This is a genomic window from Vibrio sp. 10N.261.55.F4 (assembly GCF_041470465.1).
In the GTDB taxonomy this organism is placed as follows: domain Bacteria; phylum Pseudomonadota; class Gammaproteobacteria; order Enterobacterales; family Vibrionaceae; genus Vibrio; species Vibrio crassostreae_C.
Genome location: NZ_JBFRMM010000006.1, coordinates 57,672 through 115,342, shown reverse-complemented (window position 1 = coordinate 115,342; position 57,671 = coordinate 57,672). Strand labels below are relative to the sequence as shown.

The following is a 57,671-nucleotide window of genomic DNA, read 5'->3' as shown; positions in this document are numbered from 1 at the left end:
GCGTTTTAACTTGAATTCAGCTTCAGTTAACTGTTCTAAGGCTTTCTCAGCGCCACTCAACCACTTGTTGTACAGTTCTTGGTCTAAACCGTCAGTAGTAACCACACTCACCAATACAGAGCGATTGGCGATGTCTTTAATCACTAATTGGTTTGATGCATCCAAGTCGAGTTTTAAACGGCATAGGTTTTTATTTTCGTTTACGTAACCGTAAATATCACCGTGACCTTCTTTAAGAACACGATCAAAATCGTCTTTGGCTACGTATACCCAACGGCTATCGCCTTTCTCAGATTCAGAAACCGACATGTTGCTTTGCAGCATAACCAGTTTCACTAGATTGTAAGCACTGCCCACGCTGTACATTTTCGCGTTCTTGATGTCATTCTGGTAAACATCTTTACGCAACAAGCCACTGGTTGACTCCATAGAAAGTGACACCGACAACGTTGATTCAACATCGTCTTGAATCTCTTCTAACTCTTCACGAGACATTTCAATTTGAGCTTTCGACTCTTGTTGATCAAACGCTCGGTTCAATGCAAAGTCTTTCACCACGCTACGAACCACATCACGTGATTCTGGGCTATGCCACAAACAATCTTGCAGAAGCATAATATCCAGAGGGTTCACGCTATCGCGACCACTAAAGAACGCACTCGCTTTCAATAGTTTAACGGCCTTCTTCCAGCGTCTGTCTGATACATACAATTCTGACTCTGAAGCAGAGCCTTGCTTCTTAACCGTCTCTTCAAGCATGGTTTTTAGTTCAAACAACTTATCAAACGAATTGTCTGTCAGTTCCAGCTTATCGAGCTCTTTCTGCCATTGATGGTATTCAATGTCCGTAATCGCCAAACCTTTTGGAATTACCGCTTCTTGAGAAGTACCCGTCGTCAGCATCGATTTGAAGTTTTGTTTGTTTTGAATACGGTTCACGAACACGCGTACCAACATACGGTCATAAAGTGCTTCCAAGCCGCTGTCTTCATCTGGAAGTTCGTTGGATGCCGATACTAGTAGACGCATCGGTACACGTTCAATATCACTGCCGTTTTTGAAAGTCTTTTCGTTAACGACAGTAAGTAGCGTGTTTAGGATTGCAGGGCCGGCTTTCCAGATCTCATCGAGGAAGACGACTTGTGCAGTTGGTAGGTAGCCTTCGGTTAGTCTTACGTAACGACCGTTGTCTTTTAATTCTTGGATACTTAGTGGGCCGAACACTTCCTCGGGAGTAGAGAAACGAGTCATCAAATATTCGAAATAGCTGCTGTTATCAAAAGCCTGAATGAGACGTTTCGCGATAAGGCTTTTTGCGATGCCCGGAGGGCCTAATAGAAACACGCTTTCACCAGCCAAAGCAGCCAGTAAACAAAGCTTAATGGTGTCTTCTCTTTCGTAGACACCATCAGACAGAGCATGCGCTAATTTATTGATTCTTTCAGAGAGTAGCGCCTTGTCAGCATGTGAAGAAATAGAAGGGTTCATGCGTTACTCCGAAAATCTTTGAACAGTTGAGAGTGTAGAATTGTTTTTATACATTTGTTAGCGCTTTGTTACAAGTGCATTTTATTATTGAGTTGCATTTATATCAGATGGTTACGTCGGTAATTTTGGCGCAATCATAGATTCCAATTATGAGAGTAACATCACGAACGGCGTGAAACTAAATCTAATACGAAACCTAATTTTTCTTTTATTTTCGACACCATAGACGTTATGGTGGTGCACGTCTTCCGTTATACGAAAAATTGGCAAGGAATGTGGCCAGACTGCATGAGTAAAGTTATCCATAAATGGAAAAGTATTTCTCTCATAGAGGAGAACGTGACGCTCCCTACGAACGTCGTGGTAAAACATACAACAATCAATCACCCTGGCGCGGCAGTTATTCTTCCTATCACTTCGTCTGGAAAAATCATCCTCATTAACCAGTTCCGCCCTTCTCTAAAGAAATGGCTTTTGGAACTACCCGCAGGCACGATGGAAATAGATGAGACACCTCTTCAATGTGCCCAACGCGAACTGGAAGAAGAAACAGGTTACAGTGCAACTTCTTTTCAAAGCTTGGGGCAAGTCACCCCTTTGGCTGGCTTCTGTGATGAAATACAGTATCTGTTTGTCGCAAAAGACCTAAGCCTCACTACCCGCTTTGAATGTGATGAAGATGAAGTCATAGAAGTGATCGAGCTGAGCTTAGAAGAACTACACAACAAAATACGACACGATCAAATCACCGATACAAAAACTATCGCTTGTTTAAGTAAAGCCCAACTCTGCGGCTACCTATAATACTCTAGGAGAGAAACATGGACTTTCGTTCTGATACCGTAACTAAACCTTCGCAAGCTATGCGTGACGCAATGGCAAACGCAGAAGTGGGCGATGATGTTTATGGCGATGACCCAACCGTCAACGAACTAGAACAGTGGGCAGCAAATGAGACAGGCTTTGAAGCGGCAATGTTTACCTCTTCAGGTACACAAGCCAACCTTCTTGGCTTAATGGCGCATTGTGAGCGTGGTGATGAATATCTGTGTGGCCAGCAGGCGCACAACTACAAATACGAAGCTGGCGGCGCTGCGGTCCTTGGTTCTATCCAACCTCAACCAATCGAGAATAACCCAGACGGTACTTTAGACTTTAAAAAGCTTGCCGCTGCGATTAAGCCAGACGACAGCCACTTTGCTCGTACTAAGCTGCTTAGTTTAGAAAACACGATCAATGGTAAAGTACTTCCAATGTCTTATTTAGCGGAAGCTCGTGAGTTCGTAAACCAACATGGCTTGCAAATGCACCTAGATGGAGCGCGCGTCTACAATGCGGCAGTCGCGTTAGATGTTCACATTAAAGAGATCGCACAACACTTCGATTCTATGACGATTTGCTTATCGAAAGGTTTAGGCGCTCCAATCGGTTCACTACTTCTTGGTAGTAAAGAGTACATCGCCAAAGCACGCCGCCTACGTAAAATGGTGGGTGGCGGTATGCGTCAAGCAGGCATTCTTGCTGCAGCAGGGAAAATGGCGCTCACGGAGAACGTGGCTCAACTTAAAGCTGACCACGAGAACGCGAAAAACCTAGCGATCGGCCTAAGCAAGTTAGAAGGCTTTTCTGTTAACCCTGATTTCATTCAAACTAACATTGTGTTTGCTAAATTAGATGAATCAGTAGATATCAACCGCATCGCACGAGAGCTAGGTGAACAAGGTATTACTATGTCACCAGGTAATCCTGTTCGCTTTGTTACTCACCGTGATATTAGTACAGAAGACATTGCTCGATTCCTAACGGAATTAGAAAAAGCGCTGTAACTCTCAGCAAAGTTCTCATCTATCGCTATTAATACTTGAGCTTCCCCTAAGGGGAAGCTTTATACTTTTGTTTTCACAGGAGTATATACGTGTACAACAAGTATCTAATCTTACTAACTGCTTCCCTCTCTTTCACACTTCACGCAGACAACTTTGGTGATCCAGAACTCGGTAAACTGAAATCCCCGAGTTGTGTTTTTTGCCATTCAGTTGCTGGCGACAACACGAATAAAAACTCCCCAGACCTTAAAGGGCAAGACCGCCTCTATTTGTTCAATACTATGACAATGTATAAGAACGACCAACGTGAAGGTGCCTACGCTGACATGATGAAGGCTCAATTAAGTCGACTTTCTGAACAAGATTTAAAAGATATTGCTGCCTATTATTCTTCATTATCTAGATAGCGTTCTATTCCATATCGAGAGTTGGCTTTGTTGTGTAATTCAATCGAACTAAACCTAGAACCTACGACCTGTTCAGCTACGCCCACCCCCTCTCGTAGCTCTGTGCCTAAACCTCGTTACAATACAACCAATCATTTATTAATCGAGGCTTTCTGACCTTTTGGATTGATAAAGAGACAATAGTCGGGTGGACGCAGAGCAAACAGAATAAGCGCGCGTTTAGGCCATGTCGGTTCAATGATTTAGCTATCACGACAGCACTCATGGTGAAACGAGTTTTCTCTATGCCACTGACAGCGCTGCAAGGATTTGTAGTCTCGATATTTTGGTTAGCCCATGTGCCGTTAAGTTGTCCGCATTACACCTACATCATTCTTAGAGCCAAGCAAGTTGAGGCCTCATTTAAGACTAAAGCTAGAGGAGCAATACGGCACCTAGCCATCGATGCTACTGGCCTTAAGGTTTATGGTGAATGTGAATGGAAAGTCAAAAAACACGGGACGGATGGGAAGCGTAGAGTCTGGCGAAAGCTTCATATTGCAGTCAATACAAACACACATGAGCTCGTTGCCGCCGAGCTAAGTTTATCAACGGTTACAGATAGAGAATTACCCCCGAACTTACTGAAACAAACTCGTTGAAATATCCTTGAAGTACCTGGTGATGGCGCTCACTCTAAGAAAAAGCGATGTATCGAGTTAAGATGTATCGAGTTAAACAGTTGCCAGGAGGACAACTAACCTAACCCATCAACCAACTGGACTATGTTTTCATGTAGCCACAAGTAGAAAGGATCTGACTCCCTTTTTTTGTGTTGATAAAGCAAAATCTGCTTGCTATTGAATGATGGGAGCCTCGCATGACTAACTTCAACTAGGTTATGTGTATTATCGATATACAGTTCTGAAGTTGGAAATAGAGCCTCGGTTTGCGCTGCCACAGATGCGACATTTGAGATTATTTCGGAACGAAAGACTTCGTTATAATTCAATCCTCTTTGCACCAACATGTTTTCCATCATCCCCTCTTTTTCATTCCACTCAGCCAACTGTGCAATTGCAAATCGACATTCTGAAAGATATTCAAATTCTACAATCTTCTTCAGATGAATAGGATGGGATTTATTCGCATACAACTTAAAGTGATCTTCGGCCAAATGTTTATGCAATATGGCCTTGCTGCCTATTGGGACGTCGTAATTAATGCCTAACTGAATGTTATCTTTCGCTAAATTATCAAGCGTATTCTGGTTCCATATGTGGCAAGAAAATGTCACGTTCGGCGCATGCTTGGCAAGGAATAGAAACAAGATATGAGGCAATGACTGTCCTAAAAGCGGATTAATGGCCAAAGAAATATGCCCAGCGTGGCTGTACGCGTCGAACTTCTTTACCGGAGTTAATGTTTTCTCTAGCAGCGCAATTAAGTCAGGGAGTGACTCTGCGATTTGATTACACCTGTAGGTAGGTTTCATTCCTTGTGGAGTCGAAACAAAGAGCTCATCATCAAGCTGCTCTCGAAGTTTCCGTAACTTCCGACTCACAGAAGGCTGAGCAAGAAAAAGTCGCTCCGCAGCATGGGTAACATTTTGCTCTTCTATCAAAACATGTAGAACCTTAAGTAGGTTCAAATCGATCTTGTTTAGCGCAGCTTTCAAAGTACCAACCTCACAGGTATAACATATTTGTCATACCTGTGATTCTATATAGTCATTTCATAAATACCAAACTTTTACTTACCATTACCTCAACTTAATAAAACAGAATATGGTATTTAAAAATGAAAAAAACTCTACTTTCTTTATTAGTGGTCACGTCTTTCTCTACGGTTGCAGGAACGTCCACAACCAGCTTTAACAATGAAGATAAATCAATTGAAGACGTCTTTGCTAACATTGACTCTTCTTCGTGGGCGGTAAACCCAGAAGATCATGGTATGACGGTGCATGAGTACATAAACCAAGAAGGCATTTGGTTTGCTGACAATTTTGCTCGCAACTTTAAGTTAGGCTTAAACAACCTTCATCACTTCAAAGAACTGGCGAACAAAGACACTCGTTGGGTTGTATCACCATCCATTGATCACTTGTACTCAATGGGCGTTATCGATACCTCCAAACCATTTACAGTCGTTGTACCTGAGAACGATGGGAAATTGGTTACACTTCACCTTCAAGATATGAACCACACTCAACCATTTTATAAGGTTGGCGCAGGAACTTACGAGTTCACTCCTGAAATGTTCGATACAAAATATGTGCTGATAGGCTTGCGTTTTGCGACAGATGGAACAAAACAAAACGTTAAACGGATTACAGAAGAGCTTCAGCCGAAAGTGAAAATTATCGGTGGTGGTCAAGATCTTGAAGGATTGCCAAAGCCAAACACTGAGGCTATGGAAGCAGTTCGTACTGCATTAATGCCTGAATACGATAAGTTAAATGACACATACGATACAGTTCAATACCGAGCGCAAGATGTGACTGACTGGGAAAAGACTACTTACACAATTGCTGGAGCGTTCGGCCTATCGACAGCTGACACCGCAATGTATGCACCTTACGCACTAGAGAATGCCAAAGGTGAACAATGTTACCAAGCGACATACGAAGCACCTAAATTAGCTAGTGACCTAGGTTATTACTCAATCACTGTCTACGATTCAAAAGGTTATCTCATGTCGAACGAGAATAACATCGTTTCGACCAATCAAGGACTGACGCAAAACGAAGACGGTACATTCACGGTGGTATTCGGTGGTTTAGACTGTAAAAAACATGCGGATGGTAATAACGTAAACTTTGCTTACACCCCTAAAGACAACTGGTCTTTCTTATTACGTGTCTATCAACCTAACGTTGAATCAATGAAGGTATACACCCTGCCCGAGATTGAAAAGATCTAAGTGCTTAACTATTGCTATGTATCAGAAGTTAACGTAACCAGTATGACTTAAAAAAAAGCGCCTCAGGCGCTTTCATTTTATACATCTCGAACCCAAACATCATTAACATGTTGCTTAAGTAAATCAATCACGCTTTGGTGAATAAAAACCAAACCATAATCTTCTTCTAGTTTGAAGATCAGCCTTTCTTCTAGTGGAATATTCTCAAACTTAGAAAAATCAAACTCGGTATTTTCAGCATCTATCCAATTAAGCTTACCAAACTGCTTTTCTTGATTCGTCAATTTGTAAGTTTGGTGAATGTAAGGCATCCGATAGTCTTCATACACCTTAATTTGATCATCAGATGGCTGGCTTGGGGAGCAATCGACACGAGCATCTAACCATTCCACACCGTGCACAACCAATTGTTCTACTTTTGAAGCGATATCGCCAATAACAAAAAGCTTTGGTGAAAAAGTCATTTCCAGTAATAAGTCTGGTTCGACAGGTACAATTGGCTTTGGAGTTTGTTGAAATGGAAACTCTGTTAAGTTTTGCTTTGATAAAACACTATATTGATTTTTCATTATCGCCTCAATATTTCGGTACTTCTTGATTGCAATCTAGCTTAAACATCCTCAAATCAGAATAACGGTCATCTTTAGCTACTAGATCGTAAATTTCCTCACAAAACACTGTCGCAGTATCAGCGCCTTGCACCCTAAACAAAATACGTTTTTGGAAAGGTATTTGTACTAGCTTATCTTTTGACAAATACAACTCCATAACAAGGATTTTGTTTCTCTTAGGAGATTTTCTAGTTCGAGACTTAACATCGTCAATAACATCAATAACATTGTTAAGAGCAAGTAAATATCTATCAGTCAACGAGCCATCACTTAATTTTAGTGTCGCTGGGTAGCACTCTATACCATAAGGGTCAAAGCTCATCACGATCTCAGCAAACTCCTTGGTAACACAAAGATCCCCATTATCGGCTATATTTCCAACTTGCTTAGTCGAACCGTCCAGTGCTTCCCACACTATTGGTGATTTCGAGCTCGTAGGTTCATATTCGGATTTACTATATAGTGGCTCTCTATTATCGATACATGTAAAGCTCGTACTAGAAACTTGAAAGTTTTCACTAATTATTGAGAATTTCATAGCTTACTGTTGTTCTCCTATCGTCTTCAACGAACTGCCTTCATAGCAAAATGCCTTTACCTTTTCTTTAGTCGGTACCGGTCTTCTGTAACTAACATCACTCAAATCGTAATGGTTTCGATCACCACCGGAGTTCCTACAAAAATGACATCCGGTGCCTGTATTACTGAGGTGTCTTCCTCGGGCTATCAAGTGAAGTTTATGATTTCCGATTAAGTCTGCAATATCAAGGGATAGTTCATCTAGAGTATCTACGTACTCTTGAGCATTAGTATCGCAATCTACACTTTTTAGTTTTTTTGCAAGCATAGAAGCTACGACTTTATGATACCCAGATAGACTTGTAATCAACGACAAGTCCCCTTCTAATAATTCAGATTTAAACGAATTCGTTTCATTAGCAACATTGGCCTCCAAAGATGAAAGATCTTGCACAATGCTAGTACCCGTTTCTGCCTGATAGTACTCTTCTAAACGTTGATCCGTGTGTCCTGATTTGTGTAGAGGTACCCTATATTGGCATGAAACCTGGTCGATTGTAGGTAAGAAAGTTAAGTTAAACAGGTAGTTTATATCATAACCTTTGTACACGATTTGCTTCTTTCGAACGCTCGATAATTTCTTCGCTACTTCACAAGAAATCAAGTGGTGAGCCGCTACCGAGTATGCTTGAAAGTTTAAAGGGTGTTTATCTCTAACTGAACTAATTTTCTTTGTTTTTAGGCTCGAACGGGACCAACGTCCTTTATCTGTTTGTATACCCATATAGACCTCACATCTTTAATGCTTCTTGACATTGACCTTTCTTTTTACCAGCAATTCTGCAGCAGACCTTACACTTAACTTCTTTTTTGTCTTTTTCCTCATTAGTTTTATCCGCACTCTTCCCTGACTGAGCAGATTTACCAGTGTTGTGCTTAACTTTTGCAGGATAAGCTCGCTCGCCTTTACCCAAAATTCGAGCGAATAACTGGTCAAACTCACCCATCGCTTCTTTTAGTTTATCTGGCACCATTTTATCGATTGTTTTCACTTCGTCGGCTAACTTTAAGAAGTATTCTGCTAGTTCATCCGCACCCATTCTGTTGGCGTATGAAGCCAACTCGGTGGCCACTTCAATACAGGGTTTTAGAACATCCGATACAATGTTGCTAGCCTGTTTGGCGTAATCAACCCATTTTAGGGTACGTAAGAACTTTTCCGGGTCACCTTTACCCATCCCACGCAGTACCGCAAGTAATGTGTCTTTTGATGTACCCTTCCCGCCTTTCAAAGCGACTTTACATGTACCTTTAACTGCACTACCAAACGTTGGAATACAGCCAATCAAAGTCAAAGACAGTGCCAACCAATTTTCTGGCTTATCTCGTTCTTCTTCACTTAATAGTGTCATGATATTTGCTGAAAGGTCTCGTACATCTGCTGCTTGGTCTACGACGGGGATCATTGTCAGCGCTGTGTTTGCAATGATTTGCTCTACCGATGCATCATCATTAAAGTCACCTAAAATTACTCCCCAGACCCAGCTGGCAGCGCCAGACATTCTCTTCCAGGAGTTTTCCCAAAAACCAACCTCGCCTCGCTTTGCTTCTTCAATAATTAATTGAGCATTCGCATTTGGGTTGAAATTAGGGTTAGTTTTAGTTGGGATGTTTGGCATGAATTCGCGACTATCTTCACCATAGTCAATGTTAAATTCACCAGGTGCAACCCCACTCACCGAAGCTTTGCCTACATTATCTAATGTACCTTCAAAGGAAGCGCCGGTTTGATCAATCAGTTTATATGTAGCCCCTTGAACAGGTTCTCCATCAGAATAAGAAAGAAACAGGTCTACCGTATACGTCCCTTCTTGCTCTTCTGTCACAGAAACCGAAGGGTTTTGAGCACCGCCTAAACACATGGTGTTGGCTTTATTCATGGTCATTTGATCAGAAAGGCGGCATACACCGACACCTTCGAACTTAACGGTAGGAGAAGCTGATATGAATTCGGCCTCGGCTTCAATAGTGCCAGAAGCTACGCCCTTTTTATCACCACCGGCATCACCAGTACTGGCGCTGAATTTACTGCCTTTAATAGCAATGCTGTTACCGCCATCCATAGAGACAGTCGTGGTGCCTCCCGCTAAATCGGCAGACTTTGCATTGTTACCATAAGGGATAGGAACAACAGGTTTGCCGACTGTTGTTAAACAAACATCAGGGAGTGTTGCGTTCGCTTCTCCTCCTGAGCCTTGATGAACTACGCTGAGTCCATTCGCACAAACTGTTACGCCCATAGTAAATCCAATTAAATTCCAATAGATGTATGATAAAAGAGATCGCAGGCTGCAATCTCTCTAAGTACGCAGTGAAAATGAAGGATGAGACTGTTACTTCGAGTCTATTTTTAAAAACGGACAGAAGATCTCACAATTAAATCTAATGCTATTGATAAACATCCAGTAACTGCTGAAATTTTAGGTCAATGACCAAGTAAGTCGCGGCATACATAACACCAAAGATCACAGTACTGACGCCAATAATCAACTTAGGGGAAATAACGCGTTTGAGCGGTTTCTTTAAATACTTCGCCTTTAAGTTAACTAACGTTACTTTTTCCTGTTCGGCTAAACGCTCGTCTCGGACTAAGCGATAAATTGTGTTTCCTATCTCTGAAAGCTTTTCGTTACCACGCTCTTCTCGGCCGTACTTGCCTTTGAACCCAAGTTGAAGCAATAAATAAAGGAATTCGATAACGTGTCTGTATTTTCGTGGATCAGCTTTCAAGCGCTCTAAGATGGTGAAGAACTTGTCGCCACCCGATGTTTCGTTATGAAACTCAGACAACAAACTATTTGTACTCCAATGACTGTTCGCCCCCCACTCTTGTCGACATACAGATTCGTCTATCGCAGCACATAAGCAATAGCGTATGACTAATATTGATGCCCGATCCAACTCCATTTCATTGAGCTTTCGTTCACCTTTGCGAATTTCTCGCGCAACTTGTTCTCTAAAAGGGCCAGGGTCGTCCAACCAAGGAATCGAAGACATACATGAGAGACTGGCTATTAACCAGGTAAACTGATCGACCAACGGGTTAACCCCCATGCTCTCGACGTTTAGGTCTCTTACCGCAATATTTCTAGATAAATCAGGTGCAGGCATAACCTCCATTGGTTTGCCTGGTTCTGGTTGAAATAGTACTACGGTGACGTCGTTTTCGGCGTAACTCATAAACGTACAGCCCAAAGCTGTAGTGATAAGTTCGCGAAGTCGCCAGCAATATGGACAGCGATTGCTGCCGTGTTATTCAATGCATTCCATTCGTCACTCGCTTTATCAAGCTCAAAATAGGTATAGCCAGCATGATAAGGCAACGCTCTAGGTACGACTGGCATTGGTTTCATTTCAATGCCCGGCAATTGTAAGTTGATTAGATCGCGAATATTGTCGATCGAACCAATCTTAGTTTGGCTCACAAATTGTGTATGTAAAATATCAAGCGGTACGTCTGCTTTAACAGCAAGAATAAACGTCGTAGATTCGACAATTTTACTGTCTGGAATTGCTGCAGTTCGAATTCCATAGCTTTGCTCTCTCAATGTTAAAGGTATTGCACGTTGTTCTGACATAACACTTAATGTCATTTTCGCGCTATCAAGCGTACGAGATAAACAATCGGTCAGTTGGCTATGGTTGTATTTTGTAAACTCTTGTGGTCTACGAGATGCGGAACACAGTGTAGATAATTCACCTTCCGCTTGTAACAGGATCCGATAAAATGACTCTGGGTGAACGCCTTCAACACTTGCAAAATGCCAGAACAACGGCTCATAACGATTCAAAGCTTGTAACAACATAAAATCAGCAACAGATGACACGCCCTGTTGGTCAACCACGCCTAAACGCTGAACAATCGATTCGGCTCTGTGTTTAAGCATTGACGCGAATTCCGTCGCGAACTTGCTCAAAACTGTAGATGCGTGAATATCAATGCACGTCGGAATATAGTTGTCATCCAGAATGATGCTTCCGTCTGGCTTCACTTCCGAAATTTTCAAAATGGGAATTGATGTATATGCGCTCTTATCTTCATGATCGTACATTAAGAAAAAGTTAAGCTTACCCACCACAATACTTGCCATATCTTCTGATTCATAACATGCATCTACGGCTTCTTGGGTTTCCATGTTATAGCGAGCACCGTCTCCATTTCCGCCAAAGAGTTCAGATCGTTCTGATGGCAGTGGACAGCATAAATACACCACTTTATCCGCAATAGAAGGGTCAACATCTCTTACTTCTGGAAGCTCAGCAAGAAGCGGTAAATCAAATGGAGTACGGTCTTGTAAGATACCTTCTGCTCGTGTGATCCCGATTTTGCCAAGTGCCAGTAGCTCAGTGTTAATCTCAATTTTTTTCACTCCCCAGTGTAAGGGAGAGCTATTAGAGCTAAGCATGTTAGATAACTTGCCTTGAGACCTATCGAGTTGCTGAAAGTGTTGAGGCTTCATGAACATACCATCTTGCCAAACAACTGGGTTATATAAAGACATTCGTCAGTTCCTTAAAAATACGTCTGTTCAATACCGCGAGTATTGTTCGAAGATAATTCACTACCCTCTACTTTTAATCTCAGAAAGTACTCACTTTTTTCTTCGATCACTTCAACCTTCCGCCAAGACGAGCCATTGATATCGCGGAATGCGACAGAAAAACCCAATGCTCTAGTTGTTGGGTCTAACTCTAGAATCTCGTGCAACTTGTCTCCTGGTTGCAGCTGATATTCGTACCGTTTAATGTATTCATCCCCCAAGGAGGCCTTATCATTTTCGAACAAAGCGAAGAAGTCCAAACTACGGAACATAACTGGAGACGTTAATTCGTGAACTCTCAGAATTACTGGGGACGATTGACCTTGGTCACGAACATTGAGGTGTTCTGAAGCTTCGATAACAAGTTCAATCGAAGAAGTCTCAGGAGTTATCCCTGAGGACTCTTTGAACTGCTCCCACATAGAACAACCTGATAATAGAAACAAGGTAATGGGGATTATAAGTTTACGCATGATCAGCTTTTGCAACCTTACTGTATCTGTCTTTCATCAACGCTTTAAATGTCGACTCATTGAATTGTCGAGTATTCTGCTCATAATGTTCGCTGTACTTTTGCCATAGCTTTGACTTACTAAGGAAGCGCGTTTCCTGGCTTAAAGTGTTTGCAAACTGCTGAGGATCATTCACTTTTAGTTGCTCCAATACCAAATCGTTAATTGCCTTCGCATATAAGGTATCGTGCTCGCTAAGTTCATCCAGTATCTGTTCAATTAGCTCATTTGGAGCCAATAGATTTTGACTATTTAGCGTTAACATCAATGTAGTTAGGCTAAGATCATTGTGAGCAAAGGAGCTTTCGTCAGTAAGCTCTTCAACACTCTGTAAATCTTTGTACAAATTATCGATACACAATCGCAAACAAGCGCCCATTTGTTTAAAAAATAAAGCGTCATGTTTCGTGTCAGACTCTAAATCAACACCCAGTCCTTCAAAGAATGCATGTGTTACATTTTCATGTTCGTAAGAAGTTTCACTCAATGCGGTATTACTCTGAGTTCTACTCTCACTTTCAACAGGCTGCTCTTGTGGTTCGGTATGAGGGACAAACTCTTGTGTCACCTCTTCCCACTTGTGGCTTTGTATATTTGCGGAATTAGGGATAATAGTAACAGGCGGTACTTTTGTCGGTTTACGCTTGGGAACATCTGAACTGCCGGTAAGCGTATCTGACTTAAAATCGGTACCTTCAATGTTTGTTGGTTTTAAACGGTTCGGTATCTTAGTTTGATCATCAGCGATGTCTTGAGCATTCAGGTTCGCCTGCTGTTCTTCTTCCATCCCCATCCAATCTTCAGGAATCAGACTAGGGAGGTCGAACTCAGAATGGATGCTTAAACTGTCATCAACAACTTGCCTTTGTGGTTCTATCGATGACTTCATAAGATTTTTTTTGTTACTTTCGTCTCGGACCAAATAATCATCATCTCTCTGCATTGAGAATTTTAAGTGCTCGACGGGATCATGAGTATCTACTCCATCAGGTTTCGTTTCCATGAAGAGATCTTCAAGCGCGCCTGTCTCTGCTTCTTCCTCAACAACGGATTCTTCCAAGTTCATTAAAGGGTCTATTGAATCTCTTTCTGGCGCTATTTCAGAAGCTATGTCGTATGAAGTCGTTACCAACTCAAGAGAAATACTCACTTCATATTGTCCGAGAGAAACTCTGTCACCATCGCACAACGAAACTGGTTGATTCTTTAGGATCTTATTACCATTAACCAATGTGCCATTTGTACTCACATCACTAATGTAATAAGTGTCTCCATATATACTCAATAGACAGTGCGTACCAGATATGAATCGGTTGTGATCCGTTAAAGTCACTGTACAACCTGCTTCTCGCCCTAGAGATCCACCTTCTTCAGGCATCTCGATACTTTTAGCTCCAACATATTCTTCAGGGCACTTCGAGATCACCAAAACCAATTGATTTATACGCATGAATAGCCTTTAAAACAGAAGAGAAACACTAAACTCGACACCACCTAGACCTTCGTTATAAAAAGGTAAGATGTATGAAGCTTGCGGGATTATTTGTAAATGAGCGTCTGGGTTACTTCCTAACTTGATCACACTACCAAAAGTCACAACAGCGCCAGCTTCAAATTGATCGATATCTTCAAGTTGTTCGCCGTAACGAAAGCCTTGGTCGTCAACTTTCCAACGGTTTGAGTATTGCGAGTAACCTAAAGACAAGCCTGCACCTATATAAGGTGTGAACACCGACCAGCTACCTAAAGCATACTGAGGGACAATACGAAATTCGTAATTGGTGACCTCGTTATACACACCATTCTTGGGAGCTTCGATATCATCTTCTGCTAAATAATTGAACCCTAACCACCAACGCCATCGGTTGTTACTTTCATCAATTGGACGTGTATGGACGAACCCGTAACGTAGAGCATCTACTTGTCCACTCGGCCCTTCATCATATTCTATAGTGTCTATGCTCAGCATATTTACTGAACCACCATATCTTTCACCCTTCGCGATTGCGATGGACGAAAAAAGACACATTGTGGATATTAGACCGATTTGACTTAGGTTTCGCATGCTTCCCTCTGAGTTCATCCATATATTAACTAGATGCGCAAGATAGCAAGTATTATGTCTTTTACAATAAGGAGACGGTCACACCCGCCATTTACGACATTATAACTAGCAAAAAAAACGATATATCTACAAGAAAATGCATTACGAATAATTACAAATAAAATTCATTTATAAAATCAAAACTATCAATAATTGAAAAATCAAACGACCAACAACCATCCAAAGAAAGAAGGTTGTTCAATACAAGAAAATTAGCATTTACAAAATTCAAAAAACCTAAAATGCCACTTTTTTATCTTTAACCTATGGCATAATCATTTAAAGCATTTTTCTAATTTAGTGTTAGTTAATATTTATGCAATCATTGACAAGAGTAATTATTAATCAATAAAGCACCACACGTAGGAATAGTTAGATTCATATTATTTCTCCCCAAAAAGACCATAAATGTGACTTTCATCACTGAAATTTTATAAAGCCTAGTCGTAAACTGTTACATTTTTTGATCTTTTTGTGAATAACGTCACATAGTGCTGAAATTAAGAACTTTTCAAATCTTTTAACATTCAAGGATTCTGTTTGACTATAGAATCCTTGAAAAATATAAATAAAAAACAAGCGAGGCTAAATTTATTAGTTATCGCTAAATTTCGATTTCGTTATATATACAGTTGGATATCAAGATTATGTTCTCCTCAGATTTCACAAGACGGCCTATTGACGAAGAAAAGCCTAGCGGAACTAACCCAAACGCATTAGATGATTTTACAGAGATAAAACGTCAAATTAATAACCTTAATAAGGTGACAGGGAGAGTCTCTTGGAAAAAGGTTCAGTCTCTTTCAAAAACGATACTTTCGAAAAACAGCAAAGATTTCCGTTGTAGTTGCTACTTTACTGTCGCAGCAACACATAATGATGGCTTAAAAGGTTTAGCTGAAGGACTCAGTTCTATTCTGGACTTATGCGTCGTTTATTGGTTTACCGCATATCCAGAAGTTACAAAATCAAACGCAAGGATTGGGGCGATAGACTGGATGGTTGAACACACAGAAAAACGAATAAAGTCGATTAAAACAAACCCCGACGACGTACTGCTGATCGAAACTTGCCATCGCTTATGTATGAGAATTGAAGAAGAACTAAGACTACATTACGGTATAAAAGCACCTTCATTGGGTGGGGTACGTCGAATCTTAAAGCAATGGGTTGATGAACATAAAGAGACCGAAGCAAACCTGCGCGAAGCAGAGAATCAACGAAAGTACCGAGCTCCAGAAGAAAATAAACAACCAACACCAGTGGCTCAACCATCAACCATTAAAATTGATGTGTCAAATAAGCAATCTGCAACAACATCGAAAGTCGACGATAAAACACCCTCTAAGTATTTAGTCGTCTACCTGTTAGCCGGATTTCTTGCTTTAGCATTGTCCTCTCACTTCTTTTATAAGCAATACCAACTAAAAGATCTGACTAAACAAATCATCACATCTGATATCTCACAACTTAATGAAATAGCACATTCATTAAGATATGAATATGCTCCTATTTCTCAAGATGTTAGACCTAATGTCGTAAACCAATTAGACACACTAATGAAAGGTTGGGTTGCCGATCCAATCAAAGTGTATCAGATCGATATTTTAGACCGATTGACGCTTGATTTGACCAAGCTGTATCCGGACTCGTCTTCTATTCTACGATTACGCCAAGAGTTCACCAATGAACAAGAAAAGTTAAACACAGATTACGCCCAACTTCACCGACGCTTTTCTAACGCCAGGACTGTATTTGCGAATGTAATTAGAGGAAGTGAAAGTAAAAAGACAGCACGAGCTTATGAGTACAGTAACTCTCTTTTTCCATTGATTGGCCGCATTGAATATGCAGAAAAAGAACAACAACAAAAAGAACTACAGAAATCTCTTCGGATACTGAACGTCTATTTACACAAAATAAAAACCTTAGAATCAGATCTGTCAGCAAATAAACCGTAAAACTCATAAAACCGTCTTAAGACTCGGTATTACAACAAACTCAAAACAACGAAATAGGCTTATGTTAAAACACAAACTAATGAGGAACCCTGTTGTTATATCAACGGCCATTTTCCTCTTTCTTGCTGCTACGATCGCTGCAATCTATATCCTTTGGCTAGATATAACAGACAAGTTTTACCTATGGATTGCTTTAGGTGCTATAACAATTTTCTATTCGTTGTTTCAGGTAACGTTGTGGCTAAAAAAGAAAAACAACACTAAAGCCCTAAAGCTGGAAACAGAAGAAGAAGCATTAGCCATGGTCATCCGTCCGCTTCTTTCTGGTTCCAATAAAAAGCCAATCTATTTAATGATTGGCAATAAATACGCGGGTCGAACTCAGTTTCTACTTAACTCCAGTGCAATCAAGCCAATGGATCAGACTCGTACTGCAAAGAATGATTTTTTCGAATGGTATGAGTCAGACTCCGCCGTGTATATCAAACCGGATCAACGCCTATTGTTTCAAGAAGTATCAAGTAACGATAGCGCTCTGTGGAACACATTTGTAGATGAGGTCATTAAACACAAGCCTAGAAAGCCATTTTCTGGTTGCTTGTTTTTTATCGATTTTGAATTTCTAATTGTCTCTGAAACCGAACAAATCGATTACACGTTAACCGCGCTTAACCATCGATTAGAATCAGTAAGTGAAAAAACAGCTTCAGCGATCCCTTTATATTTAATGATGTCTAAGCTCGACAAGCTAGAAGGATTTAAGGAATACATACACTTTAGTTCTTTAAAGACCTCGGTTGAATTTCTATCAATTCCATTAAAGGAAGCTAAAGGTGTATTTGTTGAGTACTACCATGATAGCTTCCGTAATTTAGTAAAAGTAATGGAGAGCAATGCGTTAGATTCGTCGTCTCACTCTAATGAAGTTAACGAGAAGCAAGCCATATTAGCATTCCCTAAACAATTCGAATTGTGTCAGTCTGAAATTGCTTCTGTGATAGAACGACTTTCAGAACTCAATACTGGGTCTTACTCTCTTGATATCCGTGAAGTGTTTTTTATATCGAATATCCAAGGTGGTAGAAAATACAACCTATTAGCTAAGAGTTGCAGCAACTACTTTAACTTGCCTATCATTGCGTCGGAACATACTCAGTTAACAGAAACGCCCTATTTTACGCGTTTCTTAATGGACTCTCAGATCCTGCCTGAATCTGATTTCGCAGGTGAAAACAAGACTTACCTTAGGATGATCCAGAGGCAGAGCCGTCTAGCCGTTGCAGCTTCCATTATTTTACTAGGTAGTGGTGCTTACCTGTTTTCAACGACTTTAGATGACAACCTGAGAGTGATTAGTCAGCTTATTGGTATAGATGATTCACAATCGTCTTACCCAAAAGGCAATTCTTTTGAAAGTTCTCTTTCAAGTGCGATCCAAACTGTACAACCATCTTATCAAGCATGGCTTAGTGGCTCACAAGCGCTAGATAATGAACTTGTGAATATGAATGTAAGTCGTCTCGATGAAAGTACGAAAATCGCTTATAACGCCCTCATAATGCAAATTAGAAACCACTTAATGCCAGTAATTGAGCAAGGTTATCGTTTGCAACTAACACAAAATCAAGACAACGTTAATAATGCACTGCCTTTACTAAAAGGTTACTTAATGTTGAATGATCCTACAAAACGCGAGATAAAATTTCTACGTCAGCAAACGATGTCAACGCTCCAAAAACTCAGTGATCAACCAGACACGATCACGACAGTGATGAAATATTTGGACGCATATTTCCGCACTGATTTTGAACCTGTATCGATCAACATGAATATGGTGCGTGCGACAAGACGTTCTCTACTCTCTAGTTCAAATGTAGATCTTGTGTACGCCAGCTTGTTACAACAAGCAGGTGACATTGATTTAGGCACTTTGAATTTACAGCGAGCAGTCGGTTTCGACTTTAATAATGTCTTCAACGACAACTTGGATCCTCAACGATTAGAAATCGATAAAGTTTACACATCTACAGGCTTCAGTACGTTTTACCGCCCTCGCGTCGATTTAATGTCGCAACAAGTCATCACCGACAACTGGGTATTGGGTTTGTCAAACCACGTAATCCCAACAGACAAAGAACAAGAGACATTCAAGAAGCAAGTAAGAAAAAAATATACGGATGACTACATCAGTTATTGGCGAAATGCTTTAAGCGAACTAAAAGTAAAGCGTTATAACAATATAGGGGAGATTACTAACGCCATTGATCTGATCTCTGGTCCCTCTTCTCCTATGACAACCGTTCTAAAACAAGTTTATACAAACACTCAGTTTTCCCCGGTTGGACAACAGAATGCATTAATGGCCCAGGTTAACCCTAAACTTGCTGGTGCCGTAAATGCAGCACCAGAACTCGTTGAAGAACTTGTTCAACCTGACTACTTGTTGATGAAAAGAGTTGAACAAGCTTTCCACATCTTGAATCAATTACAAATTAACGAAACCCCTAACTCCCCTACACCATGGGATGAAACGATAACTGCACTGAGCAGAGTTCGTACGTATATGAAAGATATAGCAGACGCACCGGCCCCTCAAATGGCAGCGTTGTCTGCAGCACAACACCGGATGAGTAGTACGGATGCCGATCCTCTGATTCGTTTAAAACAAATTGCACAAAAATCTCCTGAGCCAGTAAGAAGTTGGCTTTTAGACGTAGTTAACCAGAGCTGGTCCGTGATGATTTCTGAATCATCAAAAGGAATACAGACTCTTTGGTATAGTGAAATCTATTCTAAGTTCAAAGAGTTAGGTTTAGGAAGGTACCCTTTTGATCTAAGTGCAACAGAAGAAATTTCGATCGAAGACTTTGAGCTGCTTTTCGCATCGGGAGGCTTGCTTGATGCATTTATCGATAGAAATTTCGCTCCTTTTTATGACACAAACCTATGGACGCCAAAACAAGTAGAAGGTGAAATTATGCCTCTCTCACCAGAACTGCTTGTTCAGTTACGAAATTACAATGTCATCAGAGATACACTAATCAACAAGAGTACAAACCGTTTGTACCTTCCATTTAGTGCGAAGGTACTTGATCTTGATTCTAGTGCGATCAGAGCAAGCTTAAAAATAGCGGACTCAAATATCAACTATTACCATGGTCCCAGCAGAATTCGCGAACTTGAGTGGCCTCCTCAAAATGGAGATTTCAATATCAGTATAACAATTCAAGATGTAACAGACGAAGGTAAACAACATGTACTAAGCAAGAATGGTCAATGGGCTATCTATCGGTTATTTGGTGACTCAACGTTAACAAATACCCATAACGGTAGCTTCGTGAGTGATATAAAAGTATCAGGCAGAGATCTGAGCTTGCGAATCACTCCTTTGACTCAGAAAAACCCGTTTACGTTAGCGGAGCTGTATAACTTCACTCTACCCGAAGCTATATAGTAAAAATACAAATACAAATACAAATACAAATACAAATACAATAATAATTCAGAAAAGGCAGAACACATCATGTCCAACATTAGTTTACAAGGCTTAGACAAACTAGATCGTAAAATTCTTTCGAATCTACTCTCCAATGGGCGAGAATCGATTGCTAATCTTTCTCGCAACATCGGCTTGTCGCGAACAGCGGTCGCTGAACGCATCAACAGGCTTGAAAAGACCGGTATTATCAAAGGGTATACGGCACAAATAAGAGTAGAAAATGACGGGAGAAAAGCGGCCAGTTATTTGCTAATTTCTTGTGAAAAAGGTAAGAAAAATGATGTAAGTAATGCATTAAAAGAACTACCTGAAGTCAGACTTACAAGCATTGTTGGGGGGACCTACGACATTATTTCTTTGATTGAAGCTCCTGATCTGCAATCAATACACCATTTATGTAATGAGATAGAGTCTTTCAATGGCATTCGCTCTCTCAATACAACAGTAGTGCTACACCAGCCAATCAGTCGTTAAAAATAAAGCCGCTCTTATGAGCGGCTTTTTTAAATGCCTCCAATTACTCTAATCTTCGCATCTTTCGTACCTGCTTGACCCAACCAAAAAGTTTGCCCCAAACTCGTCCCATCACCTTGACCGAGTTGGTTCTTTGGAACTGAGTCTAAATCAACGGTTAGCTTTAAATCCCAAGACATGGGGTCACGAAGAATAAAACGCATCAACCCCACTAAAGTTTTATGGAAATCTCCTCCATAGGAGAACTTTCGGAACGTCTCGAAATCAATGTTATCAATACAAAGATTAAACTTACCGTTTAGATCTGGGATGCTCTTACCTAAATGTAAATTTGAACCCAAAATACAATTCGTTCTATTTAATTGATTCCTTTGGCATTCGGCAATTTTTACTCTTCGAAAGACCCACTCTTCGATTCGAACACTTGGTAATGAAAAATAGTGCGCAACAATGCCAGAAATCAGTTTCGGAGAGCGTGTCCTGGTAGATAGCTGATTGACGTAAGACAAAATCTTTGCACGATCAAGCCCGATCGTATCAGACTCTTGAATAACATTAGACAACCCTGCTAGGTGCAGCATACGCCCAGAAAAGTCATCTGTTGCATCGCTTTGATACTGAACATGATAACGGTACTTTTTCCAAACACGATAGATTAAACTGGTATATCTATTATGAAAGAAATCAAAGAAGTCTCTAACTGGATTATCATCATCATCTCTACCTACTAATTTTTCTGTATAGTTCGCGGGCAAAGGTGAACTTGAACCGTGTAATCCTAAAAAGTTAGTTTCAATTCTCGAATAGTGCTCACCAGACCTTTCCATATGACTGATGAATTCCATATCACTTTTGGGGAAACAGAGGTTTGGTGAGACACTAAACGCAATTCTCTCTTGATAAAAATATTTGTTTTCACCAACCGCTACAAAATCACTGCCCGGTAATAGTTGGTAGTGCTTCTCTAACAACAAAACTGCTTGAAAAAAGCTAAATTCGTTTATTTTTTCTGATAATTCATCAATCATAAGATTGTTTGCTGTCCAGTTAAACTTGCCCATTGGTAGCTTTCGCCACTGCGTTCATCGTAGACTTCTAACTCTGTAAATGAGTTAACACTTGAATATAAGCGTATGAACTCATTCAATACATTTGCCATCAAAAACATGTCCCCTTCATTGACAAAAAAACTAGAGTTCATCTTAAGCTTAAATTGATTACCACGAACGGATACCCCTCTAAACACTCTATCGATAGGTTTCATTTCTGATGAGATAATGCCGTCAAGCCTGTGCAACGAAGCCCTATGAGCCTGCCTATCCACTCTAGAATGGAAGTCATATGTAGACAGTAAAACCTTGAGTACATCAATATTAGAGAGCGATAGATAATTCAATGACATATTAGCAATCAGTTGCCATTGGAGTTCGCCATTCACTTGCGGGCTAACAGATTGCGTAGGTTTAGTAATATTACTAAACGTGGCGTAAGTTGGAGATTTATGTGTGGTATATATGATGTCTCCTACAGACAATCTTTCAGACAAATCTGCATTACTGCACAATAACTTCATCAAAACCGTTTCGGTTCCTAGGTCTGCAATATCCCCATTGTGGGTATGAAAAGATATATAACGCTCAAGCCCTCTTCCACTCACTCGCTCTGAAACTTTTGACTTGTAGAAATCACGTTTATCTCTTTGATTTATTTGGTGTTCAAAGGACTCAAATTCAATAAGAGATTTTCGTCGCCTTTCATTTTTGCTCCAACTTTCTACTTGGTTTATTGAATAAACTTCGTAGTGATCCTGGTTGTCACTCTGTGGCCGAACTTTATACTCATTTCGGCGATGTTCAAGCCGAATTGGATCACCATCTTTTTCGAATAGGTTCACAGCTGGCGTGCAATGTAACCTTAAGTGCTTATCTTTCAGGACAACTTCGGCAGGTAATGCTCTCTTAAAATGGAATTTAAGGTTCACGGTACTTCTTTGTGGTATCCCTTTTAGCCAATCGAGACCCGTAATATCAAAAAACATAAATTTGTCTGGTAAAGAAAAATATTCTTGCAACAAACGATAACCTGCAAATGAATTGTCGCTATATGGCAGTATCGCTTCGTCGTCTTGGTACCCAACCGGTTTAACAAATTCAGGTCCAAGTTTACGTTTATACCCACCGCCCACGTCTAACTCGACGTAGTCTAAGTATCTAAATATCCATAAGAAAAGAATTCTAGTTATATGGATCTCACCATGTAAATGAAACCTTAATTTATCTAACCCGATACGAGATAACTCTAGCCCATGTTCAGTCGCAAGTGTCACATCAACAGATGAGCTTGTTCGACTGTTGCTTTGGTCAATGCTTGTGATTTTTAAGGGGAAAAGCTCTACGTCATAGCAGGTTCTGAATAAACATTGCGTACCTTCCACTTGTTCACTAGCCATCTCAGCCCCGCGCTTTACCACTGTTTTTTCAGTGACACTTCCCGAGTGTGGCGTTAGTTCGCTAATGCATAACGAAGGAATCGAGCGCATGTAATGTGGCCACAACAGCGTCATTAACGACTGAGTGAGCTCTGGGAGTTCATCATCAATCTTTTCTCTAATACGGCCAGTAAGAAACGCAAAACCTTCAAGAAGACGTTCTACATCAGGATCGAATGTTCCTTCAGACAAAAAGTTGGTCAGTTTTGGATTGTACTTGGCAAATTCGCTGCCGGATTCTCGTAGATATGTGAGTTCATCTTGAAAGTATTTACTGTTACTCAATGGGCACCTACTAAACGTTAAATTGGCCGTCAGTTCCCATATAGACATCGATAGACATCGGAACTTTTCCACCGTTGTGTAAGACTTCTCCGCATATGCCAAAGCCTAATTGAAGAGGGTTGTTGTGATTTTCTCGGTAATGTACTTCAACACTTCGTAGCCGAGGTTCGAAGCTTTCTATTGTGGAAGTGATGTTCTTTTGGATGTGACGAACTAAATTGGTGTTGTTCGATAGAACATCATTGAAATCAGGTAAGCCATATTCCCGATCGATCATTGAATTACCCGCATGAGTATTAAGCAAATCAGCAAGGTGCAGATGAATGGATTCAATTAAATGCCTATGTGAAACCACTTTTTCATAACAATTTTTCGGCTCACCAAGTTCAATTCGTTCTAATAATCGGTAACCTTTTTCCATATAACACTCTAAGAAAAAAAGCAGCCAGTAAACCTGGCCGCTTATTTATTTCCAAACTTATTATTGGTCTAGCTTACCAACCAAAGATAAGTCAAAGCTCGCGCCCATGTACTTGAAGTGAGGACGAACAGACATCGATACTTTATACCAACCTGGGTCACCCTCAACGTCAGACACTTCGACTTTAGCCGCTCGTAACGGTCGACGACCACGAACTTCTGCTGGCGGGTTCTCTTGGTCAGATACGTATTGACGGATCCATTTATTTAGCTCAACTTCCAAATCGGTACGCTCTTTCCAAGAACCAATTTGCTCACGTTGAAGTACTTTAATGTAATGAGCTAAGCGGTTAATAATGAACATGTAAGGTAGCTGAGTACCCAACTTGTAGTTCATCTCAGCTTGCTTGCCTTCAGGTGTATTCGCAAACACTTTTGGTTTTTGAACTGAGTTTGCCGAGAAGAACGCTGCGTTATCAGAACCTTTACGCATTGTTAAAGCCATAAAGCCTTCTTCTGCAAGTTCATACTCACGGCGGTCAGAAACCAGAATTTCGGTTGGGATCTTAGTTTCGATCTGACCCATCGCTTCAAAGTTATAAACCGGTAAATCGGTTACCGCACCACCACTTTGCGGGCCAATAATGTTTGGACACCAGCGATATTTTGCAAACGACTCACTGATCTTTGAAGCCATAGCATAAGCTGAGTTACCCCAAAGGTAATTGTCATGGCTGTCCGTAACCATTTCATCGTAGTCAAACGCCTTAATTGGGTTGTCTTCAACTGAGTATGGCGTACGCAGCATAAAACGTGATGTACACAGCCCAACATAACGTGCGTCTTCGTGCTCACGGAATCCGCGCCACTTAGTATACTGAGGACCTTCAAATACCGACTTTAAGTCTTTTAAGTTTGGTAATTCTTCATAAGAATCTAAACCAAAGAATTGAGAAGATGCAGAAGTAATAAATGGTGCATGAGACATAGCACCTACATTACCCATATATTCCATTAGTTTAATATCAGGCGAAGACGCAGATAGTTGGTAATCACAAATAACGGCACCTACAGGCTTACCACCAAATTGACCGTATTCACGAGTATAAATCTGCTTATATAAACCTGATTTCACTACTTCAGGAGCATCTTCAAAATCATCCAGAACTTCGTCTTTCTTAGCCGAAATAAGTTCGATTTGAATGTTTTCACGGAAGTCCGTGTGATCAACAAGATATTTAAGACCACGCCATGTTGATTCAATCGCTTGAACTTCTTCGTTGTGAAGAATTGCATCAACCTGTTTAGACAACTTTTGATCAATCTCAGAGATCATCAAATCAACTAAAGACTGGTCTACTTTTTCTACTGTTGAGCTGCTTAATAACTCACCAATGAATGCTTCAACGCCACGCTTTGCAACGTCAAAACCCTCATCACTAGGTTTAATGCGAGTCTCATTTAAAATGCTATCCAGAAGAGAGCCTGACTCAACTAGAGCTGCTTCTTGTTCTGGTGCTTGTGCTTCTGCCGACATGATCTTCCTTACTCTGCTTTTTCGCCTTGGTCTGCACCAATGCTTAGTTCATCCAAAAGTTTCTTTCTTGCTTCTTCATCTTGAAGAACTGCTGCAATCTTCTTACGGAAAGCAGGTACATTCCCTAGAGGGCCTTTCAATGCAACCAAGGCTTCACGAAGTTCTAGTAAACCATTCAGCTCAGGAACGCTCTTCGCAATCGACTCTGGAGTAAAGTCCTTCATATTTTTGAATGTAATATCAACGCCAATTTGCGCACCTTCTTCATCAGAAAGACGGTTTTCAACATTTGCTTTGATATTCGGTGCGTAACCTTCTAATACTTCGTTAAAGTTATCTTTATCGATATTAATCGGATTACGCTCTTCGATCGGAGTTTCATCTGCACGAGCAGTGAAGTCACCGACAACCATCATACTTAGGGGCAGTTCAACATCATCAGACGCATCGCCTGTTGCTGGAACATAACGTATATTAATTCGCTCTTTCGGAGCCACCGAGCCATCACGTGACATAATTAGTCCTTTCTAGTTTATTGCTGGTCATAAATTGTTTCCCATTCGCTATATCTCACAGGTAAAAAATCCTTAGTTCGATATAGTTCCTTTAGAGTTTTTTGAATTAGATTTTCTAAAGAAAAAAACAAATGGGGTTCCCAAATTGATAGATTTAGTTCCTTAGCCACCGCCCAACTTTGTTCCAAGTAATGCAAGCACAAAGGGTATAAACCAACACTTTGGTAGGCTTTCACTAACTTTAAGTGCAACATGAATTGTCCACGACCGGAGTTATCCAACTCGAGTTTGTTTGACAGTTCAGCCACATATTTACCCAAGTCACCTAGGGCAATATCCTCCATCTCAGATAGATCATCTTCAGCTACAACAATAGTTTGAATTATTGACGACTTACCCGAAGGACAAGCGTTACCTGTAGACAACCAAGTAATCGTTGCTTCATCCGCAAATGGAATAGAATTTTTGAAAGAGAGGTTCTCAATTCCCTCAAAAGAATCGACAAATCTCTTTGTTTCTTGCTTTACAGCCAACGCAGCTTCGTCATACCCAAGATTGTCTAACATTGAATAAACGAAATAATGCCCAGTCAGCCAAAATGGCGCATCAGTAAGTGTTCGCTCTAAACGCTTGATCGTATCGATATCACTTTCTTGATTTGCTTTATCTCGATATTCCGCCTGCTGGTCTGATGACACAGCGAGGCTAAGAGGCGTTAGATTGTCTTTGTGATCAGGTAAACCATCAACGTCGGCCCATGTCAGGTGACGGTAAATCCGATATCCTAAAGGTTCAGTCGGATTTGAATGCACCATGATCTCAGACACTTTTTTTAACGTACGCTTTGATGCAGCCGGAGATGAAAAATCTGTGTCAACGTCTACAGTGCTGTGCTCTCGAGGTTTACTTCGTTTCTGATTAGGCGTGGTGTGCGTCTTCGGACTGTCAGCTTCGTGGCTTTGTGGAACGATCGCTTTCTCGGACAGTGCAACAACATCAATGAGCGGTTCGGAATCAGCCAAACTGTGTTCAACCAACGTTTCTTCATTTAAAGATGCGTTCTGCATTAGTTGATTCAAATGACTTTTTAATTCGAAAAAGTCTACATCAGAGTCTTGAAATATCTCGTCAAACTGACGCTGGATACCTTCAGTTAGTGTGATACATCGAGATAGAACTTCCCAGTCAAGGGATTCTGCAGACAATTTAGTCGCGACGAGTTTGAATTGATGATTGAGCCACTCAACAGCCCCATCTCTACCTCTTTTACGTTTAGGGTATAACTCATGACCAAAACGACTGATTGAGTCATTGAGCAAAGATAATCCTTCCTCAAGCCCTATCTCGCCTTTGTCCTCTACCAAAGAACGGATCAGATAACAAAGCGCTTTAAGATCCTTACTATGCTGACTTAGCACTTCAATCGAATGGACTTTTACTATATGCCAGTCAACAGTCTCACCAAATAATGAACCAAATTTTTTCACTTCGGCTTCCATCATTTCATAGCAAAACTCGTACCTAGCATCCTCACCAGTTGGTGAGTGTTCAGATATTGGTGCTAATAGCGTTTCAGTATCGATCAGACTCAAGTTAACCTCTGCTTTCAGAATTGTAATTTCTAATTGCTCGCTCGATTGCTATAGCACCTCGCGCTGGTTTAGATAGTTGATGACTTTTGTCTATAGAATCACTTGCCATGCTATTAAGAATTTCCGTTATTTCGCTGAATTTCTTAGGGGCATTAGTCTCTAGATCAGCTAACGAGTCGTGAAGTTTCTGTCGACCAAATACTGATTGTTCAGTTACAGTACTGAACAAAATAAATTCGCTTCTTGCTACTTTTAGAGCTCTTACTTTAGCTTTCAATTTTGGCGTGTTACCAAAAAATGATTGCGCAGCTTCTGCCTCAAGAATTGCTTTGGTGTAATAATGCTGCTTTGCATTTTTCTCTATCGAGGCATCTATTCCGCTGAGCACTTTGCGTGGTAATACATGACTATAAAAATAGGCTCTTGACTGGTTTACTTTCCAAGCAGTTTCAATATCACTGTCTGCAACATCTGATTTCCCATCTAAGATGAGTTCGACTAAACGCTGTTCTTGATTCCCACCAAAGGCGGCAATATTTTGTGAATTGATGGTCGCCTTATTCAGACTTGCCATCGTTTCCGTCAGCGCTTTATCTGCATAAGGAAATAGAGAGCCGTCACTGTTCAGTTTTTCTCGCAAAACAACGAGATCATGCCGGATCGACATCAGAGTTTTAGGAAGTAGATCGACCGCCCCTTCATATTCATTCAAGTCCGATTCATAGTTTTTATACAACTTAGCTAATTTGCTCTGTTGGACTTCATAAGCTTCTCGGTAAGGAGCTGTCGAGACGACATCTTTTTCCATATCTTGTAACGCGAATTCAATATCCCATGGAGACTGTGCTAAAAAAGACGCGGTTTGTGCAGGTTTAATAGTGCTCACAAGGCTACTCGAACTGTTGGTCGATTTAACAATCGATTTCCATTCAGGCTGACCTTGGTTATATAAATATGTACCAGTGATAATCACGACACACAGAACCAAACTCGCTTCTAAGTATCGAAGCCGACCACTTTGAATTCTGTCAATAGTTCGATGTTTGGTTAGAACGAGATCAGCATTCCGTAAACTACTAAATAAGGGAGCACTTACATCAGCACCAAATTTTTGGGTATCGATCTTGGCTAGTTGCTGCGCAAACGAAGTCGCTGTATACCTGTGCTGTCGAGGGTTGTTGACAACATCTTTAATTAACTTCCATACATGGTTAGGGATTAAACCTGGTCGTTTTTTTGCTTGTAATTGAGTTGTCCAAGCATCGCCAAATGCAGCTCCAAGAAATAGATGCCCAGTTAATAACGCCAATGAATAGACGTCATCTTGAGGTTGAGCCACGCCAGACTTTATAAACGCAGGAGACGCATAGCTCATGCTTGCTTCAGCGTAAGTATTAGATTCACCAACATAACGAGCAGCACCAAAGTCGATCAACTTTACATAATCGGACTCTGTAACAATAATGTTTGAAGGTTTAATATCTAAATGGCAGACACCTCTCGTGTGCATAAACTCAAGCGCACCAGACAATTGATATATCAGCCACGCAATATGGTCATGCCTAAAACCTTTAGGAGTATGACGAGCCATTTTTTCAGCCAAAGATTCGCCCTGAATCCACTGATACATAAAGTATGGTCGATCGAACTCTTTGCCTATTTTAATGAAATCAGCAACACTCGGATGTTGAGACATCTCAAGACGACTGGCTTCATTAATGATTAATTCATTCGCAAGTTCAGATGAACCTTCATTTAGAACCTTACAGCAAACCTGTTTTTCAGGGTTCCCTTTCTTGGCCAGGTGATAAACAGTCGTTTTGCCATTTTTTGAAGGTAATGTATCTAACACGTCAAATTGGGAGAAAATCACATACTCTAGCTTGGGCTTATTTTTATTAGCCATATTCTGAGCTTGCTGATTTTTCTTTTCGATCGCTTTCACAACCAACTTATCTAGATAACCTTTGGCTGTCCCTTGCTTTTCTGGCACGCTAAACTCTTTATCAAACGAAATAAATTAATGCTAGATAATAATTACTGTCCAATACCCTTTTCAATAGCAGTATTTAAAACCATCGGTAAGACTATTAATTCAGTTATTATTACTAAACAACCGAACATTACGACAAACGCTTTAACTAACTATTTTTGGCTAAAAATTAGGGTACTTATCCACGTAAATAACGAACTAAACATACATTGTTAACTGAGTCACATTTTTAGTTCATTCTAATAAAAACGAATTGTTCGTTTATCTGAGTAATGTTCAGAAATAATATTGATTATCTCTATAATTGGAATAGGTGTTTGGGAAGTGGATTCACCAAATAGGAATTAGGAATAGTTCGATATCAAGTGAGTATGGTAAAGCACTAAAATACTGCTCACTTATCATAAAACCATCAAGCCCCGCTCCTAAGCTTGAGTTCGTCATTGGAATGTACAACGCTATACTTAATTACGATGATAAAAATACACATCAGTTTCATCAAGGTGTTACAAATTTAGAAATAGAGCGGTGCAGCAACTAAAGCGGCTTGATGAATAAGGTGGATCTAAATAAACGCTAAGACTAACTTTGTCTACTGAATCGCCTTTCAGATAATTGTCGTGTGATAATGATTATAATATAAGCGTTTCGTATCACGGCTATGCAGTCAGGTCTGTTTCATACAAGTGAGTTGGAGCAACGCCCTTTCTCCTTTAACATCAAACATTAACAGGGTTACAGGGCTATTATGCGTTACCTCTTGGATAGTGCAGGCCATTAATGCCAATGCAGAACAACTACCCAATGTACCCCATAAATCATTAATTAAAGTGGGCTGCTGTGGGTTATCAAAACATTCGGCGCGTGCACCTAACGCGAACCCATAATCTTCAGTATGAGACCTCAGATTAGTCATATCAGAGAATACAGGCCCAAAACTCTTGATATTGCGACTCGCATTCCTGACGAGCTTCATTACTGACCTTCGCGTTGTATTTGCAGGTTCTACTTCGAAATAACCTAACTTTGCTTTGGGTTTAAGCTTTAACGTTTGCACCAAGTTATTCCGACATAACAGTAAACCCGCCCCGCCCTCACTCGGTATTATGCCCCATGGATTAGTTGAACTCATGACATCTCCAGCTTCGATTAAGTCACTGAGATCATCAACAAGTGAATCTACTGAGATACTCATTATTGCATCGAATTGGTTCAACTTAGCCAATGATGTGGTCAAGTATGATGGTCCACTTTGTTGAACCACTTCATAACGTGATATTGAATCACAATGCTTACATTCACTTAACCACTGACTCATCTCCACAGCAGAAATAGAGCCCGGTACATTGACGAGTAACGGAATAGGCTTTAATGATGTAGGTAACTGCTTTAAAAGAGAGTCGATCAAGCTCTCAATAAGCACCGAACACTTGTCAAACAATGATGTACTGGAAATGTATTCAATACTAGCGTACGTGAATCTTTCTATCCCATCACCGGCCACTTGCTGATCGAACCTTCCCAAATCCGCTTTGGCAACTGTTGTGGCAATATCAAGATTCATGCCCGTTGGTGTCATGGCTTCCATACCAATAACGAATCGTGCTGAATTGTTATTCATTATCCGACAACTCCTGTTTTTTATGGATCTTCGTTGACACTAAAAGATGCTCCTCGCCTTGACATGGAAAGGCAGCGCTGTAACTGATTGAAAGTATGCGAGCCTCTGTATCAATGAAAACCGTAGAAATAGGCATATCTACTTGATAGTTGGCATTTTTAAATTGAGCTTCTGCTACATACATCTCTTTGGGGAAACGGAAAGAGAGTGCATCATTATGGCAAAAGCCACTCATCATCAATCGTTCACCGCCAGATATGAAGCCTTTGCATTGTTGGTCTAGTGGCGCACTCTGATAAAAACGCTGGTCAAAGTCTACGGGATAAAGAGGTTTCCTATTCTCTAGCCAATCGTCATCAAAAGTGCCAGCGTATCGCTGACGAGCCCCGAAAAATGGGGCTAACGGGCCAAATCCAGCAACCCGTGTATTCTTGGGTGTCGCACTCCAATCTTCCGTAGGATAAAAAACCGAAGGAACCTTCTGTTTCAATAGTTCCCCTTTAGTATCAGCAATACCTCCGCCGAGCCGGTTTCTTAAATCGCCTCCGATAGCACAGGAGAAGTCCATCTCTTTTTCCACAAATGGGAGTGGTTTACTTAGCGTTACGCTACCTCCGTGCTCAATCCATTGCCTATCACCAAGTACCGATATGGTTTTGTCGATATGGCCATCAATCAAAAGCCGACACTCATGGTACGTAACTGCCTTTTTCGCGTAGCTTCGGGCCTTACCGAAAATCAGTACATCTGTGTTGGTTTTAACAACTGAGAACTCTTGGTCAGCTTTCATCGCGGAAAGCCCTGCTTCACCCAGGTAGACAGGATCGTCATAGATCTCTGCCTCTTCTTGCTCCTTCCAAACAGAACCTACGAGTTGCCATGAACGTTTTCCAACGACAATCCACACCTCATTGCCATTATGATCCCGTTGAAAACGGCCTTTGATTGAAAGTTCTGGATGGTTCTCAATATCCCACAACTGCATTATTATTCCTTAGATTAAACCTTTCTGAGGCTGTTGAATTCTGGGTTAGTCGCGTGATATTCCACTCTTGTTGATGAACTGGCATAGCCATATCCCAAGGGATGTATGAGCGAGTATGGAGGCAAACCTGACGCCAAATCCAAACCCTAAAAGCAGCACTGACTTGAGTATCGAACATGGCTTGGATACTGGTTTCTAGAGTCAAAGTTTGTCCCAATCGACCCGGTGACGCTTGTCTGTAGGCGCCAATTTCGACCCATTCTTTTAGCTTTTCGAGTATTTCGTGCCACTCAAAGTCTATCCCCAAATTTTTTGGTGTCACTGGTAAACGTTTCCCATAGACAATGTAAAGCGCTTGGATCCAATCCTCACCTTCGAACTCGTCAAGGCTTGATACTAATTCAACTATTTTCGGAACATGTTCATTCAGACCGTGTAATACAAAATCGAACGGAGCCTGTACACTACTCAGATTAAAGCTCTCAAACTCTTTGAGCTCCAAAAGTTTGGCAAAAGTGACCACTTCGGGATCAGATACACTATCGATTGAGGTACCAAATTCCTGACGAAACCATGTCCCTCTATCCTCTTTCGTAAGTAATCGCTCAAACAGGTTCTGACTGCCATTTGAGTTTTCAGCTAACCAGACAACGCTTTCTGCATCGTTTTGTAACGATAAAAATAAATGTGTTTTATGCTCAGAAAACCGCTTGTCTTTAAGCCAACGTTTTAGCAGACCAACTGTGACAGTTTGGCGTAACTGTAGGCACTCCAAGTAAAGCACGGGCAGTTTACAACCACCTTCAACCATTTCGATTACCACAGAGTCGATACCTGATAATGATGACTGAACAACTAGCAATTTTGCGGTTTGGTAATCCAAATCATCAAGTATCGATAAACCACAAAGTAGGTTTTCTTGCTCTTGTCCAATCTCAGAATTCAACATGAGCCAAGCATAAATGGTTGGTTCGCTCTGCTTTAATTGATGAATCAATCCCGGAGCCAATCGATAGAAAGACCAATAAACATTTTTTAGGTCTTCAATCTGACGCTCAGCCAGCGCTAAATACTCCAGTTTAACGCTTGGGTATCCCCTTTTATGTACTTGTAAGCGTTGCTTTAACAAGAAACCGAGTGTCTCCGAAGCCAGTGACAGCTTTTCATTACACATATCCAGCCACTTGATAGGAAGCTCGTCCAATAAAGCGAGCGTACTTTCCGCATTAGTGATGGCGAGTTCCAAATCTTCATTAGTAATCGGCTGGTTTAGTTGATCAATACCTATTTTTTGACGCATCCGTGAATCCAATCTAGTAACACGATCAATTGATCGCGATGGTGCCGCCTTGAATTTTTTGAGCCTTCTCTGCTTGGGAAGTCACATATTTGGCTTTGGTGGTAATTCGGCCATCACGGCCGCTGTAACGAGTCTCTGTTTCGCCACTTCTCACAATTAACTCTTGTTCCGTTTCAATAACCATTTTCTTTGCTCTCAGTACAAATTCATCAGAATCATCCAGAATGGAGAAAAAGATATCTGTGACTAAAGGGAGATTAAAATCGTTATTTAAAAATTCGATACGACATGAAAGGTTGTTATCAACAGCAAGTTGTAACTCGGCTAATTTGAACCCCCGCCCCAACCTCGCATTTATTGGTTGCTGTAAAGGGTTACCTTCGAAATCGACACGAACACCACTTTTAGATTCGTTAATCGATACAATTGTTCCAAAACGCGAACAGCAAGCCGTTGATTCGGCTTGCTGTTCGGTGATGGTTTGGATAATTTGTGTTTGTTTTTCCATCATTAATTGATCGCTACGTTTCCACCTTTGACTACAACTTTATCGCTTCCTTCAATGGTTATTGAAGAACCGGACAACTTGATAGAACCATCACTATTCATCACTAATGAAGACCCACCCGTTTTCAGTACTATCTTGTCACCGCTTATGATCTGGGTCGCACCATCGGCTTTGTATGAAGTATTTCCTTTAACAGAAACCGTTAAGTTGCCACCAACCGTTTGGTTATCATCAGCTCCAATGTCAGAACTTTTTGAAGCACCTACCGTTAAGTTGCTATTTTCGCCCACATCCAAGTCATCATTCTTACCAATCTTGGTAATTTGATTGTCTCCAATTTCTAGATCAGAGTTATTCTTAACATATTGAGTCTCATTGGCATTGTAAGTAACGGATACATCTTGTTCGACAGTTTCAGTAAACGTACTGTTAACTTGGGTGGTCTTGTGTCCGTCGATGGTCTCTTTGTGATCACCATGAACATCATTTGTTTGATGGCGTGCAACCTTTAAGAACTCATCTTGACCTATATCGCGATAGCGGTTATTCAAAACCTTAGTCGACATGTCCTTTTGCGCATGGATGTAAACTTCTTCTTGGTTCGCTTCGTCTTCAAAGCTCAACTCGTTATAGCCTGTCCCTTTATGCGTTTGCGTTCTAAAAGTTGTCCGCGTTTTGTTCTCTGGTAACGAATATGGAGGATAATGAAGTCCGTTATAAACTGCGCCAGTAACTAAAGGCCTATCAGGGTCTCCCTCTAGGAAGGTAACAACCACCTCATGGCCGATGCGAGGTAGGTATACCGCCCCCCAAGTCGGTGCAGCCATTGATTGGCTAACTCGAATCCAACAACTCGAATGCTCATCGCTCTCGCCATAACGGTCCCAATGGAACTGGACTTTGATTCGCCCAAGCTTATCGGTATAGATCTCTTCACCTGCAGGCCCCACGACAACCGCTGTTTGCGTACCTTCAACCAAAGGAGCTTCAAGTTTTGGAGTTCTAAACTCAACATGTCTAGGAATACACGCGAACTGATTATGATATGTAGTTGGCAGACCATTAGTTTCGTCTTCATGCACCTGAGGGTCATGACCACTATGCATCACCGACAGCATGAGGTAATCGCGGTTAATTGCCGAACGTGGATGCTCACTGATACTAAAACTGTATCCAGACGCCAGTCTCATGACATTACTGGTCGCCTCTACTTGCTGATTATCTACAACGTGCTCTGACATCCATTCATTTGATCTTACTTGCCCCATTGCTGGGTCAACGTAACGTCCTGGAAAATCGAATAATTTCAAATCTAAATCGAGTTCGCCGGAGCTGCTCATTTCCTGAGGGATCTTCGGAAACTCATAGTTATAATCAGTGTAAGTAACGTGGCCAGTTTTTACTCTATTCACGAGTTCAAGGTCAGAGATATGCTCGCGGTCTGCAACACCGCCACCATCCGCATGATAAACAATAGGGCCTAAATAAGATCCGTTTAGTGGCGTGCTCAATAACTCAGCGATTGCATCATTACTGTCGACAATAACCATTGTGTGGTTAGCTTCTGTATGTTCGAAGTAGTACCACATGCCGTGTTCTGCCAGAATTCTCTGAACAAATTCAAGGTCAGTCTCTCGATATTGCAACACGTATTCTTTTGAAGGGTATACACCAGATAGTTCTAATCGATAATCGGTCACTAACGCATCATCTAAAACTTCAGAAATGATCGCTGACGCTGATTTTTGTTGAAAAATACGGCAGTCTTGTCTTTGGCTCAAAAACCAAGCTTGTGGAACAAGAGTCAATTGGTAACGAGAGAATCTCCTGCCCGATCCAAGGTAACGCACCTCATTAACCACGCCGTGAAAGCATCTCGCAGAACTGACACCTTGGCCGTATAGAGTCAAACTACCTGGTTTACGGATGAGTGCGTCAAATGAGATATCAGGATCAAGTGAAAGTAATGATAGGCTGATTTGAAAAGGCTTTGAAAGCTCTTCGATTACCTGAAAGCTCTCCACACGAAAATCATGCGTGGAGCCTTGCAGTTCAAACTTAAATTCTACGTCATTCACCATATCTTTTACCTGATACTAATAATAGAAATAGGGCCAACAGTAGTTGTTGACCCTTTGTTTTTCACGAAAAGCGATTAAGCTTCGCGTGGAGCGCGCCAGTCATCATTACCAGCAGTACCACAGTTTTCGTGAGTAACTTCGATTGCACGGTAAGTCAGCTTAAGTACTTCTTCAGTTACACGATCTGAAGTTGCAGCGTCTTGACAGTGATTCATACGAGTTTGAATATCTACTAGTAGTGCATCAATTAACTTGATTGAGTAGTAGTGCTCTTGCTTACCTTGTACTGAAGTACGGTAAAAACGGATTACACACTCAGGAAGCTTTTCGCCAGACACTAATGCGTTGAATAACAGAGGTGAACAACGGTCTTGTACTTTAGTTACTACTACCGGACGGTGAACACGTTGACCTGTTGGCTGACCACTTTGTGGGTCACGTGGAACTGTTAGTACGTGATCAAGTTCTTGAACTAGGAACTCATCAACGTGAGCTTCTTGCCAAGTGTTACCTACAGAATCTGCAGAGTAAGTATCTTTAGTAATGTGACCTTGAGTTTCACCATTGATAGACATATATGCTGGAGTTGGCATCGATATTTCCTTTTTAAAATTTATAATTCATTAATTCACCAAATCGCTTATCACCGCGACTGATTAAGCTAATACAAACATCATGCCAACTTTATAAAGCCAATAAATACAGATAGTTACAATAAATTATCCGTTATAAATATTATATTTAACAACAATTTGTTGTTTAGAAAAACGATTTATTGAACGTGGATACTAATAAATTGAATTTAAAAAACAAAGGCAAAATAACTATCTCGAAGATTAGAAATAAAGTCAAAAAAACTAGTAATTAAATCATAACGCCTAGACTATTTATTATTTTGAACGGGATTTTAAATATTAGTCAGATAAAAAGCCAAAACAAACAATAAAAGTAACCAATAAACAATAGTAAATTCATCACCGAATAAAAAACCAGTTATCAATTTTAGTATAATTGCTGCATCCCATATACATAACTAATAGAACTAAAATGATAAATATAAACCTTTCCTCTTTAATACAACGTCTGCACCCTATTGTAAAAGTCGCTTTAGAGGATGCCGCTGCATTAGCCGTATCGGAAAAAGCCAATGAAGTGCAAATTGAACACTATCTATTAAGCTTATTAGAAAGGCCAAATAGTGATTTTGATATCTTATTAAGTCATTTCGATTGCTCAGAGACCATTTTAAGGCAATCCATTCGTTCGACTTTAGATACCAACACAACAGGCAACGGCAGCAAGCCCGTTTTTTCTTCGCTTTTAATCGAATGGCTTCAAGAAAGTTGGTTGGTCTCATCTTTAGATCTATCCGAAACTCAGATTCGCTCTGGTGCCCTACTTCTTACACTCGTGAGTAACCCACTACGCTATGGTCAGCACGGCTACGCTTCAATCTTAGACGGTGTAAACCCAGATACCTTAAAGCGTAATTTTTCTGAACTCACAACAAACTCTCTAGAATCTTTAGCAACGACATCAGAAAAAACCGACGCACGTGAAGATGGTTCGGCATTAAGTAAATTCACCACCGACTTTACCGGCAAAGCAAGAAAGGGCGAGATCGATCCAGTATTCTGCCGTGATCAAGAAATCAGACAAATAATCGACATATTGGCGCGACGCAGAAAAAATAACCCAATCGCCGTAGGTGAGCCGGGAGTTGGTAAAACAGCGGTGGTAGAGGGTCTTGCATTAAAAATTACCGAAGGAGATGTGCCAGACTGCCTCAAAGGTGTTGAACTATACGGCCTAGACATGGGCTTACTTCAAGCGGGGGCAAGTGTTAAGGGAGAGTTTGAAAAACGCCTTAACGCAGTACTAGACGAAGTGAAGAATTCACCGACTCCAATCATTTTATTTATAGATGAAGCTCACACGCTAGTTGGGGGAGGCAATCAAGCTGGAGGCAGCGATGCTGCCAACCTACTTAAACCCGCTCTAGCACGTGGTGAAGTAAAAACAATTGCTGCCACCACATGGTCTGAATACAAGAAATATTTCGAAAAAGATCCAGCTCTGGCGCGCCGTTTCCAACTAGTAAAACTCGATGAGCCATCGGCTACTCAAGCCGCATTGATCATCCGAGGCTTAAGGCCAGCCTATGAAAAATCACATAACGTATACGTGCGTGACGACGCAATCACTGCCGCAGCAAACTTAGCTGATCGTTACATCACTGGACGCCAACTGCCAGATAAAGCAATCGACGTGTTAGATACGGCTTGTGCTCGCGTCAATATTAGCCTTAATGCAACACCGGCACCTGTTGAAACATTACATCAAGAAATTGCCGCTGCGAATCGCGAGCTCGAAGCTCTAGAACGTGACCAACTGCAGCAAACCGGTGACAAACACAGTGCCGCTTTAATTCCTGATCTAAAAGAGAAGATTGAAAAGGCCACCGAAGAACAAGCTTCCCTTCAAGTTCAATGGAAAAAAGAACAATCTCTTATTCAAGAAATCATTGAACTGCGTAGCCATCTTTATAACCTTACTACTCCTTCGACTGAAGAAAACAGTGCTCCTATAGCTGACAATACGCTTCAAGACGATGAAGCACTAATCAGTGACAAACCAAATTGTCATGAATATTCAAAAGAGCAGACTCGCGAAGCTATTCAATCTTGTAACGAACATTTAGATAACGTGCGCGGTACCAATCCACTCGTTCACTATGAAGTGGGTCCCGACGAAATTAGTCATGTAATTTCTGATTGGACAGGCATCCCTATTGGTAAGATGCTTCAAGATGAGTCGCAAGCAACCTTAAACTTGAAACAAAACCTAATCCAAAACATTAAAGGCCAAAAATTTGCCATTGATGCGCTTGCTGAAGGTATTCAAACCGCAAAAGCGGGATTAGGTAACCCAGATGCACCAACGGGTGTTTTCTTATTGGTTGGCCCAAGTGGTGTAGGTAAAACAGAAACCGCTCGCGCTATCGCTGATCAGATGTTTGGTGGTGAACGCTTCATGACAACCATCAACATGTCTGAGTTCCAAGAGAAACACACGGTTTCTCGTCTTATTGGTTCTCCTCCTGGCTATGTTGGTTTTGGTGAAGGCGGTATGCTGACCGAAGCAGTTCGTCAGCGCCCTTACTCTGTTGTTCTTTTAGATGAAGTTGAAAAAGCAGATCCAGAAGTACTCAACCTGTTCTACCAAGTGTTCGACAAAGGCACGCTAAATGATGGCGAAGGTCGTACCATCGACTTCAAAAATACACTCATCATCATGACAAGTAACCTTGCGACTCATGAGATTGAGTCTTTAGTTCACCAAGCGAAAGACATTGATGCCAATATCGTCGCTGAAGCCATTCGCCCAACGTTGAATCAACACTTCAAGCCAGCCTTGTTGGCTCGTATGTCCGTGTTGCCATTCCTTCCACTTTCAGACGCAGCAATGACTGATATCATCCATCATAAACTGAAGAAAGTGTCTGAGCGCCTACAAAGCCACCACAAACTGGCACTTTGCTATGGTGATAACTTAGTGGAATTCGTATTAGGCAACTGCCGCCTTGCAGAGACGGGAGCTCGAAATATTGATTCCGTTATTAACCGTCAACTATTGCCGCAGCTTTCGACTCAACTACTGGTGAATGACAAGGATGATTCACATACTCAAATTGAAGTTTCTGTGGACGAGCAAGGAACTCTAACCTATGCGTTCAGCTAACCATAGTGAGCTTAGTAACGCCCTACTTGCGATCAGCCAATCTCTGGCTGATCGCAGCCAGTTAGCTCAAACTTTGGATGCCGTTCTCACAGCAGCAAGGCAAATGACTTTCGCGAAACATGGCATCATTTACGTGCTTGACCAAACCGGTCAAGCCTTGATTCCGAGCACCGCACACCACCATGAAAAAGTCATTGCCTCACATCCTTGGGAGCCTCTGCAGTTAGACACAGTAAGTGAAGCCGACCCATTCAACTTCGCCGTACGTAACGGCGAAGTTGTCTTGATCAATGAGCTATACACTTACAATGGTTATGACTGCGAAGGCATCTATCAAACCGAGCAAACGTTAGGTCTAAAAAGCAACAACTTACTTGCTTGGCCATTGATTGATGATGAAGGCAAAACCATTGGATTATTGGTTTTGCTCGATTTAAGCGTTATCGATAACGAAACCGCACTTACCGAGTTTTGCCGAATGGCGGCAAGTAATATTCGCCATGCCATTTGGTTAGAGCAATATGGACAAGTGATTAAGAGTTTAAGCGCCGATAACCAAGCATTGGTCCGTGAAAATACTCAGCTAAAAAAGCGGACAAAGAAAACCTATCAAGGTCCGATCGCTGAAAGTGAAGAGATGGTCAATGTATTGAGCCGACTTGATAAGGTGCTCTCTCTGCCTGTCGACGTCTTACTTAGAGGCGAGACGGGTGCGGGTAAAGAAGTCATTGCAAAATACATTCACGAAAACTCGAATCGTTCTGACCAAGCATTAATCGTTCAGAACTGTGCCGCAATTCCTGAACAGCTTCTGGAATCCGAACTTTTCGGGCACAGAAAGGGCTCATTTACCGGTGCAGACAAGGACAAAGTTGGCTTATTTGAAGCAGCAAACGGTGGTACCCTATTCCTAGATGAAATTGGCGATATGCCAATGCTACTTCAAGCTAAACTGCTACGTGTGCTACAAGAACGTAAAGTTCGCCCTGTAGGCGCCAGCAGAGAGATTGAAGTGGATGTTAGAGTCATTGCTGCGACACACTGTAACTTAATGCAACAGATTAAAGACGGAGGCTTTAGGGCCGATTTGTTCTACCGCTTGAATGTATTTCCCATCACCTTACCACCACTGAGATCCAGACAAGCGGACATTATCCCACTTGCCGAGCACTTTGTTCAGCACACCACGACGATGTTAGGCTTGCCTCAATCACCGGGATTGAGTGCTAATGTGAGAAACCAACTACTTACTTATACCTACCCCGGTAACGTGCGTGAGCTTAAAAACATCATTGAGCGATCGGTTTTATTATCAGATTTCGAAACTATTACTCAGATTGAGTTTGGTGAACAGATCCCTGAAGACGTAGAACACCGCCAAGTTGTTGCTCCAACTACATCGGCAATTCAAACCACGTTCGAACCTGAACCTCTAGGAGATGACGATGTCGCAGTTGGCCTAAAAGAGGTCGTCAGTCAATATGAACGAACTGTGATTATCGACTGCTTAAACTCTTGTAATTGGCACACGAAACGAGCGGCTGAACAACTATCGCTCCCGTTAAGTACACTCAATCACAAGATGAAGAAATACGATATTTCTGCGGCGGGTTGAGCTCCGTGGATGAGCAAACTGAGCAGATCGATTGATTAAGTTCCGATTGACAATAAAAACCGCCCTAAGGCGGTTTTTTTATTTCTTGAGAATGGACGCTTCAATGATAGTTGCTAAGTATGGGTCTCTAATCCAGGTTACCAGACGCTCTGTACGCTCTGCTGGTATCAGTTTTGCCCAGTTGATGTACATATCTTTGTCAACTTTATAGCTTGGGTCTTCACAATCAGAAAAATAAGATAATTCATCTACATTTTTGTACTGCCTGCCCAACGACATATCAAAGCTTCCAAGTTTGAACGGCGTCTTTTCCGCTGTATTGCGTTGTGCTAGAGAGGACACCTTTAGAACTGCTTCTTGGAATCGACCAGATGTCGAAACAACGGGTCCAAATGGTCGAAGCCCCTTGATTTCTTGACCGTTCAGCGCTTTAAATGCGAACTCGAATCGAGACGCGTAGACGACCTTACCACCGAAATCTTCATCCATGTCTATGTTGGATAGAGCCTCAGAGACAAAATCTGCGTCTATATTTTTGTTAATCACATCGCTGTCATCTAGCATCCATTTAGACCCGTCCTTCTTTAGTATCCCAATATAAGTAAGGTTACTTAGATACTCAGGACCAGAGGTAGTTTCAGAGCCGAATACGGCTTCGTTATCAAAAGTGGTCGAGAGCTTTAGTGAAACTGGAACACTCTGCCATTCGAGGTTTTGGCCCTGATACGACTCTTTTCTGTGCTTACCACCAATGAGCATAACTTCCATAGCGAATGACTTATTCGAAGTCCAATCAAAGCCTTTGAGCTCATCCGCAGTAGTGAACATACTCTCCTCGTTCATAAACTGTCGTTTATTTCCGTAGTTGACCGCAATCGCACTGTGCTTGATGTCATCGATAATAGGCTTTGTCGGGCCTTTATGAACTTTACTATGTAAGACAAAATCTAGCGTTAACAAGTCTTTCTCTGACACACTATTTCCGTTCGCTATAAAACCCGATTTCGCAGAGAGTGTATGGTTATGGTTTGTATCAACCCCTACAGGAATCTGTCTAGGTGAAGTAATAAATCGTCCGACTGTTTTGTCCACTCGTACTGGTAGCTTATAATTGCTTCCAGATAGAGTGAACTCATAGGTCATGTTTTTGAAGCCACCGCTGTGTACATATTCTTTGAGTACATCTTGTTGGGAGTCAATTTTTATCACCTGCCCAAAAATCGGACCGAGAGCAGCTTTAGATAAGTAGCCGCTATAATCGACTAAATCATGCTTGGCGATCAAAGGCTTCACTCCAGAGAAGACATCATCACCAAAGTAAAAATACGGCTCAAACTCACAACCAATAAGGACTTTGCTGCCTACTTTTTCCGCCTCAAAAAATTCGGCCAACTCGCCTTTGGGGTCTACACTAAATTCCTCGTGTTTCATCGGCTTGAACATCAAATTAAACTTAGGTCCACTGGTATTAAGTAAACCGTCAGTGCGCTGATAAGACATCTCACACTGAAACACATTTGACGTCATCTGTTTTAGACTTTGTTTGCCTAACACCATTTGCCACTTCAAACGGTGGAAAGGCGATAATCGCACCTTTTTATTTGCTTTTAATCGTGCCTTCTCCCACTCATCAAAGGTGACCCATTTAGAGTTGTCATGAGGCTCAGAGACTAATAACCTAACGAACCCTAGGTCCTCTTCTGATAATTTTTTAGACTCAACATTAAATTGTGTAGCAAACTCGACTAAGCCTCGTTGTTGATCACGATTATAGAGCTTGTCTTGCACAGGAAACGCGACATTAAACGCCCCAGAAACATCTTTCCTTTTTGGAGCAATATAGTTGGCTTTGTTACGAGTGATGATTTGTTCAGCGATTTCTTCACCGTAACTTTCAACTAATTGCTTGTGTCCCTCACGACGCATGAGTTCTTGGAGCCACAAGTTACACAAGTTTTCTTTTAACTCTGTGTTTAATATCCAGCTGTCGGTTTCGATGTATCGCTGAATGTATTCATCGATGGCTAAAACTTGCCACTGCTTTGTGAACTCTTGTTCGCCCTCAGCACAAGCTCTTTGAATCAAAAGTACCAAACCATTAATAGCAAGTGCACGGCGTTGATAGCGCTTAATCAACTCCTTTGCACCCGTTGCTTTTCCTAGGTGCTCGACTAACGCCTCTGAAGACGTAAAATACATCTCGGTCAATTTAGTATTAATTTCAGCCAATGAATCAATAATCTCTGTGGTTTCATGGCTAAGTTGTTCAATCGCAGATATGCTTTTTCTAACTTCGTTGTAGGAAGACAAGTAATAATCGAAGAGCGCAGAGTCTAGCAACTGGGCGCCACTCATCAGCATTTTCCCGCCTTCTTTGACAACGAAAAAGCCTCTTGCTGCCTGTCCTATTATCGGAACATAGCAAGCCATACCAACGATCATCTCGAAGATAGCTAGCTTGAGCTCTTTTGCAATTGCTTCTTCTCCCAAGTTCGCATTTAACTGAGCTAAACGCGCTTGCTCCATAGCCTTAAAGCCGAGTCGACTCGGTGGAATTCTCGCCGCAAACTCTTGTAGGTAGATTCGAACTTCAACACGTCGGTTAATATTAAGTTGCGCGTTTTTGCGTTTGATTTCGTTGTTTGGTACCTCGACTATTGGTCGACGTTCTCCAAAAAATCGAATATCACTGACTGAAGAAAAGAACTCAGCAACATGCTGCGCTCGCTGTTGCGAAAGGTTTTGGTTATATTCTGAATCACCGTTTTGACAGGCATGCCCTTCGATTTCAACAACGGCATTTGGAATCTTAGATAATTCTTTATCGACAGCAGCCAAATATGACAAGTGCGGGGCTTGAACCTGGTTGTTATCAAAAGGAAAAACCAAGCGTAAACCGGCACCTTTATGGTCTTTAACAAACATTGCACTGTCTTCAGCAACGTCATTAGGAATGCTGTCAGTAAGCGTTACATTGTCGCCTAACTTATCTATGATTTGCTTAAGTAGTAATTCTCCACTCTTCAGACTTTCTTTCCAGACTGGTACCCAGTTCAGATAATCACGTGATACCTGCTCAAAATAACTTTTTCTGAGTTTAGCTTTCTCTTCTGCTAAGCGTAATTGCTCGCTTTTGTCAGTGATCTCTTTTATCTCATAAAAGGTGTTGATTGCATTGAGCCCTGCACCAGCAAAGGGCGACAAAAAGCTTTTGATACTGCCGTTACCTGTCAACCAAGTTCTTGCAGCACTCCCCGCCACAACGTGGGCATTGCCATTTCTCGCAGGTTCAATAACCTTGGTAAAGAACTTACTTTTATCAAACCCTTTCTCTTTGAGAAGCGCTTTTAAGCCCACTTGTGCTGCACGCTCGGATTCCGATGCCGCTTTGCGTAAATCTTGAAGAGTTTGGTAAGCTGCTGCGGTAGCCGATACCCCAAATGAAAACTCCAATGCCGAAATCATGGCTGGAGGTAATGCGCCCTTATCTACTTGCCCCCAAAACGTGTTTGCTAAACTCCCAATCACATCATGTTTACTTGATGGGTTTTGATGAATATTAATGCCAGCATTAACCAAACTTGGTGTAACTTTTGTGCCAACCTCCCACAGCGCAGCACTCATACTGGCAGTCGTTCCGCTATTCTCTAGGTTTTCAAGCTCCCCCATTCGGAAGGCTTGTAGGGCTTTAAACTGCGTAGGAAATTGGTATATCAAAGACTCTTCAAGTGAGATCATGTCGCCCGCAACAACCGCGATCTTACCAAACGGTGTCGTTTGACTAAGCGTGATGTATTCTCGTAGCTCGTAGCTGACTCTAGCTGCTTCACCAAACTCATCATACTCTTTGGTTACATTAGTGGCATTCTGGGCAAATTCAGGTATTTTACCTACAAACTCTCGGTCGAAAACCACTTCAATGGTGTACATACCATCGGTAAAAACCTCCGACGCCAGAGGAAACAACGCTATTGGGCGATGCGAACCATTGATTTTATCAAGTTTAGCCTGCGTTATGATTTTTTCACTTTGCAGGTTGAGGTGCTGTCCGCTCTCCTCATCAAAACGAGTAACTTTAACAATTGCATCAGCATACTCTTGTGTTGAAAACGCTACAGCGAGAAATGAAAAAGTTGGCACGATAAAACCACGAATGGGCTTATCTTCAGGAACAGAGTCATACCATTTGTTATATGTAACTTGCTCATCAGTTAGTGCTTGAGTGCCCGCTTCATATTTAGGCGCGAGTTGTGAACGCTTTACTTCTGTGACAGCGTATTCCACTTTTTTTTCTAGCGAGTTTAGCGTTTGCTCACCACCATACGCTTTTAGATTTCCTAAGATAGAGGCAAGATCTGCGCACGCCTTTTTGATTGGCCGAGCCTTACTCTGCGCACCAATCGCCAACTCTGTAAGCATTGACCATTCGGGAAAAGACAGCTTGTACGTCTTCTCTGCTAACTCATGTACTGGCGAACGCAATGCCAAAACCTGATTGATATTGGTTTTTTGATTTTTCTGCGTTGAATCACCCAGTACATGTAAACGGCCTAAATCGTCTGTCGCCCAAAGGGCTGCGCTTTCCTCACCCAAATTTATGGCAATGGGAAGGCGTGACATAGGGCGGATATTTTTCAACTCTTCTAATGAGGTCAGGTCTTTTTCGATATTAATCGCTCTATATTGAGGGGTCTGTGCATCCCCAATATTAGGAAAATCGACACCGAACAAATAGACATCTGTTGGTAGATGCTTAAAGTCGTTACTCATCGTTATCTACCTCCAGAAAACGCCCACCATTGGCATCGGCATTATAAAGTACAGGTGTTTTTGCAATTCGACCCGATTGAACTACTCCCCATGACTGAGCGCCATTTCCATTCATTTCATAACGGTAATCTGCCCCGTAGCGTCTTATGGTTATTTTGGCTGCCCCTATTTGTGTTTCATTGCCGTTGTTACTGATATTGACCACTTTCGCATAAACTTTCTTTTCATCCCCCTCATTAGAAAACGCAAGCCAAGTTTTATCCTCTACGTTAATCAACACTTTGCGGTATGAGTTGATTCCCCATACATACTTCCCATTAGGGCTGACCGCAATTTGACGGTAAATGCGCTTCTCAATATCTACGGAGTCTTCAAACTCTTTTTCAGGTAAAATAGTGTATAAGCGTTTGAGTGTCTTGGCGTCATAAACCCCAACCCCCAAGCCCGCGGCATTGATTAACTTACCGTCTACAATGACCGTATTTTCAGACAACGGTACGTCTACCTCTTCTTTGATTCCTGTCGCGAGTGTGTATTTAAAACGCTTAAAACCGTCTGAGAAATAGATGTAGCTAGAGTCGTCCGCCCAGACTAAATAAGGCTTGGTGCGCGCACTGCCCAGTTGAATGGTCTGCTGCGTTTTTAAGTCAAAGATCGCTTTTATCAGAGGCTCACCATAACTGTATGCATATGCCACATAACGATTATTGGGTGAACGACTCGTCACAAAGGTCTGAGGTGACGCCATACTTGGCATATCATCCGTAACTAAACGTAAATCTGTCCCATCAATTTTCACGCTCCAAATTTTGTAGCCATTTTCATAATCATTTACGAGAGGGTCTCGAGAGCTGACATTATTCCACCAAAACTGAATTCGAGGTTTGTCATAAGAGCTCGCATCAGACAAATCTTCACGGGGCCACTCTTTTGCTCGGCGAACGGCATAGCCTGGTTTGACAGGAAGTGTACCTGGGTATTCAGGCTTGGACAGATCTTCAGAGTAAACAATAAAGTTGTGCTCACTTTGCCATTGGCAGCGTGGCTCTGTCACATCTTTGCGTTCGAATGACGTTGTTTCGCCAACATCGTAACAAGCCTTCTGAGCGGGTTCTTTTTCTACGGATTGTGCTGTTGCAGTATTCGAAGTTTGATTACTTTCTTCACCACAGCCTGTTAATAACATAACTGACGAAAGAAGCATGATACTTAACGTTGTTTGTTTCATTTTATAATAGTTCCGTAAGATTAATGTCTTGATAAATTACTGACATTAATACCGTTTTATCTGAGTTATGAGATCGGCAATGACGGGTTAGGTTGACCCGTTTGACTTCTGGTAGCCAACCACTAAACACGACTTCTTTACAATACTGATCCACAAACTCAGCCTCGCGCAAAAAAATCTTTTGGCTCCATGTTTCATCAACACACGTCAGTTGGAAATAATCATCCGGTTGATCGCACTGAGGGTTACTTTTATACGTGATTACAATGCCTTCACTTGGGGAGTTAACAACAGCGGCAGCAACACCTTGCTCTTTTTGACTAACGACATTGTAATCTGATTTGCTTGGCGCTTGAGTATCTAGATTCGGCAGCGAAATCACAGGTTCGGAGCTCGCATCAAAGTCGTGAGCAGAAGAATAATCACTCAGATCTACTTTAACCGCTTTTTCATTATTCCCGCTCTTTAACTCATTGAGTTGCTGAAAATTGAGCTGAGCCCGAGAATAATAAAGAGCAACATCACTTTGTACGCTACCGTTTATTTTGTATGGAAGCCAAATATGAGGCAAAGGAACACCAAGTGGCTCTCTCTTTGTTTTACTTCCAGCCTTAAATGGACTCAATTCGGTTTGAAGTAATTCTGTATATGTTTCGCCTTCGTTAGGCCAATCAGCAACCACTACCTCAACTTCTTCTGCAGTAAGACCAAAAACACGGGCACAAGCATATTCGTTCAACACACCCTCGTAGACTTTTTTACCGTCTTGGTACAACTGAAACGCTTCCCCTGACAGAAATGCTTCGGAGTCTTCATCATATAAGCTGATATCGACCGATCTTTGAGGCGAGGACTTAGTGCTTTGATAGAGCGATAGATCGATATCAGAAAAGCGTCCGTCGTTTTGAATTTGGATTTCTCTCCAAACTTCTAATTGCCAAACGACATAAACGTAACCACGATCAATCGATACATACCCTGAATCACCTTTATGAACAGGAACCACCGGCACCAACACGTTATCCCACTCATCCATCTGAGTCACTTTATCAACGGGTTGCAGGTCTTCGGTTAATTTAAGCAAAATCGGCTGAGGCTGGTCAGAACAAGGAATTTTGATATAGAGCGTTTTCCCCTCTACTTCAAGATCTTTAAATGTCGCGAGGCTTCGGTGTTTATTTTCTCGATCTGGCTTACCTACCGTCACTTTTTCTTTTTGAGTATCGGTAGTTCCTAACATCAGACAGCCAGCATTACTCGACCACTGCCCTGCAAACTCGACAACGATTTTATGTTCTGGGGAAGGTTCAACCGGCGAGAAGCTGTAGTGGCGTGCCAAAGGTACATCATCGACAACTTGCTGGTAGTTGGCTTTATGAGTGCGGTCTGAACTGCTATTACTCAGCTTGTCGACATGTAACTTCAGTCGGGGAAAGCTTGCTAGTTGCTTACTCGTTAATGAACTGCGCCTCACATTGGAAGAAAGACAAACCCAGTTCGCTTTTACAAGTTCTACTCGAATAGCGTTGAGCAGGCTGTGGACATTTTTTTTAGCCGACGCAGTAATCTGCTGAAGCAAGGTGCTTGGTAATTGAGCCAAGATGTCTTTAGGGGTGCGCACACGCGAAAATAGCCCGATACACTCATCCGGTGTTAAGACATATTGAAGGTCGTTCGTACTGAGAGACGAACTAGATATAAATTTGCAAACTAAGTGCATTTGGATTCTCCACAACCTACAGGTATATATAGTTGCGGTGATAACTAAGCTGATAAGGCTTAAAAAACGATTTGGTTAAATAAATTCTACGCGTAATGGTTATAAATTTCAATAGATTAGAAGGAGTATCGTCAAAAACCATAACACTAGCAATAAAGCTAATTAAACAGGATAAATAGTCATTTCGTCTGACCAACTAAAAAGGCAAATTAATTTGAACGGATGTCACATAATAATCATTTCATTGCGTACTTAAGTAAATACTAACTAGACCAAACACACATATCTGGTGGAAGCATTTCATCGATTTAGAAAGTTATATTAAGCATTTTCTCATCTGTAAAAGAGAAAAAAGTGGGAATAAATTCCCACATAAACTTAGCCAATATAAATAGGATTTATTTTGGAACACTAAATTGGCTTAAAAGGGTGGTACTAAAGTACCAAAATGCAGAACACCACATCAAATAACGATGTGATATAAACACTATATATATTATGCATTTAATATCAAGATGGCACTTTTATAGAGATAACACCAAAAACTACTATGCAAAATATCTATGCAATTGCCATTCTGATTGCATCACCAGTTATATTAGTTATCTGACTGAAAATATGACTAAATAATGAGACAGGAAAAACAAAATAATTTTAATTTCAATGACTCAGCATCACTAAACTAATCAATATTGGGCACTGGTATACAATAATTTTCTTAATAAAATTGAGGGTAATAAAAATGATTAAGTCCACTGTGCATAATCAAATTCCTACAACCTGAGATACATTTGCAAAAAAGGTCTGCCGAATAGGCAGACCTTTGTCTAATCTTCCATATAACGATTAGCGTTACGCTGCTAGTTTTGTGCCCTTGTCGTAAATAAGCAGTTGTCGTAATAAACTTGGCACTACGACCACTGCAGCGTTCACATCCTTATTTAATGTAAATGTAGATTCAACCAAAGTAGCATCGGCTCCAAGTGCATTGGCACCATGTAGTGACACCGTCACAGACCCACCTTCGATTGGATCAAGAGTCAGTTCATATTGCCAAACTCCGTTTTCACTAACCAGCACATCAGCATCTGAAACTTTAACTCCCCCACTGTCTGTGACACTTAGGCTCAACTTATCACCTTCAGAAAAACGAACCGTAGTACCATCGAGAATCAATGTGGGTGACTCTGATTCGTTAACATCGTTACCGCTGTTGATCGCAGAGATGCTAATAGTTGGCGTAATCGGCAGCGAATGTGTGCTGTCTTGCGCCCCCACGTTACCCAATAAGTCTTGGTAATCTTTCACCACCAAATCCACCGTCAAATCAGACGACGTCGCGACTAATACATCGACATTGCCCGTCCACACGCTGGCGTCCGCACTCTGCGTCAGCGAGATGACCGTACCACCTAACTCGGCACTGGCCGCTTGCAGCGCTTTATCGAACTTAAGACTGACCGATACGCTCTGAGCTATCGCTTGGTGTTTTGGGTTAAACGTCACGCTCGTTAACGTCGGTACCGCTTGCGCGAGCGTAAAGCTTGCGCTTTCGCTTACTTGCACGCCTGCAGCGTTGGTGTCCGTCACAATAACGGTGTAGCTGCCGTTCGGTTGATCGCTGATGTCCACCGTACTGCTCCAAGCCCCACCGCTTGCTACGGTCGTAACGCCATTTTTCAATACCGTCTCATTGTCTTGCGCTTTCACTGCCAGGCGAAGCTCTTGACCATCAAAACGGGTCGAGGTGCCTGAGAAGGCCAAGTTCGCGGCATTGCTGCCGTCCACACTGCCCACCGGTGTGATGTCCAACGTTGGCGTGATAGGCAGCGAGTGTGTGCTGTCTTGCGTGCCCACATTACCCACTAGGTCTTTGTATTGCTCTGTAATCAAAGCCACTGTTAATTCATTAGTATCAGGCACTCGAACGTTACCCTTCCAAACTTTCTTATCAGCCGTAGCAGTTAGTGAGTTGATTTGATTACCACCAAGCATGGCCGTTACTTCTTGTAATTCCTTATCAAATTCAAGGGCTACTTGTACATCTTTGCCTACTTGCTGATGCACTGGATCAAATGTCACGCTAGACAGGGTTGGTAACACACCCTCAATCCCCAAAACCAAACTATCCCCTGTACCGGGGATAGTATTTACGCTTTCGTAACTATTATCACCGACTCGTATGGTTATGTTTTTGTTCTGTTTTTCAAGCGTTATGTAATTGACCGACCAAGTTATATTGTCTGTTGTACTCCATGATGCTTACTTCAACTCGCCTGTATCATTGCCATCACTTGCTTAAATCTCTACATCTGAAAATTCAAATTGATTAACCTCTTCAGTGAAGGTAAACAAAAGTGGAATTTCAACGCCACCAGCCAAAGGCATTGATGCTGCCGTTGATATTGTTAGCTCTGGAATACTTGCTGCTTCAACTTTTGTATTTAGTGACTTCTCGGTCTGGTGTTCAACTAAATCGTCTGCCGTTACATTTATTAGATAATCGCCAGGAGATAAAAGATAACGTATCAAGTAAGGGTCACCGCCTTTGGTCGGTTCTTCAATTGATTGTGGGTTTACCGGGGCATCGGTACCGTTTTCCGCAGTAGAACCAACACTGCTTAGATTTTTATCGAAGACGTATGCTCTTACATCCAAATAATATAGCCCTTCCTCTGGAATCATCGAATCCTGAGTACTGGTGATACTTGAAATGACCGGTGCTTGGTAATCAACAATGGATGCGATGCCTTCAGCATCGTAAGTCTTGTTGAGCACATTAAAGTCAATAATAACTCGCCCGATAGAATCGGTTACGGTTACTTTTTGCATATACTCAGCTTGAGCATCGATATCAAAAGTCATCGTATCTGAAGCTGTTGAAGAGGCTATTTTCCCAGAAAACTTAATCGTGTTACCTGAAACTGGAACCAAATCTATAGCATAGGAAGCAGCCTTTACATCCTCTCCCTCTTCAGAGGTAATGGTGAACGCTTGGCTATCATTAGTAAAAGCAAGCTTACCCCCTTGTAAACTCGTTATTCCATCAAAAGCCAAATCAATAGTTGGTATCCTAATGTCAATATCAATCGTCTTATTTTGAGTCCAACCTACATTGTCAGTTGCTTCGACATTGACTCGTATCGAATTCAACTCTTCTAACTCAGTTTTTGGAAGATCAAAATAAAGGTGTGAATTGTCGCCAATGTCATCTTTATCAAATACATATTTAGGATTAACTATTGTGTACTTAACCTTTGCTATACCGCTACCTTCATCCCACACAGAAAACTGAAATCTAACTAAGCTAGAATCATCCGGAGATTCATTGAGGGATACAGTGTCGTCAACATTTGGTAGGCTATTATCGACCATTACGCTGACTTCATCGCTTATAGACTCTCCCCATACATCAATAATTTGAATTTTAGGCTTGATAAATTGACCATCTAGTTTGTCATCTAATGGCGCGGTAAACGTCGAGCAAGAATAGTCATCCTCACACTTAGTGAAAGGGCCAAAGTTCTCTGGGTTATCATTCAAATTATATGACGCACCATCTAGAGTTGCGACGACATTTTCAAGATCAGAATTTTGTCCAACCTTCACCTTGAATTTCATTTCAAGGGTCTCACCTCGAATAATAGTATCTTCAGCAGGGCTGGTAATAGCGATTTCTAAATCGCCTTGGGCTGGAAGCAATAATTCTAACGCATGATCCGAACCTAAGTTTCCGGCGACATCAGACAAGTTCTTAATCGTGTATAAGTGCTGTAACGCCCCAGGAGAGAGGATATCGGCATACAACTCTCTATACGTACATGTCGTTATACCCAATTTAGAGCTACAACTATTTGGTTCAAAAGACACATTTAATCGATTTCTTACCAATAACGGTTCGTTACCATCACTAATATCCACACCAGAAAGATTGTCTTTGAAGCTCAATGTTAAGCTCAGAACTTTCTTACCTTCGGCGTTCAAACCAACGTCATTGCCAGTAAATTGATATGTGTCTTGTTCAACCGTAGGGGCATCGATATCCATCATATTAAAGCTGAATTTATTGACTGTTTCAGTATCATTCGTTCCTACTGTTTTCGTTATCAAAACCACAGGTGAAACAGACATATTCACATCAGTTGTAATGCTACACTTATAATTTTCTTGAGGATTAGTTATAACACCTGAATAAGCATTGTTCGAACCATCTTCCGGCACACCGTCTGAGGTGTAATTCTCTCTAACCCAACATTCTAATGTTTTTGCTTTTACCTCACCCGCAGGGCCAAATTCAACATTAAGGGTACTTCCCGATATATGACTTTGGAAGTCAGTCGGTTTTACGATTGACAGAGCAACACCTTGACGTTGCACATTGATACTTTCTGACCGTTCGGAAACAGGCCTTTCTTGTTCAGAGCTATAGCGAACGTTATTATATACTTTGAATTCCAACTGATAGGCACCATCTTCCGTTAGATCTGCCTCTGTCAACCTAGCTTCCCAAAGGCCACCTTTCTGAGAAAATGAGATATTGTTGGTTTGTTCCCCATATTTATAAGTACCTTCAACTAGCGGGATCCCGCTCTCATCTTCAGCATCAATACTTATAATTACAGGTTCAACACGAGTAATTTGTATCTGGCCACCAGAAGAAACTGGCGTGCCATCTTCATATGCGAAAGTAACCGAGTTAATAGTGGGCTTTGAGTTTTGAACTTTAACCACATAATCTATGCTTGTCGTATTCCCTCTAATGTCGGAACCACCTAATCTGATAGTGCGAATCGCACTATCACCATCGTTTTCACCTCTTAAAGGAATCTTCATATCTTCACCAACTAAGGTGCTTGCATCAGAGGGGTTTTCTTTGAAAGTCCAATACTCTAATGTTTCATTGTTAACACCGTCTGATGATGGTGTTCCCCTATCATTTAAATCTTGGGCTGAAAGATTGAATACATAATCACCAAGATAGAAACTTTCCGGATCAAACGCATTTAACTTTAGTGATGGGCCTTCACGATCTAGCAGAACAGTTCTAATTTCTGTTTCAGATTCAAACCCATATTCGTCTAGGGCTTTGAGGTACAGGTTAGCCTTTCTGTCTTCGCCAATCACTATAGTGTCACTTTGCGTTTCTGTAATTTCGATATCAAAGGGCTGCGTTGGATCTTTGGGGTCAATTGAACGTATTGCAGCGTTTTGACCTTGTTGCCAAAGTTCAACCTTAGATACATCAGAGTCGTCAGATACTGATGTAAGCTTTACAGTAAATGCGGTACCAAGAACATAGCTTTCACCTGAATTAGTGTCTAAAACCCAAGGGTCAGCTAATTCAATTACTGGTCCCTTGTTGTCGACCAAGAATTCAAATTCACCACTGTGTGTTCCCGATGGAAAAGAACTGTCTGTTGCTGTTACGTAGAAGAAGTTTTTCTCATTATATTTAAATGCCTCCGCAACTAGTCTCACCTCTACGTTAGGCTGCATGCCTAATAGATACGGCTCAGTACTCTCTTCAGGTTCTGTTTCGTAATGTTGCAAAGTGAAACGCCTGCCAGACTCTGACTTCATATCGACTTCAACCAAACTCCCTGGACTCAAGCTCCAAGTAATATCAGGTACCCAGCTAGTATTACCACCTAAGTGGTTAATAATTTTAGATCCGTTTACTACCGGACCTTTTGAATCAAGTAATACACTAAATTGAGGGGCATTGGTCGTCTGGCGGTTAACTATATTAGACAGATTGTCTTCAGCATTAACATACACCACCCAATTACCATCTTCTGGACTAATAATATTACCTTGACTGCTACATTTGTCTCCAGAGCATAGTTTTACCTTAAAATGATCCTCTGTATTACTTGAAAAATGTGAGTTAGCGTCATAATCATTAGTAACACCGGTTGCCGAGTTGTAGAAAGTGAGCCCTCGCTCGTCCAATTTGTCTCCTACAATATCGTCAATGTTGAAAGTGAGTTCTTGAACATAATTGGTGTTCAAATAGACATTTTCGTCAATCGGATCACCATTACCATCGCTCGGGGGAATATAAGTCGCTAAAGGATAATCATTATCCACATACAAAGTTTCCGTATGTGGTTCCTCTCCATTGTAACCATAGCTATTTCCATGCTCATCCATTGCACTGGTCACAAGTGCAAACTCGACAATCCCTTTGAGATTTGAAGACTCGGTATTAAGGGTAAATAAATACTCTTTTTTATAATTATCACCACCTGACTCTCGAATATTCAGATCAATTGGGATTTCCGTATTCGGTTCAGTTTTCTTATACCACACTGTAACAAATAATGGCTGACTGCCTTCTTCCACGACAATGCCTGACGGATCTTCCAAAATAATCCGTGAATCTAAAACACCAGCAACGTACCGTTTATTTCCAACCCATGTTTCTCGGCCATTTTCGATACTTAGCGAAGGTTGAGGCGGTGATTTATCAATACTTTCGCCATCACCGTCTATAATCTGTTCGCCATCGAGGCTTGGGTTCGCCATTGATATCTGATCGGCGTATCGCTGAGCTAGGTTAGCTGCTACACCATACTTTTCAGTCATAATGTTATAGTATGATTGCGCTAAGTCATTACGGTAAGACTTTGAGCTAAATTCATATGAATCTAGAACTATTTTTTCACCCCCACTACCAATACCGTTAGCTTGGCCATCGTACTGCAAGTCATCATAGATAGCGGAAGCAAAATCAACAGAGTTACTTAGTAGCATATTGTTTATTTGGGTAATGTCATAAATCGCTTCTACTAAAAACCGATGAATATAATTATTAGGCAGTTTTTCCGGAATAGCACCTTTCAATATTTCATTCGTTGCATACGAAACGATCGTTGGGTCGAAACCAAAGAATGAATCGCTTCCACCAGCGAGAGCATATTGTACGTCGTCTAAAATTCGTGCGGCATTCTCAGGAGTCTTATTTCCCGCTTCAACTTGATTCCATTGAGAGTCAAACAGTCCGGTTTGGTATGTTGCAAGTTCAGTAATATAAAAAGTCTTAGAACCATTAAGTTTAAAATAGGCTCCTATATTAGCGCTATTTAAGTTCACTTGTTCTGATTGTGTGCCTGGATCACTCTCCCACTTGTAGTAATGCGGTTGCGTATTACTATCAATACCGATTAATCTAACTCGCATAAAGTCGTAGTTAACTACATCGGTTGTTGTTTCACATCCAGCAACATCGAGTGCTTTATTAGTTCCATTACTTTCTAGGTGTTGAATCGTGGTGCATCTTCCTAGCGACGTGAACTCTCCCTTCGAGTTTAATCCCTCCAATTGAACACTAGCTCCGATAAATGGAGTAACGATCGTCATTGTCGGCAAGTCGAAGCTACTACGAAAATAAACTTCTTGCTCAGCACTTTCATTTTCAGACTCGTCAATAGTTTGAATCACTAGTTTTTGACTGCTGTTCTCGGACGTCGAAGCGAAGTTGTCACCAAGTATTTCTTTTACAAAAGGAACATAATAGATAACCTCATTTACGTGTCCTTCAGTATCAGAGATAGTTTCGTGGGGTATGTTAGCGGCAGAGGCTACGGTATCGGTTACCTTCTGAAGCACGTAGTTATTATCATTGTTTGCGCTTACTAAATACTTAACAACTAGCTTAAGTTTGTCGGCACTAGATCCTAACCCCATATCCCCGTTGCCATCTGAGACTCTGACACGAACATATGGAATTTTGTTATCTTTGAGGTCGTTGACATTAAAGTCACTAAAATCGACATCGGGAATTGAGTTTAAAATCCCCTTGCTCGCGTAAATGTAATCAATCTTCAAATAATCACGAGTGGATTGAACCGTTTCTGATGTGTAGGTGTCTTGCGTATAAACATCTTCTTTAGTTACGCGTTCCCCATCAACACTAACGTTGACATAATTCATTGGAGCATTCTCTGGGTAGCTAATCACTTGCGCCGGCGCTTGATCATCACGAACGACTTCGTGAACTTCCTTACCAATATTCCCGTTGCTATCGGTGGCTTTAATTTCAAATGTTGTTATCGATACGAATTCATCGGTTGAATATCCCTTACTGAATTCACAGGCACTGCCTGACTCTAAAGTTATATGACCACAAGAAACGCTATCATCTAAACCGCCTTTAAATGAAACCGTTACCGAATCAATCTCTTGCGAGTCTTCTTTTACAGTGCCTTTAAGCACATACTCTTTTGCACTGTTGTTTATAGAACTAGCCGAGGTTACTTCAATTACCGGCGCATTGTTGTCCCATTCAAAGTTTACATAATGGCCAACATCTCGCCCTTGAACTAATTCGTTACCTAAGACGTCAGTCGTATAAAAAACCAAAC

General features: G+C 41.3%; 37 protein-coding genes and 3 pseudogenes (2 of these 40 cut by a window edge). 11 read left to right on the top strand and 29 right to left on the bottom strand.

The features are described from left to right. Window positions 1-1,488, bottom strand: the 5' portion of a protein-coding gene (locus tag AB4249_RS05510) for an ATPase RavA domain-containing protein (protein ID WP_017067123.1). Its footprint begins 168 nt before the window's first position; the window shows 1,488 of its 1,656 coding nt (coding positions 1-1,488); it begins with the start codon at window positions 1,486-1,488; the stop codon falls past the left edge of the window. Between the two features lie 288 nt (window positions 1,489-1,776). On the opposite strand from AB4249_RS05510, the gene AB4249_RS05505 reads away from it, so the two are divergent. The 4 genes and pseudogenes from AB4249_RS05505 to AB4249_RS05490 form a co-directional block, all read left to right on the top strand. Beyond that, the gene (locus tag AB4249_RS05505) at window positions 1,777-2,292 is read left to right on the top strand and encodes an NUDIX hydrolase (RefSeq protein ID WP_372102479.1); all 516 of its coding nucleotides are present in this window, start codon (window positions 1,777-1,779) and stop codon (window positions 2,290-2,292) included. 17 nt (window positions 2,293-2,309) lie between these two features. Then, the gene (gene ltaE / locus AB4249_RS05500) at window positions 2,310-3,314 is read left to right on the top strand and encodes a low-specificity L-threonine aldolase (RefSeq protein WP_371725163.1); all 1,005 of its coding nucleotides are present in this window, start codon (window positions 2,310-2,312) and stop codon (window positions 3,312-3,314) included. 89 nt (window positions 3,315-3,403) lie between these two features. Continuing rightward, window positions 3,404-3,721: a cytochrome c gene (locus AB4249_RS05495; RefSeq protein WP_017064539.1), complete on the top strand. Its 318-nt coding sequence runs from the start codon at window positions 3,404-3,406 to the stop codon at window positions 3,719-3,721. Window positions 3,722-3,840: 119 nt separating this feature from the next. Then, a pseudogene (locus tag AB4249_RS05490) lies at window positions 3,841-4,359 on the top strand (IS5 family transposase); the annotation flags it as partial. Window positions 4,360-4,457: 98 nt separating this feature from the next. On the opposite strand, the gene AB4249_RS05485 reads toward AB4249_RS05490, so the two are convergent. Next, on the bottom strand, window positions 4,458-5,378 hold the full coding sequence (locus AB4249_RS05485; RefSeq protein ID WP_372058359.1) for a LysR family transcriptional regulator: 921 nt from the start codon (window positions 5,376-5,378) through the stop codon (window positions 4,458-4,460). Window positions 5,379-5,500: 122 nt separating this feature from the next. On the opposite strand from AB4249_RS05485, the gene AB4249_RS05480 reads away from it, so the two are divergent. Further along, window positions 5,501-6,625: a DUF1254 domain-containing protein gene (locus tag AB4249_RS05480; RefSeq protein WP_017064536.1), complete on the top strand. Its 1,125-nt coding sequence runs from the start codon at window positions 5,501-5,503 to the stop codon at window positions 6,623-6,625. Window positions 6,626-6,702: 77 nt separating this feature from the next. Here AB4249_RS05480 and AB4249_RS05475 read toward each other — a convergent pair whose 3' ends face one another. The 9 genes from AB4249_RS05475 to AB4249_RS05435 all read right to left on the bottom strand — a co-directional run bounded on the left by AB4249_RS05475 (window position 6,703) and on the right by AB4249_RS05435 (window position 14,933). Continuing rightward, a complete protein-coding gene (locus AB4249_RS05475; RefSeq protein WP_229648398.1) occupies window positions 6,703-7,194 on the bottom strand; it encodes a hypothetical protein in 492 nt (163 codons plus the stop codon). A 7-nt stretch (window positions 7,195-7,201) separates the two neighbouring features. After that, a complete protein-coding gene (locus tag AB4249_RS05470; RefSeq protein ID WP_372102476.1) occupies window positions 7,202-7,774 on the bottom strand; it encodes a hypothetical protein in 573 nt (190 codons plus the stop codon). Between the two features lie 3 nt (window positions 7,775-7,777). After that, complete coding sequence (locus AB4249_RS05465) at window positions 7,778-8,539, bottom strand: AHH domain-containing protein (RefSeq protein ID WP_372102474.1); 762 nt, start codon at window positions 8,537-8,539, stop codon at window positions 7,778-7,780. A gap of 7 nt (window positions 8,540-8,546) precedes the next feature. Further along, entirely contained in the window at window positions 8,547-10,055 is a 1,509-nt protein-coding gene (locus AB4249_RS05460; protein WP_372102472.1) for a PAAR-like domain-containing protein, read from the bottom strand. Window positions 10,056-10,203: 148 nt separating this feature from the next. Then, window positions 10,204-10,995, bottom strand: a complete 792-nt coding sequence (gene icmH, locus AB4249_RS05455; RefSeq protein ID WP_017062571.1) for a type IVB secretion system protein IcmH/DotU — start codon at window positions 10,993-10,995, stop codon at window positions 10,204-10,206. Next, window positions 10,992-12,317: a type VI secretion system baseplate subunit TssK gene (tssK, locus tag AB4249_RS05450; protein ID WP_017062572.1), complete on the bottom strand. Its 1,326-nt coding sequence runs from the start codon at window positions 12,315-12,317 to the stop codon at window positions 10,992-10,994. The genes icmH and tssK overlap by 4 nt, the downstream gene beginning before the upstream one ends. A gap of 11 nt (window positions 12,318-12,328) precedes the next feature. Further along, a complete protein-coding gene (gene tssJ, locus AB4249_RS05445; protein ID WP_372058368.1) occupies window positions 12,329-12,829 on the bottom strand; it encodes a type VI secretion system lipoprotein TssJ in 501 nt (166 codons plus the stop codon). After that, window positions 12,822-14,318, bottom strand: a complete 1,497-nt coding sequence (gene tagH, locus AB4249_RS05440) for a type VI secretion system-associated FHA domain protein TagH (RefSeq protein ID WP_372102470.1) — start codon at window positions 14,316-14,318, stop codon at window positions 12,822-12,824. The genes tssJ and tagH overlap by 8 nt, the downstream gene beginning before the upstream one ends. A 9-nt stretch (window positions 14,319-14,327) precedes the next feature. Continuing rightward, entirely contained in the window at window positions 14,328-14,933 is a 606-nt protein-coding gene (locus AB4249_RS05435; RefSeq protein ID WP_102333587.1) for a hypothetical protein, read from the bottom strand. 686 nt (window positions 14,934-15,619) lie between these two features. Here AB4249_RS05435 and AB4249_RS05430 point away from each other — a divergent pair. The 3 genes from AB4249_RS05430 to AB4249_RS05420 all read left to right on the top strand — a co-directional run bounded on the left by AB4249_RS05430 (window position 15,620) and on the right by AB4249_RS05420 (window position 20,906). After that, window positions 15,620-16,933 carry a type VI secretion system ImpA family N-terminal domain-containing protein gene (locus AB4249_RS05430; RefSeq protein WP_102333586.1) on the top strand — a complete coding sequence of 438 codons (1,314 nt, stop codon included), beginning with the start codon at window positions 15,620-15,622 and terminating at the stop codon, window positions 16,931-16,933. Window positions 16,934-16,994: 61 nt separating this feature from the next. Next, a complete protein-coding gene (gene tssM, locus AB4249_RS05425) occupies window positions 16,995-20,387 on the top strand; it encodes a type VI secretion system membrane subunit TssM (protein ID WP_372102467.1) in 3,393 nt (1,130 codons plus the stop codon). Window positions 20,388-20,453: 66 nt separating this feature from the next. Next, complete coding sequence (locus tag AB4249_RS05420; protein WP_017062578.1) at window positions 20,454-20,906, top strand: Lrp/AsnC family transcriptional regulator; 453 nt, start codon at window positions 20,454-20,456, stop codon at window positions 20,904-20,906. 29 nt (window positions 20,907-20,935) lie between these two features. Here AB4249_RS05420 and tssG read toward each other — a convergent pair whose 3' ends face one another. The 13 genes from tssG to AB4249_RS05355 all read right to left on the bottom strand — a co-directional run bounded on the left by tssG (window position 20,936) and on the right by AB4249_RS05355 (window position 36,824). Beyond that, the gene (tssG, locus tag AB4249_RS05415; protein WP_029235222.1) at window positions 20,936-21,934 is read right to left on the bottom strand and encodes a type VI secretion system baseplate subunit TssG; all 999 of its coding nucleotides are present in this window, start codon (window positions 21,932-21,934) and stop codon (window positions 20,936-20,938) included. Continuing rightward, window positions 21,931-23,679, bottom strand: coding sequence for a type VI secretion system baseplate subunit TssF (gene tssF, locus AB4249_RS05410; RefSeq protein ID WP_017064523.1), 1,749 nt, complete (start codon window positions 23,677-23,679; stop codon window positions 21,931-21,933). The genes tssG and tssF overlap by 4 nt, the downstream gene beginning before the upstream one ends. 10 nt (window positions 23,680-23,689) lie before the next feature. Further along, window positions 23,690-24,100 (bottom strand): type VI secretion system baseplate subunit TssE, encoded by a 411-nt coding sequence (gene tssE / locus AB4249_RS05405; RefSeq protein WP_017064522.1) that lies wholly within the window; start codon window positions 24,098-24,100, stop codon window positions 23,690-23,692. Window positions 24,101-24,160: 60 nt separating this feature from the next. Then, entirely contained in the window at window positions 24,161-25,636 is a 1,476-nt protein-coding gene (tssC, locus tag AB4249_RS05400; protein WP_017067544.1) for a type VI secretion system contractile sheath large subunit, read from the bottom strand. A gap of 8 nt (window positions 25,637-25,644) precedes the next feature. Further along, window positions 25,645-26,151 carry a type VI secretion system contractile sheath small subunit gene (gene tssB, locus AB4249_RS05395; RefSeq protein WP_017064520.1) on the bottom strand — a complete coding sequence of 169 codons (507 nt, stop codon included), beginning with the start codon at window positions 26,149-26,151 and terminating at the stop codon, window positions 25,645-25,647. A gap of 17 nt (window positions 26,152-26,168) precedes the next feature. Further along, window positions 26,169-27,743 (bottom strand): type VI secretion system protein TssA, encoded by a 1,575-nt coding sequence (gene tssA, locus AB4249_RS05390; protein ID WP_372102465.1) that lies wholly within the window; start codon window positions 27,741-27,743, stop codon window positions 26,169-26,171. 1 nt (window position 27,744) lies between these two features. Beyond that, window positions 27,745-29,736, bottom strand: a complete 1,992-nt coding sequence (locus tag AB4249_RS05385; RefSeq protein ID WP_371722020.1) for a serine/threonine protein kinase — start codon at window positions 29,734-29,736, stop codon at window positions 27,745-27,747. 667 nt (window positions 29,737-30,403) lie between these two features. Next, entirely contained in the window at window positions 30,404-31,357 is a 954-nt protein-coding gene (locus AB4249_RS05380; protein ID WP_102361670.1) for a hypothetical protein, read from the bottom strand. Further along, complete coding sequence (locus AB4249_RS05375; protein ID WP_372058373.1) at window positions 31,350-32,342, bottom strand: DUF2169 domain-containing protein; 993 nt, start codon at window positions 32,340-32,342, stop codon at window positions 31,350-31,352. The genes AB4249_RS05380 and AB4249_RS05375 overlap by 8 nt, the downstream gene beginning before the upstream one ends. Next, a complete protein-coding gene (locus AB4249_RS05370; RefSeq protein ID WP_372058374.1) occupies window positions 32,323-33,642 on the bottom strand; it encodes a hypothetical protein in 1,320 nt (439 codons plus the stop codon). Before AB4249_RS05370 ends, AB4249_RS05375 begins: the two co-directional genes overlap by 20 nt. Window positions 33,643-33,667: 25 nt before the next feature. Next, complete coding sequence (locus AB4249_RS05365; RefSeq protein ID WP_372102463.1) at window positions 33,668-34,153, bottom strand: hypothetical protein; 486 nt, start codon at window positions 34,151-34,153, stop codon at window positions 33,668-33,670. After that, complete coding sequence (gene tssI, locus AB4249_RS05360; RefSeq protein ID WP_372102461.1) at window positions 34,153-36,231, bottom strand: type VI secretion system tip protein TssI/VgrG; 2,079 nt, start codon at window positions 36,229-36,231, stop codon at window positions 34,153-34,155. Before tssI ends, AB4249_RS05365 begins: the two co-directional genes overlap by 1 nt. Before the next feature lie 74 nt (window positions 36,232-36,305). Continuing rightward, on the bottom strand, window positions 36,306-36,824 hold the full coding sequence (locus tag AB4249_RS05355; protein WP_012600867.1) for an Hcp family type VI secretion system effector: 519 nt from the start codon (window positions 36,822-36,824) through the stop codon (window positions 36,306-36,308). A gap of 454 nt (window positions 36,825-37,278) precedes the next feature. On the opposite strand from AB4249_RS05355, the gene tssH reads away from it, so the two are divergent. The 3 genes and pseudogenes from tssH to AB4249_RS05340 all read left to right on the top strand — a co-directional run. Further along, the gene (gene tssH, locus AB4249_RS05350; RefSeq protein WP_372102459.1) at window positions 37,279-39,972 is read left to right on the top strand and encodes a type VI secretion system ATPase TssH; all 2,694 of its coding nucleotides are present in this window, start codon (window positions 37,279-37,281) and stop codon (window positions 39,970-39,972) included. Beyond that, window positions 39,959-41,342 (top strand): annotated as a pseudogene (locus tag AB4249_RS05345) (sigma 54-interacting transcriptional regulator); the annotation flags it as partial. The gene tssH and the pseudogene AB4249_RS05345, both read left to right, overlap by 14 nt. Window positions 41,343-41,422: 80 nt before the next feature. Continuing rightward, a pseudogene (locus AB4249_RS05340) lies at window positions 41,423-41,587 on the top strand (helix-turn-helix domain-containing protein); the annotation flags it as partial. A 78-nt stretch (window positions 41,588-41,665) separates the two neighbouring features. Here AB4249_RS05340 and AB4249_RS05335 read toward each other — a convergent pair. The 5 genes from AB4249_RS05335 to AB4249_RS05320 form a co-directional block, all read right to left on the bottom strand. Next, the gene (locus AB4249_RS05335) at window positions 41,666-46,357 is read right to left on the bottom strand and encodes an OmpA family protein (RefSeq protein WP_372102457.1); all 4,692 of its coding nucleotides are present in this window, start codon (window positions 46,355-46,357) and stop codon (window positions 41,666-41,668) included. Then, window positions 46,350-47,585 carry a TolB family protein gene (locus AB4249_RS05330; protein WP_372102455.1) on the bottom strand — a complete coding sequence of 412 codons (1,236 nt, stop codon included), beginning with the start codon at window positions 47,583-47,585 and terminating at the stop codon, window positions 46,350-46,352. The genes AB4249_RS05335 and AB4249_RS05330 overlap by 8 nt, the downstream gene beginning before the upstream one ends. 1 nt (window position 47,586) lies before the next feature. Further along, window positions 47,587-49,305, bottom strand: coding sequence for a hypothetical protein (locus AB4249_RS05325; protein WP_372102453.1), 1,719 nt, complete (start codon window positions 49,303-49,305; stop codon window positions 47,587-47,589). A gap of 852 nt (window positions 49,306-50,157) precedes the next feature. Beyond that, window positions 50,158-51,408, bottom strand: a complete 1,251-nt coding sequence (locus AB4249_RS21915; RefSeq protein WP_408063647.1) for a tandem large repeat — start codon at window positions 51,406-51,408, stop codon at window positions 50,158-50,160. Window positions 51,409-51,603: 195 nt separating this feature from the next. Then, window positions 51,604-57,671: the 3' portion of a hypothetical protein gene (locus AB4249_RS05320; protein WP_408063646.1), read on the bottom strand. It continues 1,294 nt past the right edge of the window; only the last 6,068 of its 7,362 coding nucleotides appear in the window; the start codon falls outside the window, past its right edge — the gene reads right to left on this strand; the stop codon is at window positions 51,604-51,606.

What these genes read in the sequence shown, in the direction of transcription:
- AB4249_RS05505 (WP_372102479.1), top strand. Translation starts at nt 1,777, where the DNA reads ATGAGTAAAGTTATCCATAAATGGAAAAGTATTTCTCTCATAGAGGAG.
- ltaE (WP_371725163.1), top strand. Translation starts at nt 2,310, where the DNA reads ATGGACTTTCGTTCTGATACCGTAACTAAACCTTCGCAAGCTATGCGT.
- AB4249_RS05480 (WP_017064536.1), top strand. Translation starts at nt 5,501, where the DNA reads ATGAAAAAAACTCTACTTTCTTTATTAGTGGTCACGTCTTTCTCTACG.
- AB4249_RS05475 (WP_229648398.1), bottom strand. Translation starts at nt 7,194, where the DNA reads ATGAAAAATCAATATAGTGTTTTATCAAAGCAAAACTTAACAGAGTTT.
- AB4249_RS05470 (WP_372102476.1), bottom strand. Translation starts at nt 7,774, where the DNA reads ATGAAATTCTCAATAATTAGTGAAAACTTTCAAGTTTCTAGTACGAGC.
- AB4249_RS05465 (WP_372102474.1), bottom strand. Translation starts at nt 8,539, where the DNA reads ATGGGTATACAAACAGATAAAGGACGTTGGTCCCGTTCGAGCCTAAAA.
- AB4249_RS05460 (WP_372102472.1), bottom strand. Translation starts at nt 10,055, where the DNA reads ATGGGCGTAACAGTTTGTGCGAATGGACTCAGCGTAGTTCATCAAGGC.
- icmH (WP_017062571.1), bottom strand. Translation starts at nt 10,995, where the DNA reads ATGAGTTACGCCGAAAACGACGTCACCGTAGTACTATTTCAACCAGAA.
- tssK (WP_017062572.1), bottom strand. Translation starts at nt 12,317, where the DNA reads ATGTCTTTATATAACCCAGTTGTTTGGCAAGATGGTATGTTCATGAAG.
- tssJ (WP_372058368.1), bottom strand. Translation starts at nt 12,829, where the DNA reads ATGCGTAAACTTATAATCCCCATTACCTTGTTTCTATTATCAGGTTGT.
- tagH (WP_372102470.1), bottom strand. Translation starts at nt 14,318, where the DNA reads ATGCGTATAAATCAATTGGTTTTGGTGATCTCGAAGTGCCCTGAAGAA.
- AB4249_RS05435 (WP_102333587.1), bottom strand. Translation starts at nt 14,933, where the DNA reads ATGCGAAACCTAAGTCAAATCGGTCTAATATCCACAATGTGTCTTTTT.
- AB4249_RS05430 (WP_102333586.1), top strand. Translation starts at nt 15,620, where the DNA reads ATGTTCTCCTCAGATTTCACAAGACGGCCTATTGACGAAGAAAAGCCT.
- tssM (WP_372102467.1), top strand. Translation starts at nt 16,995, where the DNA reads ATGTTAAAACACAAACTAATGAGGAACCCTGTTGTTATATCAACGGCC.
- tssG (WP_029235222.1), bottom strand. Translation starts at nt 21,934, where the DNA reads ATGATTGATGAATTATCAGAAAAAATAAACGAATTTAGCTTTTTTCAA.
- tssE (WP_017064522.1), bottom strand. Translation starts at nt 24,100, where the DNA reads ATGGAAAAAGGTTACCGATTATTAGAACGAATTGAACTTGGTGAGCCG.
- tssC (WP_017067544.1), bottom strand. Translation starts at nt 25,636, where the DNA reads ATGTCGGCAGAAGCACAAGCACCAGAACAAGAAGCAGCTCTAGTTGAG.
- tssB (WP_017064520.1), bottom strand. Translation starts at nt 26,151, where the DNA reads ATGTCACGTGATGGCTCGGTGGCTCCGAAAGAGCGAATTAATATACGT.
- AB4249_RS05380 (WP_102361670.1), bottom strand. Translation starts at nt 31,357, where the DNA reads ATGAATAACAATTCAGCACGATTCGTTATTGGTATGGAAGCCATGACA.
- AB4249_RS05375 (WP_372058373.1), bottom strand. Translation starts at nt 32,342, where the DNA reads ATGCAGTTGTGGGATATTGAGAACCATCCAGAACTTTCAATCAAAGGC.
- AB4249_RS05370 (WP_372058374.1), bottom strand. Translation starts at nt 33,642, where the DNA reads ATGCGTCAAAAAATAGGTATTGATCAACTAAACCAGCCGATTACTAAT.
- AB4249_RS05365 (WP_372102463.1), bottom strand. Translation starts at nt 34,153, where the DNA reads ATGATGGAAAAACAAACACAAATTATCCAAACCATCACCGAACAGCAA.
- tssI (WP_372102461.1), bottom strand. Translation starts at nt 36,231, where the DNA reads ATGGTGAATGACGTAGAATTTAAGTTTGAACTGCAAGGCTCCACGCAT.
- AB4249_RS05355 (WP_012600867.1), bottom strand. Translation starts at nt 36,824, where the DNA reads ATGCCAACTCCAGCATATATGTCTATCAATGGTGAAACTCAAGGTCAC.
- tssH (WP_372102459.1), top strand. Translation starts at nt 37,279, where the DNA reads ATGATAAATATAAACCTTTCCTCTTTAATACAACGTCTGCACCCTATT.
- AB4249_RS05335 (WP_372102457.1), bottom strand. Translation starts at nt 46,357, where the DNA reads ATGAGTAACGACTTTAAGCATCTACCAACAGATGTCTATTTGTTCGGT.
- AB4249_RS05330 (WP_372102455.1), bottom strand. Translation starts at nt 47,585, where the DNA reads ATGAAACAAACAACGTTAAGTATCATGCTTCTTTCGTCAGTTATGTTA.
- AB4249_RS05325 (WP_372102453.1), bottom strand. Translation starts at nt 49,305, where the DNA reads ATGCACTTAGTTTGCAAATTTATATCTAGTTCGTCTCTCAGTACGAAC.